Annotated in this window: 55 protein-coding genes and 2 riboswitches (2 of these 57 cut by a window edge); of the genes, 42 read left to right on the forward strand and 13 right to left on the reverse strand. The window is 45.1% G+C overall.

Features of this window, described 5'->3' with window-relative positions; genetic code table 11:
- The 8 genes from AC4G47_RS12215 to AC4G47_RS12250 form a co-directional block, all read left to right on the forward strand.
- Positions 1-527, forward strand: the 3' portion of a protein-coding gene (locus AC4G47_RS12215; RefSeq protein WP_491106163.1) for a hypothetical protein. Its footprint begins 457 nt before the window's first position; only the last 527 of its 984 coding nucleotides appear in the window; its start codon lies off the left edge, out of view; its stop codon occupies positions 525-527.
- Positions 528-666: 139 nt separating this feature from the next.
- Complete coding sequence (locus AC4G47_RS12220; RefSeq protein WP_036613631.1) at positions 667-2,217, forward strand: ABC-F family ATP-binding cassette domain-containing protein; 1,551 nt, start codon at positions 667-669, stop codon at positions 2,215-2,217.
- Positions 2,218-2,291: 74 nt separating this feature from the next.
- A riboswitch (TPP riboswitch) is annotated at positions 2,292-2,401 on the forward strand.
- 194 nt (positions 2,402-2,595) lie between these two features.
- Complete coding sequence (locus AC4G47_RS12225) at positions 2,596-3,288, forward strand: thiamine phosphate synthase (protein WP_491106164.1); 693 nt, start codon at positions 2,596-2,598, stop codon at positions 3,286-3,288.
- Positions 3,289-3,305: 17 nt separating this feature from the next.
- Positions 3,306-4,541 carry a glycine oxidase ThiO gene (gene thiO / locus AC4G47_RS12230; protein WP_491106165.1) on the forward strand — a complete coding sequence of 412 codons (1,236 nt, stop codon included), beginning with the start codon at positions 3,306-3,308 and terminating at the stop codon, positions 4,539-4,541.
- A complete protein-coding gene (gene thiS / locus AC4G47_RS12235) occupies positions 4,538-4,741 on the forward strand; it encodes a sulfur carrier protein ThiS (RefSeq protein WP_145322079.1) in 204 nt (67 codons plus the stop codon). The genes thiO and thiS overlap by 4 nt, the downstream gene beginning before the upstream one ends.
- A 2-nt stretch (positions 4,742-4,743) precedes the next feature.
- A complete protein-coding gene (locus tag AC4G47_RS12240) occupies positions 4,744-5,511 on the forward strand; it encodes a thiazole synthase (RefSeq protein ID WP_458122887.1) in 768 nt (255 codons plus the stop codon).
- Positions 5,508-6,557: a ThiF family adenylyltransferase gene (locus AC4G47_RS12245; RefSeq protein WP_491106166.1), complete on the forward strand. Its 1,050-nt coding sequence runs from the start codon at positions 5,508-5,510 to the stop codon at positions 6,555-6,557. The genes AC4G47_RS12240 and AC4G47_RS12245 overlap by 4 nt, the downstream gene beginning before the upstream one ends.
- Positions 6,558-6,665: 108 nt before the next feature.
- Positions 6,666-7,376, forward strand: coding sequence for a winged helix-turn-helix domain-containing protein (locus AC4G47_RS12250; protein WP_458122885.1), 711 nt, complete (start codon positions 6,666-6,668; stop codon positions 7,374-7,376).
- A 109-nt stretch (positions 7,377-7,485) separates the two neighbouring features.
- Here AC4G47_RS12250 and AC4G47_RS12255 read toward each other — a convergent pair whose 3' ends face one another.
- A complete protein-coding gene (locus AC4G47_RS12255; RefSeq protein ID WP_458122884.1) occupies positions 7,486-7,986 on the reverse strand; it encodes a C40 family peptidase in 501 nt (166 codons plus the stop codon).
- Between the two features lie 296 nt (positions 7,987-8,282).
- A complete protein-coding gene (locus tag AC4G47_RS12260) occupies positions 8,283-8,924 on the reverse strand; it encodes a thiamine diphosphokinase (RefSeq protein ID WP_491106167.1) in 642 nt (213 codons plus the stop codon).
- A gap of 131 nt (positions 8,925-9,055) precedes the next feature.
- Between AC4G47_RS12260 and AC4G47_RS12265 the strand changes: the two genes are divergently transcribed.
- A complete protein-coding gene (locus AC4G47_RS12265) occupies positions 9,056-9,757 on the forward strand; it encodes a trimeric intracellular cation channel family protein (RefSeq protein WP_458122882.1) in 702 nt (233 codons plus the stop codon).
- A 5-nt stretch (positions 9,758-9,762) separates the two neighbouring features.
- Positions 9,763-10,233 carry a low molecular weight protein-tyrosine-phosphatase gene (locus AC4G47_RS12270; RefSeq protein ID WP_491106168.1) on the forward strand — a complete coding sequence of 157 codons (471 nt, stop codon included), beginning with the start codon at positions 9,763-9,765 and terminating at the stop codon, positions 10,231-10,233.
- Between the two features lie 158 nt (positions 10,234-10,391).
- Here AC4G47_RS12270 and AC4G47_RS12275 read toward each other — a convergent pair whose 3' ends face one another.
- Positions 10,392-11,126, reverse strand: a complete 735-nt coding sequence (locus AC4G47_RS12275; RefSeq protein ID WP_074095466.1) for an alpha/beta hydrolase — start codon at positions 11,124-11,126, stop codon at positions 10,392-10,394.
- 256 nt (positions 11,127-11,382) lie between these two features.
- Between AC4G47_RS12275 and pdhA the strand changes: the two genes are divergently transcribed.
- From pdhA to AC4G47_RS12320, 9 genes are all read left to right on the forward strand, one after another.
- Positions 11,383-12,450 (forward strand): pyruvate dehydrogenase (acetyl-transferring) E1 component subunit alpha, encoded by a 1,068-nt coding sequence (gene pdhA / locus AC4G47_RS12280; RefSeq protein ID WP_017688072.1) that lies wholly within the window; start codon positions 11,383-11,385, stop codon positions 12,448-12,450.
- A 101-nt stretch (positions 12,451-12,551) separates the two neighbouring features.
- Positions 12,552-13,529 (forward strand): alpha-ketoacid dehydrogenase subunit beta, encoded by a 978-nt coding sequence (locus AC4G47_RS12285; RefSeq protein WP_458122880.1) that lies wholly within the window; start codon positions 12,552-12,554, stop codon positions 13,527-13,529.
- A 176-nt stretch (positions 13,530-13,705) separates the two neighbouring features.
- Positions 13,706-15,028 (forward strand): dihydrolipoamide acetyltransferase family protein, encoded by a 1,323-nt coding sequence (locus tag AC4G47_RS12290; RefSeq protein ID WP_458122879.1) that lies wholly within the window; start codon positions 13,706-13,708, stop codon positions 15,026-15,028.
- A gap of 3 nt (positions 15,029-15,031) precedes the next feature.
- Positions 15,032-16,447 carry a dihydrolipoyl dehydrogenase gene (gene lpdA, locus AC4G47_RS12295; protein WP_124115257.1) on the forward strand — a complete coding sequence of 472 codons (1,416 nt, stop codon included), beginning with the start codon at positions 15,032-15,034 and terminating at the stop codon, positions 16,445-16,447.
- Between the two features lie 352 nt (positions 16,448-16,799).
- Entirely contained in the window at positions 16,800-17,594 is a 795-nt protein-coding gene (thyA, locus tag AC4G47_RS12300; RefSeq protein ID WP_145322061.1) for a thymidylate synthase, read from the forward strand.
- A 50-nt stretch (positions 17,595-17,644) separates the two neighbouring features.
- Positions 17,645-18,133 (forward strand): dihydrofolate reductase, encoded by a 489-nt coding sequence (locus tag AC4G47_RS12305; protein ID WP_491106169.1) that lies wholly within the window; start codon positions 17,645-17,647, stop codon positions 18,131-18,133.
- Between the two features lie 615 nt (positions 18,134-18,748).
- Positions 18,749-20,236 (forward strand): glutamate synthase subunit beta, encoded by a 1,488-nt coding sequence (locus tag AC4G47_RS12310; RefSeq protein WP_491106170.1) that lies wholly within the window; start codon positions 18,749-18,751, stop codon positions 20,234-20,236.
- 275 nt (positions 20,237-20,511) lie between these two features.
- Positions 20,512-21,003, forward strand: a complete 492-nt coding sequence (fur, locus tag AC4G47_RS12315) for a ferric iron uptake transcriptional regulator (RefSeq protein WP_036613667.1) — start codon at positions 20,512-20,514, stop codon at positions 21,001-21,003.
- A gap of 125 nt (positions 21,004-21,128) precedes the next feature.
- The gene (locus AC4G47_RS12320) at positions 21,129-23,471 is read left to right on the forward strand and encodes a type IA DNA topoisomerase (protein WP_458122874.1); all 2,343 of its coding nucleotides are present in this window, start codon (positions 21,129-21,131) and stop codon (positions 23,469-23,471) included.
- A 30-nt stretch (positions 23,472-23,501) separates the two neighbouring features.
- Here AC4G47_RS12320 and AC4G47_RS12325 read toward each other — a convergent pair whose 3' ends face one another.
- Positions 23,502-24,266: an HAD family hydrolase gene (locus AC4G47_RS12325; RefSeq protein ID WP_458122873.1), complete on the reverse strand. Its 765-nt coding sequence runs from the start codon at positions 24,264-24,266 to the stop codon at positions 23,502-23,504.
- A gap of 49 nt (positions 24,267-24,315) precedes the next feature.
- Positions 24,316-25,236 (reverse strand): ArsR/SmtB family transcription factor, encoded by a 921-nt coding sequence (locus tag AC4G47_RS12330; protein WP_491106171.1) that lies wholly within the window; start codon positions 25,234-25,236, stop codon positions 24,316-24,318.
- A gap of 208 nt (positions 25,237-25,444) precedes the next feature.
- Here AC4G47_RS12330 and AC4G47_RS12335 point away from each other — a divergent pair, with 208 nt between their 5' ends.
- From AC4G47_RS12335 to AC4G47_RS12355, 5 genes are all read left to right on the forward strand, one after another.
- Entirely contained in the window at positions 25,445-26,635 is a 1,191-nt protein-coding gene (locus AC4G47_RS12335; protein ID WP_458122871.1) for an MFS transporter, read from the forward strand.
- Positions 26,636-26,718: 83 nt separating this feature from the next.
- Positions 26,719-27,444, forward strand: coding sequence for a phosphonate ABC transporter ATP-binding protein (locus AC4G47_RS12340; protein ID WP_491106172.1), 726 nt, complete (start codon positions 26,719-26,721; stop codon positions 27,442-27,444).
- A gap of 22 nt (positions 27,445-27,466) precedes the next feature.
- Complete coding sequence (locus tag AC4G47_RS12345; protein WP_458122870.1) at positions 27,467-28,786, forward strand: hypothetical protein; 1,320 nt, start codon at positions 27,467-27,469, stop codon at positions 28,784-28,786.
- Positions 28,779-29,477: a response regulator transcription factor gene (locus tag AC4G47_RS12350; RefSeq protein WP_017688086.1), complete on the forward strand. Its 699-nt coding sequence runs from the start codon at positions 28,779-28,781 to the stop codon at positions 29,475-29,477. Before AC4G47_RS12345 ends, AC4G47_RS12350 begins: the two co-directional genes overlap by 8 nt.
- Positions 29,474-30,973, forward strand: a complete 1,500-nt coding sequence (locus AC4G47_RS12355) for a sensor histidine kinase (protein ID WP_491106173.1) — start codon at positions 29,474-29,476, stop codon at positions 30,971-30,973. Before AC4G47_RS12350 ends, AC4G47_RS12355 begins: the two co-directional genes overlap by 4 nt.
- A gap of 56 nt (positions 30,974-31,029) precedes the next feature.
- On the opposite strand, the gene AC4G47_RS12360 is transcribed toward AC4G47_RS12355, so the two are convergent.
- Positions 31,030-32,256 (reverse strand): glucose-1-phosphate adenylyltransferase, encoded by a 1,227-nt coding sequence (locus tag AC4G47_RS12360; protein WP_491106174.1) that lies wholly within the window; start codon positions 32,254-32,256, stop codon positions 31,030-31,032.
- Positions 32,257-32,449: 193 nt separating this feature from the next.
- Between AC4G47_RS12360 and glgB the strand changes: the two genes are divergently transcribed.
- Positions 32,450-34,456, forward strand: coding sequence for a 1,4-alpha-glucan branching protein GlgB (gene glgB / locus AC4G47_RS12365; protein ID WP_491106175.1), 2,007 nt, complete (start codon positions 32,450-32,452; stop codon positions 34,454-34,456).
- Positions 34,453-35,895, forward strand: coding sequence for a glycogen synthase GlgA (gene glgA / locus AC4G47_RS12370; RefSeq protein ID WP_491106176.1), 1,443 nt, complete (start codon positions 34,453-34,455; stop codon positions 35,893-35,895). Before glgB ends, glgA begins: the two co-directional genes overlap by 4 nt.
- A 139-nt stretch (positions 35,896-36,034) precedes the next feature.
- Here the strand turns inward: glgA and AC4G47_RS12375 are convergent, their stop codons facing one another.
- Positions 36,035-37,804 carry an alpha-glycosidase gene (locus tag AC4G47_RS12375; protein WP_491106177.1) on the reverse strand — a complete coding sequence of 590 codons (1,770 nt, stop codon included), beginning with the start codon at positions 37,802-37,804 and terminating at the stop codon, positions 36,035-36,037.
- A 236-nt stretch (positions 37,805-38,040) separates the two neighbouring features.
- Entirely contained in the window at positions 38,041-39,216 is a 1,176-nt protein-coding gene (locus tag AC4G47_RS12380) for a M20 family metallopeptidase (RefSeq protein WP_491106178.1), read from the reverse strand.
- Between the two features lie 210 nt (positions 39,217-39,426).
- Between AC4G47_RS12380 and AC4G47_RS12385 the strand changes: the two genes are divergently transcribed.
- The 3 genes from AC4G47_RS12385 to AC4G47_RS12395 all read left to right on the forward strand — a co-directional run bounded on the left by AC4G47_RS12385 (position 39,427) and on the right by AC4G47_RS12395 (position 42,658).
- Positions 39,427-40,863, forward strand: a complete 1,437-nt coding sequence (locus tag AC4G47_RS12385; protein ID WP_491106692.1) for an ABC transporter substrate-binding protein/permease — start codon at positions 39,427-39,429, stop codon at positions 40,861-40,863.
- A complete protein-coding gene (locus AC4G47_RS12390) occupies positions 40,850-41,572 on the forward strand; it encodes an amino acid ABC transporter ATP-binding protein (protein ID WP_336758607.1) in 723 nt (240 codons plus the stop codon). The genes AC4G47_RS12385 and AC4G47_RS12390 overlap by 14 nt, the downstream gene beginning before the upstream one ends.
- Before the next feature lie 217 nt (positions 41,573-41,789).
- Positions 41,790-41,984, forward strand: a riboswitch (cyclic di-AMP (ydaO/yuaA leader).
- Between the two features lie 2 nt (positions 41,985-41,986).
- Entirely contained in the window at positions 41,987-42,658 is a 672-nt protein-coding gene (locus AC4G47_RS12395) for a 3D domain-containing protein (protein ID WP_458122863.1), read from the forward strand.
- Positions 42,659-42,772: 114 nt separating this feature from the next.
- Here the strand turns inward: AC4G47_RS12395 and AC4G47_RS12400 are convergent, their stop codons facing one another.
- Entirely contained in the window at positions 42,773-43,564 is a 792-nt protein-coding gene (locus AC4G47_RS12400; RefSeq protein ID WP_458122862.1) for a polysaccharide deacetylase family protein, read from the reverse strand.
- 153 nt (positions 43,565-43,717) lie between these two features.
- Between AC4G47_RS12400 and lpdD the strand changes: the two genes are divergently transcribed.
- The 5 genes from lpdD (at position 43,718) to AC4G47_RS12425 (ending at position 46,618) form a co-directional block, all read left to right on the forward strand.
- Entirely contained in the window at positions 43,718-44,059 is a 342-nt protein-coding gene (lpdD, locus tag AC4G47_RS12405) for a prenylated flavin chaperone LpdD (RefSeq protein WP_491106179.1), read from the forward strand.
- A gap of 111 nt (positions 44,060-44,170) precedes the next feature.
- On the forward strand, positions 44,171-44,842 hold the full coding sequence (locus AC4G47_RS12410; protein ID WP_491106180.1) for a PspA/IM30 family protein: 672 nt from the start codon (positions 44,171-44,173) through the stop codon (positions 44,840-44,842).
- 95 nt (positions 44,843-44,937) lie between these two features.
- Positions 44,938-45,339 (forward strand): DUF350 domain-containing protein, encoded by a 402-nt coding sequence (locus tag AC4G47_RS12415; RefSeq protein ID WP_458122859.1) that lies wholly within the window; start codon positions 44,938-44,940, stop codon positions 45,337-45,339.
- 23 nt (positions 45,340-45,362) lie between these two features.
- A complete protein-coding gene (locus tag AC4G47_RS12420) occupies positions 45,363-45,869 on the forward strand; it encodes a DUF4178 domain-containing protein (protein ID WP_145322017.1) in 507 nt (168 codons plus the stop codon).
- 11 nt (positions 45,870-45,880) lie between these two features.
- Positions 45,881-46,618 carry a DUF4247 domain-containing protein gene (locus AC4G47_RS12425; protein WP_145322015.1) on the forward strand — a complete coding sequence of 246 codons (738 nt, stop codon included), beginning with the start codon at positions 45,881-45,883 and terminating at the stop codon, positions 46,616-46,618.
- A gap of 39 nt (positions 46,619-46,657) precedes the next feature.
- Here AC4G47_RS12425 and AC4G47_RS12430 read toward each other — a convergent pair whose 3' ends face one another.
- A complete protein-coding gene (locus AC4G47_RS12430; RefSeq protein WP_491106181.1) occupies positions 46,658-46,885 on the reverse strand; it encodes an HNH endonuclease in 228 nt (75 codons plus the stop codon).
- 223 nt (positions 46,886-47,108) lie between these two features.
- On the opposite strand from AC4G47_RS12430, the gene AC4G47_RS12435 reads away from it, so the two are divergent.
- Both AC4G47_RS12435 and mobB read left to right on the forward strand, forming a co-directional pair.
- Positions 47,109-48,377 (forward strand): molybdopterin molybdotransferase MoeA, encoded by a 1,269-nt coding sequence (locus tag AC4G47_RS12435; RefSeq protein WP_491106693.1) that lies wholly within the window; start codon positions 47,109-47,111, stop codon positions 48,375-48,377.
- 7 nt (positions 48,378-48,384) lie between these two features.
- Positions 48,385-48,918, forward strand: coding sequence for a molybdopterin-guanine dinucleotide biosynthesis protein B (gene mobB / locus AC4G47_RS12440; protein WP_491106182.1), 534 nt, complete (start codon positions 48,385-48,387; stop codon positions 48,916-48,918).
- A 185-nt stretch (positions 48,919-49,103) separates the two neighbouring features.
- Here mobB and xerS read toward each other — a convergent pair whose 3' ends face one another.
- Positions 49,104-50,195 (reverse strand): tyrosine recombinase XerS, encoded by a 1,092-nt coding sequence (gene xerS, locus AC4G47_RS12445; protein ID WP_491106183.1) that lies wholly within the window; start codon positions 50,193-50,195, stop codon positions 49,104-49,106.
- A gap of 194 nt (positions 50,196-50,389) precedes the next feature.
- On the opposite strand from xerS, the gene AC4G47_RS12450 reads away from it, so the two are divergent.
- The 3 genes from AC4G47_RS12450 to AC4G47_RS12460 all read left to right on the forward strand — a co-directional run bounded on the left by AC4G47_RS12450 (position 50,390) and on the right by AC4G47_RS12460 (position 52,660).
- Positions 50,390-50,878: a GNAT family N-acetyltransferase gene (locus AC4G47_RS12450; RefSeq protein ID WP_491106184.1), complete on the forward strand. Its 489-nt coding sequence runs from the start codon at positions 50,390-50,392 to the stop codon at positions 50,876-50,878.
- Positions 50,879-50,957: 79 nt separating this feature from the next.
- Positions 50,958-51,731: an SDR family NAD(P)-dependent oxidoreductase gene (locus tag AC4G47_RS12455; protein WP_491106185.1), complete on the forward strand. Its 774-nt coding sequence runs from the start codon at positions 50,958-50,960 to the stop codon at positions 51,729-51,731.
- A 35-nt stretch (positions 51,732-51,766) separates the two neighbouring features.
- The gene (locus AC4G47_RS12460) at positions 51,767-52,660 is read left to right on the forward strand and encodes an aldo/keto reductase (RefSeq protein WP_491106186.1); all 894 of its coding nucleotides are present in this window, start codon (positions 51,767-51,769) and stop codon (positions 52,658-52,660) included.
- Positions 52,661-53,257: 597 nt separating this feature from the next.
- On the opposite strand, the gene AC4G47_RS12465 is transcribed toward AC4G47_RS12460, so the two are convergent.
- Positions 53,258-54,007: a YqcI/YcgG family protein gene (locus AC4G47_RS12465; protein WP_491106187.1), complete on the reverse strand. Its 750-nt coding sequence runs from the start codon at positions 54,005-54,007 to the stop codon at positions 53,258-53,260.
- 138 nt (positions 54,008-54,145) lie between these two features.
- On the opposite strand from AC4G47_RS12465, the gene AC4G47_RS12470 reads away from it, so the two are divergent.
- Positions 54,146-55,009 carry a manganese catalase gene (locus AC4G47_RS12470; protein ID WP_458127274.1) on the forward strand — a complete coding sequence of 288 codons (864 nt, stop codon included), beginning with the start codon at positions 54,146-54,148 and terminating at the stop codon, positions 55,007-55,009.
- A 203-nt stretch (positions 55,010-55,212) separates the two neighbouring features.
- Positions 55,213-56,067 carry a manganese catalase family protein gene (locus AC4G47_RS12475; protein ID WP_482070090.1) on the forward strand — a complete coding sequence of 285 codons (855 nt, stop codon included), beginning with the start codon at positions 55,213-55,215 and terminating at the stop codon, positions 56,065-56,067.
- 107 nt (positions 56,068-56,174) lie between these two features.
- Here AC4G47_RS12475 and AC4G47_RS12480 read toward each other — a convergent pair whose 3' ends face one another.
- A complete protein-coding gene (locus AC4G47_RS12480; protein ID WP_491106188.1) occupies positions 56,175-56,528 on the reverse strand; it encodes an AMP-dependent synthetase and ligase in 354 nt (117 codons plus the stop codon).
- Positions 56,529-56,701: 173 nt separating this feature from the next.
- Between AC4G47_RS12480 and AC4G47_RS12485 the strand changes: the two genes are divergently transcribed.
- Positions 56,702-57,671, forward strand: the 5' portion of a protein-coding gene (locus AC4G47_RS12485; protein ID WP_491106189.1) for an amino acid permease. 479 nt of this gene lie beyond the right edge of the window; 970 of the gene's 1,449 nt are visible here — the first part of the coding sequence; it begins with the start codon at positions 56,702-56,704; the stop codon falls past the right edge of the window.

Genomic DNA, 57,671 nt, shown 5'->3' on the forward strand with positions numbered 1-57,671 from the left:
GTATTAACTTTACATTGGACGATTACGTGTATGCTTACGATGCAAACGCAGGAAAATGGATAGAGGGATTTCAAAAAGAACTGGCTTCTAGCACTCAGATTCCTTTGCTTCAGGATGCCGATGTATTTGAGCAGGTTAGACGAACCAGAATTGTAACCACTGTGCAGGATGATCTGGCTGATGTGATTAACCGTCATAATGAGTTTGCCAGAAAGAACGGTATTTCCTATACGTTTACGATGCCCCTGGTTTCACAGGAGGATTGGTATAACTCCATTAATGATACAGGGATTATGGCTTTTATCCAGGGAATAGCCGTGGGGGATCAGAAGATCAACAATTATGCGATTGGTGGAGGCAGACTTGTGAAGAAAACGGCCATCGTAGGTGGGGTAGATCCTTTAACGGGTATCAAGTATTACTACCCTTCCATATGTGGTAATGGTTACCGTGCCGAAGAGGTGTTCACAGATGCAAGACAAGCAGCTGCACAAGGCTATTTCGAATATAACTGCTCCAATCGTTAGAGGAGCCTGCATGACAAAATTATGGAAGAGGTTCCTGAACTGTTTACATTACTTTCAGAAAAGACAGGACCTGTGCTAGAATAGGGTTTCGGAACAATAAAAAAAAGTAATGTCTAATAGATAGGAGCAACCTCATCTTATGAGTTTATTGTCAGTAGAGAACGTGAGTCACAATTTTGGAGATCGCACGTTATTTAAAAATGTATCGTTTCGCTTACTCGCCGGAGAGCGCGTAGGACTTGTTGGTGCCAATGGTGTGGGTAAATCCACACTAATGAACATCCTTACAGGTAAATTGCTTAAAGACAGTGGAAAAGTGGAATGGACACCTAAGGTCCGTTATGGATATTTGGATCAGCACACGAAGCTTACGCCGGGCAAAACCATTCGTGACGTGCTTAAGGATGCATTCCTTCCGTTGCTTGAATTGGAAAAAGAAATGATGAATATTACAGACCAGATGGCGGATGCAGATCCAGATAAGCTGGAACAGTTGCTGGAAGAGATGGGCGATATTCAGGAACAACTGGAGCAGGGCGACTTCTATCTGATTGACGTAAAAGTGGAAGAGATGGCCAATGGTCTTGGTTTGTCCGCAATTGGTCTTGATCGTGATGTCGCAGCTCTAAGTGGGGGGCAACGTACCAAGGTGCTTCTTGCCAAGCTTCTGCTTGAGAAACCTACAGCTCTTTTGCTGGATGAGCCGACCAACTATCTGGATGTAGAGCACATTGAATGGCTGTCACGTTACCTGAAGGACTACCCGCATGCGTTTCTTCTAATCTCCCATGATACGGAATTCATGAATGAAGTCGTGAATGTCATTTATCATTTGGAATTTGCCAAATTAACGCGATATGCAGCGAACTATAACAAGTTCCTGGAGATGGCGGATATGAATAAAGCCCAGCATATTGATGCGTATGAGAAGCAGCAAGAGTACATCAAGAAGCAGGAAGATTTCATTCAGCGTAACAAAGCACGTGCTTCAACCTCAGGTCGAGCGAAGAGCCGGGAGAAGCAACTGGACAGGATTGAACGTATTGATCGTCCAGATGAGGCGGCCAAACCAACGTTCAAATTCAAGGATGCCCGCGCGAGTAGCAAAACGGTCTTTGAGGGTATTGATTTTGAAATTGGATACACGTATCCTTTGCTGCCTAAAATGACGATGACGATTGAACGTGGTGAAAAAATTGCCATTGTAGGCTGTAATGGTGTGGGTAAATCGACGCTGCTGAAAACCATCTTGGGCAAGATATCTCCACTCAGTGGAAAGACCTTTTTGGGAGATTATCTCGAAACGGCCTATTTTGAGCAGGAAGTTCGTGCTGGGAACATCACGCCGATTGAGGATGTCTGGAATGAGTTCTCACATTTGACACAGAATGAAGTCCGAGGGCATCTAGCTCGCTGTGGATTAAAAAATGAGCATATTACCCGTCCGCTTAACATGCTGAGTGGTGGAGAACAAGCCAAGGTTCGTTTGTGCAAGCTCTTGATGCGTGAGAGCAACTGGATTCTGTTCGATGAGCCGACGAACCATCTGGATGTCACAGCAAAAGCCGAGTTGCAGCGTGCCTTGCAAGAATTCAAGGGAACGGTGTTGTTGGTATCTCATGAACCTGATTTCTACGAGGGTTGGGTCACCAAAACATGGAATGTCGAAGAATGGTCTGAGAAAAACTAGACGATTCAGGGAACGTTTAATAGAATTGACGGTGACAAAAAAAACCGTCTATGGTAACATAAGCTACAACTTCATATGAACACTAGGGGGGCCGCACGATGCGGCTGAGATGGAAGAATGCGATTCCGGACCCTTTGCACCTGATCTGGATCATACCAGCGTAGGGAAGTGGCGCGCGCGTTTCAGTAAATGACCTGAGCAAACGGAAATTCGAAAGAATTTCAACTGACTGCCTTAGCGAATTGAAACATGCAGTTCCTTGTATAAGTTATGGGTATAAGTTCCATAGCTGTTTTGTACGAAATGAACTGTATGCATCAGTCAGTCATCTGCTCCAATTATTAATACGCAGCCACTCCCCTACGGGAGTGGCTTTTTTTGTATTTTTATAGCATTCACGCATGGAAGGAGATGAACAGTACGGCAATTTCTCATGAACATGTACACGGATCATTTGAACTGCATGTTGTATCTACGGGGGGAGAAGATCAAGCCTCTTTTGTGAAATCAGCAAAGGACGTGTGGCCGTGGGTCGACTATATTCACATACGAGAGAAAGAACTCACATGGCAACAAAAGATCGGTTGGGCTGAAAGTTTGCGTGGCATTGGAGTTCCATCTTGCCGCATCGTTATCAATGGATCAGAACTGCCCTCACAGAATGAAACCTATGGCGGTGTGCACTGGGGGCAAGAGGCTATGCGTATGTACAACACTGCTGTCATAAGCAATGTGCAACGACTTCGTCTGGGTGTATCTGTTCATTCAATCGATGAGGCAAAAATCGCTGAAGAACGGGGAGCCGATTACCTTTTCTTCGGGCATGTCTATGCAACCAACAGTAAGCCTGATCTTGACCCAAGAGGATTGCACGCTCTTGCTGAAGTGTGCTCTGGTGTCTCCGTTCCTGTCATTGCGATTGGGGGCATTAAACCGGCGAACATTCGAGCGATCCGCTCAACGGGAGCACAAGGGGTTGCCGTGATCTCGTACATATGGGGTAATTCACCGGATCGAGCTGCTGCATCATTAAGACAGGCTATTGTAGATACAGAAAGTCTGAGCCGCTGAATCAAGGAGATGAGATGATGAAAGAGATCGTATCGGGTCAGAACAGAAATCATTTCAGTCATCAACTGAAATCTGAACCGGAATCAAGAAGCAAAAGTGTTACGGATAGACCGGATAAGATTCATGCCGAAACTATTATTGTAGGTGGAGGCGTCGTTGGTTGTGCCATTGCATATGAGCTTGCCTCCCGTGGACAGGAGGTACTGCTGGTAGAGCGTTCAGCAATCGCGGGAGGAACTTCGTGCGCCGCGGCTGGAATGCTGGCGGCAGACAGTGAGGAGTTTGCTCATCCTTTGATGGCTAAGCTTGCCAGGCAGAGCAGACAGTTACTTCATGAGCAACAGGTGCTAATGGCTACCCTTAGCGGGTTAGAGGTTGGTCTGCAACGCCAGGGATTCCTGACCCCTTTTCGTTCATACAGTGAATTAAGCAGCTATAAGAACAATCGAAATTCTGCTTTGTCTGCTGATGAGGTGTGGTGGGATCGTTACACTGTGCAACAGGAGACATCATGGCTTAACAGAGATACGTATGGAGCCTACTACAGGCCTTACGAGAGTGAGATTCTACCTGTCAATCTAACAAAGGCATACGCTGCATCCGCTCAAGCAATGGGAGCACGGGTAATGGAAGGGATACAGGATATACGCGTGCAAGCAAACGAACATGGTGTACAGGGGATCAGCACATCGATCGGTGAGATGACATGCAAACATGTCATTATAGCGGCTGGATTACAGAGTGAAGAATTAATGAGACATGTGAATCTGAGCTTGCCTGTGTGGTCGGTAAAAGGAGAAATAGCTGCTGTTCAGTTCTCAGCTGAACATGCAGGGTACAGACCTGATAGAACGGTGTATGCCGAAGATATCTATATTGTTCCGAAAGCCAATGGAGAAGTTTGGCTTGGGGCAACCAGTCTGCCCGGCAGAACGGATCTGAACGTTTCAGTCCAGAGTGTACAGAAGCTGCTAGCAGCAGCTACCTATTGGGTACCTGGAATGAAAGAAGCTCGATTTTTGAGAGCATGGGCAGGCGTAAGACCAGCCACTCCGGATGGACTGCCTTATATAGGTGCTTGCGAGAGTGTTCCCGGGTTGTTCGCCGCCTTTGGGCATTACCGTAATGGTATTTTGCTCAGTGCTATAACAGGCAGACTAATGGCTGAATTGCTTGAGGGCAGTAGCTCAGAAGAACTCGGGATCGAGGAGCTGAGTCCTGAGCGATTGAACAGAAAGGGAGTGGTGCAGTGAACATCATAGTAAACGGTCAACGGATGGAGATTGAAGACGGATTGAATCGTGTGGACAAACTGCTTAAATCTTTTGATCTGCAAGTCAAAACTGTAGTTGTTGAGCTGAACAGGCATATTTTAACACGTGAGTATCATGAAACGACGGCATTAAGAGAAGGCGATCGAATCGAGATTGTACATTTTGTAGGAGGCGGTTGATGATGTTGAATATTGGTAAATATACGTTTGAGTCCAGATTGTTGCTCGGAACAGGCAAGTTTTCTGATCTTGAAGTGCAAAGCCAGGCTGTGGAAGCATCTGAAACGGAGGTTCTAACCTTTGCTGTTCGTCGTCTGAATCTGGAGGAGCGTAACCAGAAACATTTCCTGGATACGTTGGATCTCGATAAATACACTCTTCTGCCAAATACAGCTGGAGCTGCCACTGCGGAAGAGGCGGTGCGCATTGCTGAGCTTGCACGGGCTTCTGGACTTTGTGATATGATAAAAGTCGAAGTTATCGGAGATGGAATGACGTTGCTCCCGGATCCGATTGAAACGTACAAGGCTTGCGAAATTTTGCTTGAAAAGGGCTTCACTGTACTGCCTTATATTTCGGATGATGTCATTCTGGCCAAAAGGCTGCAATTGCTTGGCGTACATGCTGTAATGCCAGGCGCTTCTCCCATCGGAGCTGGTAGAGGCATCATTAATCCCTATAACCTTGAGATCATCATTGAGCAGGCCGTTGTACCTGTAATTGTGGATGCAGGGTTGCGCTCCCCCAAAGATGCTGCTTATGCCATGGAACTTGGTGCCGATGGCGTATTATTGAATACAGCCGTATCCGGATCAGGAGATCCGGTGAGCATGGCTAAAGCGATGCGAATGGGGGTAGAGGCAGGTAGACTGGCATATGAGGCAGGCATGATTCCCGTGAAGCGTTATGCAGCAGCCAGCAGTCCGGTGGAAGGAATGGTTCATACATGACAGATCAATTAACATCTTCCGAGCAGGCGGATCGGTATTCCAGACAGGAACGTTATGCGCCGCTGGGCAAGGAAGGTCAGGCGAAATTAAAGGGCAGCAGAGTGTTAATCGTAGGCGCTGGTGCACTCGGAACAGGAATTGCTGAAACGTTAGTTCGTTCAGGAGTCGGGCACATAACCATCGTGGATCGTGATTATGTGGAGTGGAGTAACCTGCAGCGGCAGCAATTATATGTAGAACAGGACGCGATTGAACGGATGCCGAAGGCGATGGCAGCGGAAAAACGTCTATCTGCCATTAATTCCACCGTTCATGTGGAAGGCAAAGTGTTGGATGTCAGAGTAGATGAGTTGGAAGAACTCGTCCAACATGCAGACTTGATTATGGATGCAACGGATAATTTTGATACCAGACTACTTATGAATGATATGGCACAGAAATACCGTATTCCCTGGATATATGGTGGATGCGTGGGCAGTTACGGCATTACCTATACGTTTATGCCTGGAGATACGCCATGTTTGAACTGTTTGCTGGGAGAAGTCCCTCTTGGGGGAGATACCTGTGATACGTCTGGCATTATTCCTCAAGCGGTACAGATGGTAACGGCGAATCAGACAGCAGAGGCGATGAAGTTGCTTAGCGGCAATACGGGTGCACTGAGACGCAAGTTGTTGTCATTTGACGTGTGGAGGAACGAATACATATCCATTAATGTGGATGGTGCGAAAAAGCAAGACTGCCCTTCCTGCAGCGATACGGCTACGTATCCATATCTTTCTGCGTCCAATCTGGAGAAAACAGATGTGTTGTGTGGCAGGGATACCGTTCAGATCCGGCCTGCACGGCGCATGAATCTGGATCTTCAACATACGGCGGATCGCCTGGACAGACTTCAAGAAGGAAAAGTGGAATCCAATCCTTTTCTGGTTTCTTTTACAACAGGAGCTCATAGAATGGTCATTTTCCAGGATGGACGTGTTCTTGTTCACGGAACAAAAGATACAGCCGAAGCACGTACACTCGTTCACCGCTACTTTGGCTGAAGCAAAAATGAAGCAAAGTCTGTTCCCTTAAGGGAATGGGCTTTTTCATTTTACGGCATGATAACTGTAACAACCTTTGCTGCGAGCAGAAGGATAGAGACAGGCCGGGTGAAAACAGTGAAAACAGCCATATTGCTGATGGGAGCAGGAGAGCAGCTTGACCTTATTCAAGACGTATTATGTTCCGAAGGATATGAGGTGCAACGAAAGGAATGGTCTGAACTTAACCAAACCGTTGAGCCTTCATTGTTACATATCAATCTGATCATCCTGGTAGATAGTGAAAAGGGTCAGGGCTATCGGAAACAGAAGAAAGAAGAGCTGAAACAGTGGATGGATAAAGGTCAGGTTATACCTCTACTGGTTATCACTTCTAATGCATCTCCTCAGTTCATCGTGGAATGGCTGGATTTTGGAGCTAACGACGTGATGGAGGAACCTGTTCACTTAAACGTTATGCTGGCCCGAATACGGAATTTATTGCGAGTTTTTGCGAATGTAAAGCAAGAAGGTGAAGAAGTAATTGTAGTTCATGATCTTAAAGTGAATTTGCGCTCAAGAAGGGTAAATCGTGCCGGAGAGTACTTAACATTAACGCCAAAAGAGTATGAATTGCTCGAATTCTTGGCGTTGCATGTAAATGAAGCATGTACCCGAAGTGATATCTTGCGGGAAGTATGGGGTTATGAGTATGCAATGGATACTAACGTAGTGGATGTATACATCAAACATTTGAGAGTTAAAGTGGACAAGGGAAGGAGTGTGAAACTGATTCATACCGTGCGTGGGATTGGTTACATGCTTCACGACAAAAATTAGATTATACAGTGAATTCCATGAATCACCAGTTTAGATTGTGGCAAAAAGAGGGTAAAAATAAAAGACCGGATAGTAATCTCCGGTCCTTACTGATTAGCAATGATAAGTTCTAAAGTACACGACGAGCTTTAACATACGTTCTCTTCCAAGTACCAGAGTCCAGATCCGAGAGGGTTACGCCTGGAGATCCATACGTATGCAGAATTTTTCCATTTCCAGCATATACACCTACGTGAGTGACATTGGAACCAGTAGAACGGCTGCCACTGGAGAAGAACACCAGATCTCCGACACGCAGATTAGCTTTAGACACAGCCTTACCTTCTTTGGATTGTTTCACGGAAGTGCGCGGCAAATCTACACCATACTTTTTGAAAATATATTTCATAAAAGAAGAGCAGTCAAATACCTTGGTTGTTTTAGTTGAAGCACCAAATTTATATGGAGTTCCAGTAAATTTTTTGCCATAGTTAACAATTTGTTGACCTGTGGATACAGAAGCAGTTGCTGCTTGTGCAACAGGTGCATTAGTCATTAGTACAGCTCCAAAACCTAGTGTAGCGCACAACCCGACGGTTACGGCCTTTTGGACAAAGATGTTTGTTTTCATGTTAGTTAGTACCTCCAAAATTCGTTTTCGTTAAGTTGCTAGAGCGAGTATAACAGCTTTGTAACAGCCTAGAAATTGGATAGAGATGTGTAATCCCTTGTGCCACAGTGGTTTGGGTATGTTTATTAAAATACAATTAAAAATGTCAAAAAATTAATCATTGACGAATGATACATATTGATGAAATAGAAAATACCCTTGAATATCAAGGGTATTTATTACGTGTGGACCTATTATTTTCATTGAATCACTGGTTACAAAAACGTAATAAATAACGATGAAGCATGCTAATAGATTCAATCTTTGCTCTGAATAATCAGTAGTAAGCCACTATCGATGGTGACTGTACCTGAAGTACCTAATAGTTTGTTGCTAACACCTAAGGATTGTCCCATGCGAATCGTGGCTTGATCCAGTGGATACATAAAACCTTCCAGAGTTATTCCTGTAACTTCATGAGTCAAGGGGAGCAGAGAAACATATTTATAGTCACGGTGCTCAACCACAGCTTTGGATGTTGTCAGTGTCATGTAGTTGTGTTTGTCCTGTATCACACAGGAGATGTGATGCTGCATCGCGCGAACCATAATATGTACATTGGCGAGTGTGTGATCCATACGTGTACCTGTAGCACCTAACATTAAGATGTTAGAAGGTTCGAGATCTAGCGCTGTCTCAAAAGCCATTTCTGTATCCGTAAGATCCTTATGAACAGGGTCGCATGTAATGAACTTAATGCTATTGTTGCTTACAAATATACGTTCCTCTTCGGTAATAGAGTCGAAGTCTCCCACTGCAATGTGAGGCTGAATGCCGTGTTCAATCAAAAATAATGCACCGCGATCGGCCGCGATAATCATGTCATCTTCTCGTATTTCCTGAAGTAATTCCACAGATAAGTTACCGCCTGTAAAAATAACAATTCGTTTCATCGTCATTTCATTTCATCCTTCCTAATTCTTTCACCAAACCAGTATAATCCACAAAATGTGGTTGCACAATTTCAGTGCTCGCGGATACAATGGGTAGAGCGACACGGAGATGACTTGAAAAGTGAGGTTTGAACAGGTTGGACTTACACATTTTTGAAGTATTCAGTATTATAGGTACCATCGCATTTGCAATGTCTGGTGCTTTCGTGGCAATGGAAGAGGAATATGATATTTTGGGCGTACTGGTGCTCGGGCTTGTGACTGCATTCGGAGGCGGTATTATCCGGAATGTACTTATAGGTATACCTGTAACGACACTATGGAGTCAGGGATCACTTATTATGTTAGCCTTGGTATCTGTAGCCATTGCGTTTATCCTGCCTCTCAAGTGGATTGGTCACTGGAAGCGAACAGAGGCATTGTTTGATGCAATTGGACTCGCAGCATTTGCAATTCAAGGCGCATTGTACGCAGCGAACATGGGACATCCCATTAGTGCAGTTATTGTTGCTGCAGTAATGACTGGTATTGGTGGAGGCGTTATTCGAGATGTGCTCGCAGGACGTAAACCGCTTGTATTGCGTGATGAAATTTATGCTGTATGGGCAATGACAGCCGGTTTCGTTATAGGTATGGGCTGGTTAACAACGAATGTAGGGCTATTACTGTGTTTCGCAGCCGTTGTGTTCTTCCGGATGTGTTCTGTACATTATAAATGGAAGTTGCCGCGTCGTTCGTTGGTGCCATCGGGTACAGGGGACGTCAGCAGCCAGCCCGAGAGCGTTGTAACACAGCCAGCACCACCGGTACTTCATGGTACGCTAAGCAAGGGGGAATAAATAATATGATTAACGTTTTGTTTGTATGTCTAGGCAATATATGTCGCTCACCAATGGCTGAAGCCGTCCTGCGGCACAAAGTTCTGGAGAAGGGGCTTGAACACCAGATTCGTGTGGACTCAGCGGGTACAGGTGACTGGCACGTTGGTAAACCACCACACGAAGGGACTCGGAAATTGCTGGATACGTACCAGATTTCTTATGCCAACATGGCAGCGAGACAATTCGCCAGCGAAGACTTTACTCAGTTTGATTACATTGTGTGCATGGATAATTCCAATGCAGTTAATGTGCGCAACGTTCCAGGCGGAGCTGAGGCGGAAATCATCAAGTTTATGGACATGCTTCCGGAGGAAAAGCTCAGAGAAGTACCTGATCCGTATCACACAGGCAATTTCGAAGAGGTGTACGAGCTGGTTAATGCAGGCTGCGATGTTCTGTTGAGAAAGATTGAAGAGGAGCATTCACTAGATTAGCAAATAAACATGATCTCATATCTACTTGTAATCGGACAAAGAAGCAGGAGTAGGGTACTCAAGCGATATCCTGCTTCTTTTTCAGATTATAATTGTAAGCGGTATCATTATGGAAGAAAACAATAGCGGCCTTTCAGCCGCCTGTTGATGTGGTCCTTTTATCTTTCCTGGAGAAAATAAAGTAATGCTTCTGGCAATTCCTTCTGCCAAAAGCCCCATTGGTGTTTTCCGTCTTTCTCCTGGTAGGAGACGAGGGCACCTCGTTTTTCCAGCAATTCTCGAGTATCCCGGTTTAATTGAACAAAATCATACGTACCCGTGTCTGCCTCGAAATCAGTCTCTTGCAAACCAACGATCATCCAGATCGAGAGCCAAGACAGATCTTCAGCCGCGGCATAGATTTCCTGTGAAGCTGAATAGAAGGCACCAGACATACTAATGACACGTGTGAACAGATCCGGATATAACAGAGCAAGATGAAGCGAAACACTGCCACCGAGCGAGTCTCCGGCAAGAATGCGTTCCTGCGGAGAAGGGCGTACAGGATATTTCTCTTCTATATAGGGAATAATCTCTTCAGCGAAGCAAGCGGTATATGCCTTGAACCGATCTCCAAATGGGGCATATTCCTGCGTTCTCACAGACACATCCACCTGAACCCCTACAATAATGAAAGGTTCGGCTCCTTCGTCCAGAATAATTTGGTTAGCTGTTGTAGCAATTCGTCCGAAATTAAAAAATTCTTCGCCATCCTGACAATAAACGACAGGGTAGCTAAGTAATTCGTTATAGCCCGGAGGAAGATAAATACGGAGCGTTCGCTTCTCTCCGAGATAACGACTTTCAATCTCTTCCTTGACAATCGTGCGTTTCAAATAGCGGGAATCCGTCATAAAACGTCACCTTTCTCGGTTGATTTTTTGCATTCGACCGCGCAATACGGTAAGATTACCCTTGTGCGGGGTTAGGTCAAACACGCAAACATGTATTATGCTGTTATACCAATATTAAACCCCTGTTATACATACAATCCGGCAGGAAACATAAAAAAATTACGGATTTCTTTGACGTATGGAGTGAAACAGGTGTATAATAATATTATAACAGCGGAACTTGATATTCAAATTTTTTGTTGAGGTGAAGAAAAAAATGAGCAAGGTTCCTTATGAAGTGTATACAGAGGATGTAGAAGCTCTGTCCGTGCTGTCTCCTGACGGCGAAATTGTTAACAAAGACATGATGCCTACACTTTCCGATGATCAATTAAAAGAAATTATGTATCGCATGGTATTTACCCGTACTTGGGATGACCGTGCAGTAAACCTGGGCCGTCAAGGTCGTCTTGGTTTCTATGCTCCAGTATCTGGTCAAGAAGCTACAATGGTTGGTAGTGAATTTGCAATTGAAAAAGAAGACTTTGTATGTCCTGGCTATCGTGACATTCCGCAACTCGTATGGCATGGACTTCCTCTTTATCAAGCATTCTTGTATTCCCGTGGACACCAACATGGTGGACAAATTCCAGATGGCGTTAATGTATTGATGCCACAAATCATCATTGGTGCACAAATTCTGCATGCAATGGGTATCGCTATGGGTTACAAATTGAAGAAACAAAAACAAGTTGTTATCACGTACACAGGTGATGGCGGTTCTTCTGAAGGTGACTTCTATGAAGGTCTGAACTACGCTGGCGTATACAAACTGCCTGTTATCTTCTTCGTGCAAAACAATGGTTATGCCATCACTACTCCTTTTGCTAAACAAACTGCAGCTCTTTCCATCGCTCACAAAGCGGTAGCAGCAGGTATCAAAGGTGTTAAAGTTGACGGTATGGACATCTTCGCTGTTATCAAAGCTGTTCAGGAAGCTGCTGAGCGTGGACGTAACGGAGAAGGCGCAACATTGATCGAAGCAGTAACTTATCGTTTCCGTCCTCACTCCCTTTCGGATGATGCTTCCAAGTATCGTACAAAAGAAGAAGAGGCAGAATGGTCTGCTAAAGATCCTATCGCACGCTTTGCTAAATATCTGGAGAAAAAAGGTCTTTGGACTGAAGAAGATACTGCACGTGTGAAAGAAGAAGCAAAAGCTAAAGTAAATGAAGAGATCAAAAAAGCGGAAAAAACCGAGAAAATGACGATTTCAGGCTTGATCGACAGCATGTTCGAACAAACGCCTAAGCACTTGGAAGAGCAAAAAGCTGATTTCCAATAAGTTTTTTCCGATAAAGCATAAACATCCGCGACTTGAATGTCCCGGTATACATGTAATAATTCAAATGTGAACTGTCAATGTTTAAGGAGGAAATGAAGCAAATGGCACAAATGAACATGAAAGAAGCAATCCGTGATGCGCTTCGCGTGGAGTTGAAACGTGATCCTAACGTTCTGCTTTTCGGTGAAGACGTAGGTAATGTAGGCGGCGTTTTCCGTGTAACGGAAGGTCTGCAAAAAGAGTTTGGCGAAGAGCGTGTATTTGATACACCACTGGCTGAGTCCGCTATTGGTGGTCTGGCTGTAGGTCTGGGTGTACAAGGCTTCCGTCCGGTTGCTGAGATCCAATTCGTTGGTTTTATCTTCGAAGCCCTTGACCAAATGGTAGTGCAAGCTGCTCGTATGCGTTTCCGCTCCGGTGGAAAATACAATTCTCCAATCGTATTCCGTACACCATTCGGTGGCGGCGTAAAAGCGGCAGAATTGCATACAGATTCCCTGGAAGGTCTGCTTACGCAAACACCAGGTATCAAAGTAGTTATACCTTCCAACCCTTACGATGCAAAAGGTCTGATGATCGCTTCTATTCGCGATAATGACCCTGTATTCTTCATGGAGCACTTGAACCTGTACCATGCTTTCCGTGCAGAAGTGCCTGAAGAAGATTACGTTGTTGAGTTGGGTAAAGCGAACGTTGTTCGTGAAGGTTCCGATGTAACAATCATTACTTACGGTATGATGGTTCACACTTCTGTGAAAGCAGCAGATGAACTCGAAAAACAAGGAATCAAAGTTGAAGTTATCGACCTTCGTACGGTTAGTCCGATCGACATCGATACCATCGTTGCTTCTATTAAGAAAACAAACCGTGCGATTGTTGTACAGGAAGCTCAAAAGAGCGCAGGTGTTGCTGCTGAAGTCATTGCACAAATCAATGAAAAAGCAATCCTGCACTTGGAAGCACCGGTTCTGCGTGTAGCTGGTCCGGATACTGTATATCCTTTTGCACAAATCGAAGATTCTTGGCTGCCTAACCCGGCACGTATCGTTGCTGCGGTTAATAAAGTCGTAAATTTCTAATTTAATCATCTGACATGCCGCAAGGCGCAGTATGGTGATTCACACCGCAGCGCAAGCTGCACTGTAAACAGCCATTAGCCCCTTGAGTAACAGTTATTTGCATTAGCAGTAACAGTTGTTTCTTGGAGTTAAGGGTTGTTTTCAGGATTGAGCACATAATCAAGGAGGTTTTTCAGTTGGCTAAATTTGAATATAAATTCCCTGAATTGGGCGAAGGCCTACACGAAGGCGAAATCATCAAGATGCACATCAAAGTCGGTGACAAAGTAACTGACGACGACATCATCATGGAAGTACAGAACGACAAAGCGGTGGTTGAAGTACCTTGTCCGGTTAACGGAACAGTTACAGAAGTATTCGCTAAAGACGGTCAAATCTGCCACGTTGGCGAAGTTGTAGCCATCATCGATGCAGAAGGCGAACTTCCTGAGCAAGACGACGCTCCTGCTGGCGATCAAGGCGAGCAAGAGAAAGATGCAGCTCAAGGCGGAGCCGACACAAGCGGTTCTTCTGCAGCAGCTTCCAGCTCGGATGCAGCTAAAGAGGGCGGCAATAACAGCGTTCCGGCAGTACCTGCCAAAGACGTTCTGGCAACACCAAGCGTGCGCAAATTTGCTCGCGAACAAGGCGTAGACATCGCTCAGGTTAACGGCACTGGCAACAACGGTAAAGTAACCAAAGAAGATGTTGAATCCTTCAAAAACGGTGGCGGTTCTTCCGCAGCCGCATCTTCCGAAGCTCCGGCTCAAGAAGAGAAGAAATCCGCAGCACCAGCAGCAGTTGCAGCTAATCAACACGTTGAAGAAGAGCGCGTACCATTCAAAGGTATCCGTAAAGCGATCTCTAATGCAATGGTTAAATCGGCTTACACAGCACCTCACGTTACAATCATGGACGAAGTGGACGTAACTGAGTTGGTTGCTTTCCGTACTCGCATGAAACCAATTGCAGAGAAAAAAGGAACAAAAGTTACTTATCTGCCATTCATCGTTAAAGCACTGGTTGCGGCTTCCCGCCAATTCCCGGCTCTGAACGCTATGATTGATGAAGAAGCTAACGAAATTGTTTACAAAAAATACTACAACATCGGTATCGCTACAGATACAGACAACGGCTTGATCGTTCCTGTTATCAAAGATGCTGATCGTAAATCGATCTGGATGATCGCTGATTCTATCCGTGATCTGGCAGCTCGTGGCCGCGATGGCAAATTGAGCGCGAACGAAATGAGAGGAAGCACAATCTCCATCAGTAATATCGGTTCTGCTGGCGGTATGTTCTTCACACCAATCATCAACTTCCCTGAAGTTGCTATTCTCGGAACAGGACGCATCAGCGAAAAAGCAGTGATCAAAAATGGCGAAGTCGTTGCAGCACCTGTAATGGCACTTTCCCTGAGCTTTGACCACCGTATCATCGATGGCGCAACAGCACAAAACTTTATGAATTACATTAAACAGCTGCTCGCTAACCCTGAGCTGCTTGTTATGGAGGTGTAAGATATGGTAGTAGGCGACGCTTCTCTCAATATCGACACATTAGTAATTGGTGCGGGTCCTGGCGGCTATGTAGCTGCCATCCGCGCTGCTCAACTGGGCCAAAGCGTATTGATCGTAGACAAATCCGAACTGGGCGGCGTTTGTTTGAACCGTGGATGTATTCCATCCAAAGCCCTGATCTCTGCTGCACACCAATATGAGTCTGCACTTCACGGTGAAGCTTTTGGTATCTCTGCTGAGAACGTAAAAGTGGACTTCAGCAAAACTCAAGAATTCAAAAACGGCGTTGTTAAGAAAATGACTGGCGGCGTAGCTGGTTTGCTCAAAGGCAACAAAGTTGAAGTTTTCAACGGTGAGTGCATGTTCATTAACGAAAACGAAGCTCGTGTATTCAATGATCACGAGTCTCCGCGTTACAAATTTAAAAATGCAATTATTGCAACAGGTTCCCGTCCAATCGAACTGAAACCTTTCCCGTTTGGCGGACGCATTCTGTCTTCGACAGAAGCTTTGAACTTGCCTGAAGTACCAAAAAGCATGATCGTTATCGGTGGCGGATATATCGGTGCTGAGCTTGGTCAAATGTACTCCAAATTCGGTGCGAAAGTAACAATCATCGAAGGTCTGGATACAGTACTGCCAGGTTTCGATAAAGACATGACTAGCCTCGTGGCTAAAAACATGAAGAAAACAGGTATCGAAATCGTTACGGGTGCAAAAGCAGAAAGTGCTGAGCAAACGGACAAAGACGTAACTGTTAAATATTCCGTAAATGGTGAATCCAAAGAAGTTACTGCAGATTACTTGCTGGTAACTGTTGGACGTCGTCCAAACACAGATGGAGAACTTGGTCTCGACATGATTGGTGTTGACGTTGACGAGCGTGGATTTGTCAAAGTTGACCACCAAGGTCGTACCAGCATTCCTCACATCTTCGCTATCGGTGACATCGTATCTGGCTTGGCTCTGGCGCACAAAGCTTCTTATGAAGGTAAAGTGGCTGCTGAAGCAATCGCAGGACAACCATCTGTAGTTGACTACAAATGTATGCCGGCTGTTGTGTTCACAGATCCAGAGTGTTCCAGCGTAGGTTACACTGAAAAAGAAGCTAAAGAAAAAGGACACAAAGTTAAAGCAGGTAAATTCCCTTATGCGGGTAACGGCCGTGCTGTATCTTTGAACCATGCTGAAGGCTTCGTGAAAATCGTAGCTGACGAAGAAAGCGGCCTCGTATTGGGTTGCCAAATCGTAGGTCTGGAAGCTTCCAACCTGATTGCTGAGCTTGGTTTGGCAATTGAGATGGGCGCTACTTTGGAAGATCTGGCTCTCACTATTCACGCTCACCCAACTTTGGGCGAAATCGTGATGGAAGCTGCGGAATTGGTTATGGGTCACCCGATCCACATCATCTCCCGTTAAGATCAACTAAGCTTCGGATTCGTCCGGCATTATACGTAAATCAGAAGAGACGAATGACGCTAACGCGTTATTCGTCTTTTTTTTCTGAGCAAAAGCCGAGAAATTCAATATACTAGTGTATATGATATGATGAAAAGTTACACGCTCAAAACTTTCAGTGAATTGATTTTATCCAACTACTCAATTGTGGTACACTGTAGTAATGATCAGTCATGATGTGGCTCCAAGCCAATCACGGTCTATGTATTTAGTATTTAGGACAACAGCGATCGGAAGGTTGTTCTGTCATCGGAGTGGCAAGTGTAAATATTCTTTAGTTTAGTATGAAAAAAGAGTGCGAGGGGATATCAACATGAAAAACTATCTCGATTTATTACAGGATATTCTGAACAACGGCGTGCATAAGGGAGACCGTACCGGAACCGGAACACAATCCGTGTTCGGCAGACAGCTCCGTTATGACCTCTCGGAAGGATTTCCGCTGGTAACAACCAAACGAATTCATCTCAAATCGGTTATTCATGAACTGTTGTGGTTTTTGAGTGGCGATACCAATATATCTTATTTGAAAGAAAACGGTGTGAAGATCTGGGATGACTGGGCGGACGAAAATGGGGATCTCGGACCGGTATACGGCTCGCAGTGGCGTACATGGGAAGCACCAAACGGAGAAAAAATTGATCAGATCTCTGCAGTAATTGATTCGATTAAAAATAATCCGGATTCTCGTCGTCATCTTGTCAGCGCATGGAATGTGGCAGAAATCAATAATATGAAGCTCCCGCCTTGTCATTTCGCGTTTCAGTTTTACGTTGCAGAGGGTAAATTATCATGTATGCTTACGATGCGTTCCGTGGATACGTTCCTCGGGTTGCCGTTTAACATCGCGAGTTATGCGCTCTTGACTCATATGATTGCTCAGCAATGTGATCTGGAGGTGGGCGATTTCATCTGGTCTGGAGGGGATGTTCACATCTACTCTAACCATGTGGACCAGGTTAAAACGCAGCTGGAGCGTGAACCTTATGCTTTACCTAAGCTGATAATCAAGCGTAAGCCAGATTCTATTTTCGATTATAAGTTCGAGGACTTCGAGTTTGAGAACTACCAGCATCATCCGGGCATTAAAGCTCCAATTGCAGTCTAATTACGTGTTCAATCTCGATAAGAGATTTGGATTAAAGGAGTGTATTACCCTTGAGTATTGAATTGGTATGGGCAATGGGGGAGAACGGTGTGATCGGATTGAATAATTCGATTCCATGGCGTTTACCCAAAGATATGGCCTTTTTCAAACAACGTACGTTAAACAAAACGATTATCATGGGACGTAACACGTGGGAATCTTTTGGCGGTAAGCCGCTTCCTCAACGCCGTAATATCGTAGTGACAAGAGATCTGAACTATAAGGTTGAACAAGCTGAAATTGTGCATACGATTGAAGAAGGACTGAGCGTAACCAAAGATGAGGAACTGTGCGTAATAGGAGGTTCCCAAGTGTATCGTGAGTTCTTACCACTGGCTGATCGTCTTGTGGTGACCAAAATTCATGAGAATTTTGAGGGAGATACGTTTTTCCCTGAAGTGGATTGGTCCGAATGGGAACTGATCGAACAGATTGAAGGCGAACAGGATGAAAACAATGTTCACGCGTATACATTCGAATTTTACGAACGTAAACGGTAAATCCTTCATAATAAAATATGGGCTGAGTTTTTACTGGTATAGGAGTGGCGCTGATTGCGAATTATTCGTGAACAGCGTCTTTTCTTTATGAAAAAATGAGTCACTTATTTGGGAATGTAGCACATATTACATTAATATGACATGTTGGATTGACATGTATATATATTATGCAGACGAACTAGCTTGGAATAGTAAAAAAGTGTAAAAGATTTGGGGTTTTAACGTTGTGAAGTCCTAAAACGGGTCTAATATTCGGAATTTAGAGTGGTTTGTAGCAAAAAATGTTGGGAATGATGACAAATTATCTGACATTTATATTACGTTTCGACCTTTTATTCCTTTAACTCATGCCAAATTTCGCAATGAAAAAGCACATTTGAGACCAAAATAAGGGTATTGACCATAGGTAGACTTGAACGATATGATGTATAAAATACAAATAATTATGCGGATAATCCATTTAATATTCAGCACAGTAAATGCTACTATAATTGAAATATCTTCGAGAAGATTTTGTGATACAATAGACAAAAACTCAGGTAATGAGTAATCCATTTCATATAGAACCATGCACATGAAGGGATTAAGACAAGAACGGATGGGGGAAAACGTAAGATGTCTACACCTACTGGATTTATGGAATACAAACGTCAACTGCCAGCGGATCGAGAGCCAGCGGAGCGGATTAAGGATTGGGAAGAGTTTCATAAACATATGGCAGAAGAAGAGCTCAGAACACAAGGTGCACGATGCATGGATTGTGGTACCCCGTATTGCCATACAGGTATAGATATGATTGGCGGCACGTCAGGTTGCCCCGTGCATAACCTGATTCCGGAATGGAATAATCTTGTATATCGCGGACTGTGGAGAGAAGCTCTTGAGCGCCTTCACAAAACGAATAATTTCCCAGAGTTTACAGGTCGCATCTGTCCTGCTCCTTGCGAAGGATCATGTACAGTTGGCTTAATCGGTGAACCTGTAACCATTAAAACCATTGAAGAAGCTATTATTGAAAAAGGTTTCGAAGAAGGATGGGTCGTTCCCCAACCTCCTGAAAAACGTACGGGTAAACGTGTTGCTGTGGTAGGCTCAGGTCCAGCGGGATTGGCTACTGCGGCTCAGTTGAATAAAGCAGGACACTCGGTTACAGTATATGAGCGTTCGGACCGTGTCGGTGGATTGCTGATGTACGGTATCCCGACGATGAAATTGGATAAGAAGGTAGTTCAACGTCGTGTTGATCTGCTTGAAGCAGAAGGTATCCAATTCATTACGAACACCGAGATTGGAAAAGATATTGCAGCACAAAAATTGGTAGATGATTATGATGCTGTTGTACTATGCGGTGGTGCAACCAAGCCGCGTGAATTCAATATTGAAGGCAGCGACTTGAAAGGCGTTCATTACGCCATGGATTTCCTGAATGGCAGTATTAAGAGCTATCTGGACTCCAATCTGGAAGATGGTCAATATCTGTCCGCTAAGGATAAAGATATTATCGTGATTGGTGGCGGTGATACAGGATCTGACTGTGTAGCTACATCGCTGCGTCATGGTTGTCGTACTATTACTCAATTCGGTACGCATACACAAGCGCCTATCGAGCGTGACCGTATTAATAACCCTTGGCCGCAATTCCCGAACGTGTACACACTTGATTATGCACAAGAGGAAGCCAAAGCCTTGTTTGGTCAAGATCCGCGTGAATTTTCGATCATGACAACCAAGTTTGTCGGAGATGATGAGGGGAACCTCAAAGAATTGCATACAGTACAGATCGAGCGTATTGTGGATGAAACTGGTCGCAAGATTTATCAGCCAATTCCAGGTACAGAGCGTGTATTCCCAGCTCAGATGGCCATGATTGCGATTGGTTTTGATGGACCTGAACAAACGCTGGTAGAGCAACTGGGACTTGCAACAGATCGTCGTACGAACGTTAAGGCACGTTACGGCAAATACAATACCAATGTGGATAAAGTATTTGCAGCAGGTGACATGCGTCGTGGTCAAAGCTTGGTTGTATGGGCGATTAATGAAGGCCGTGAAGCGGCTCGTGAAGTAGACAAATACTTGATGGGTGCTTCGGTTCTTGTGTAACGAGTTAAAAAAAGAACGAATGAATATGAATACTAAACATGTATTATTGTAAATAAGGATATGTATGACAACCCTCGCGTTCAGCGGGGGTTGTTTGTTGTCTTTTGAACAGATAGGACTATATATTTCATGTAAGTGTGAGCAATAGCATTGCTTTTTAAGTGATAAAGATTTATTATTATATTATAATCATTATAAATAAGGATTCACTGAAACCAAGAAATTCGTACGTTAAAAGTAAAATTTATGAATATAAACCGGAGGTGCGACCTGCTATGGCAAGTAACCGGGACAAGTCCATTTCAGAACAGATATTTCACATTAAAAATCAATTGGTTGAAAAAGGATATAAGTTAACACAACAACGGGAAGTTACCGTACGTGTATTACTTGAACATGAGAAGGATCATTTTAGCGCAGAGGAAGTATTTCTCCTGGTTAAAGAGCAGTTCCCTGAGATCGGTTTGGCTACCGTATATCGAACGCTCGAACTGCTGAGTGATCTTCAGGTCGTTGAAAAGATTAACTTTGGAGACGGTGCTGCGCGCTTCGATCTACGGAGTACGGACGGGTCTCATCACCACCATCACTTGATCTGTACAGAATGTGGGAAAGTAGAAGAGATCATGGAAGATGGCCTGCTACGTTTGGAACAACAAATCGAGCGTCAGTATGGCTTTGCTGTCACAGATCATCGTCTGGATTTCCAAGGTGTATGCAAAGAGTGCAGACAAAAGCATGTACTGAAAGAACAGGCAGCAGGTTAATTCATTCTGGGGGCGTGCTCCCGAATACATAATCTGATATAATAGGTTTCAGAAGCAAGGGGCTTCCGTCGGCGGAAGGCCCCTTTTTGCCGTCACGCGGACGGTGAAGGAGGAGAGATGGACGGATGAAGACACTGGTTATAGCGGAAAAACCCGACATGGGTCGAACCATTGCCGCCGTCATAGAACCAAAGGCCAAGAACAATCGCACGTATCTGGAGGGTGAACATTACATCATCACTTGGGCGATTGGGCATTTGCTTGGACTGGCTGAACCGGATGCCTATGATACGAAGTACAAGCGCTGGAATATAGCGGACCTGCCAATCATACCTGATCAGTTCAAGATTGTACCCAATCCGAGAACGAAAGATCAGCTCAAAATGATTGGAGAACTGGCGAAACGGGCTTCAGCGATCGTCAATGCTTGCGATGCAGGGAGAGAAGGGCAGTATATCTTCGCCCTCATTCAACAGCAGTTGAAGCTGCGTCAGCCTGTAAAGCGTCTATGGATATCCGATTTGACGGCAGAGAGTATCAGACGTGGTTTTGATGGTCTGAAGGATGCCTCTGAATTTGAAAATTTGACCCAAGCAGCTCGTGCCAGAAGTGAAGCCGATTGGCTGATCGGCATGAATGCCTCACGCGCGTTTACAACTCGCCATAATGCTTTGTTGTCTGTAGGCCGTGTGCAGACGCCAGTACTGGCGCTGATCTACGATCGGGAAATAGAGATTGAAGCATTCCAGTCGCAGACCTTTTATGAAGTGGCCGCCTGGTTTAGGCAGGAAGGTGTCGAGTACCGGGGGCTGCGTCAAGGTGATAAGCTGACCGATGCCGAGGCAGCAGAAGCCATTGCAGCCAGTGTGAAAGGCAAGACAGGGCGGATTGCCAAATACGAAGCGAAGCAGACGAAGGAGTATCCGTACCGTTTGTATGACCTTACCCTTTTACAGCGTGAAGCCAATGCCAAGTTCGGGTATGGTGCCAAAAAAACACTGGATATCGCGCAGGCCTTGTATGAAAAACACAAGGTAATTTCGTATCCACGGACGAACTCCAACTATGTTACAGAACAGAATATTGAAGGTATGCACAAAACGCTGAATCTGCTCAAGAATGGAACGTATAGTGAGCTTGCACAAGGGGCCAAGCCGGAACTTGTTCATAAGAACAATAAAGGGGTATGTAATCCGAGCAGAGTTGAGGATCACCATGCAATCTTGCCTACATTGAAGCGACCGGGTACGTTATCCAAGGATGAACAGAACATTTATGATTTGATTGTAAGACGCTTCTTGTCTCACTTCTATCCTCCAGCGGAGTATAAGCAACATACGGTGCTCACCGAAGTGGAGAAGCATCAGTTTAAGACATCTGTCAAAGAGCTGCTGTCCCTCGGATGGAAAGTGGTCCTCGGTTCTGGAGATCAGGAACAGGGTGGCGCAGGCAAGAAGAAGACTAAGAAGAACAGCAATGAAGAAGAGGAAGCCGAAGAGTGGACGGACAAGGCTTTTGCCGTACAGCCTGACTTACCTGTTCAATGTACGAAGAGTGAGTTTAAGGAAAAGGCGACCCAGCCCCCCAAGAGTTATACGGAGGGAACGCTTCTGAAAGCCATGGAAAGTGCAGGCAAGCAGATCGAGAATGAAGAGCTGCGAGATGCGATGAAGGACAGTGGTCTGGGGACCCCGGCTACACGAGCGGCTACGATCGAACGCCTCAAAAACGTAGGTTATATTACGCTGCAGGGGAAGAAAATGCAGTTAACCCTCAAAGGCAGAACAGCGATTGAATTGATTCGCCGAGCAGGCGTGGATCTGTTAACTTCACCTGAGATGACAGGCCAATGGGAAAGAAGATTATATCAGATTTCCAAAGGTGAGGCGGGTCAGGACAAGTTCATGGAGAATGTCAAGAAATTTACCTTGTCCATCATTGAGAAAGTACGTGTGCAAGCTCCAGCGCCAGCAGATGCTTTTGGAGAAGATTCGCGTGCAGGCAGGGGGAAAGGCAAAGGAGCCAAAAGCCAGGCCGGCAATACGAGGACATCTGCCAAAACAACTAGTGGCGGTTCAGCTGTAAAAACGTCACGTCAGTCTTCGTCTTCGTCAAGATCTAGCAGTAGGACAAGTACGACTACCAAGGCGCCATCTTCAACTGCGAACCAATCAGGAGTGAGAGAGTTACTGGCACCCTGTCCTTCGCCCGGCTGTACAGGCCAGATCATAGAAGGCAAGAAGGGTTATGGATGTTCACGTTTCAAGGAAGGCTGCTCGTTTGTAGTCTGGAAAGAGTATGCGGGCAAAAAAATCACCAGTACGATGTTAAAATCGCTGATTGAGAAGGGGAGTACGCAAGTACTGTCTTTCAAACGAAAAGACGGAAGTACGGTGAAAGCACGTATTATTTTGCAGGACGTGGTAACAGGCAAGTTATCTGGTGAGAAGCAGGATGCGGGATCTTAGTTAACATGTTAACATAAAGCAAAAGGACCCTTAACCAAGGGTCCTTTTCTGTTGCTGCTGTTGTATATTTTCGTGTATGACCTTCGGTACCTCTTCCAGTGCAGTGATGGTGTACATCGATGTTTCCGGATTAGGCTGAAGTTCTACGATGTTGTATTGCCATTCGTTCGGCTGTTTGATGTATATGCTGTGAATTCCGGCTTTTACTGCGGGCATAATATCTGTCCGAAGAGAGTTGCCAATCATCCATGTTGTTCGACGATCAAATGGACCGTTAGACAGAATGCCTTCCAGGGCCTCGATGTTTTTGTGTTGTCGGATATAGATTCGATCATCAAAATAAGCCGAGAGCTTCATCTGATCAATCTTGCGCTGTTGAATCACGGTTTCGCCACCTGTATATAAGTAGAGAGAATGTCCAGCTACTTTGAGGTTCTCAAGCGTTTCAACCATATGAGGGTATGGTTCAACCTCCTGATCGTATACACTCATGCCCAACTTGCTCAGATAAGTTTCTTCTCCGGGAGAAGTTGACCTGGCGAACTTCCCGGAAAAGTAACGATAGGTATCAATCAGAGATTGCGGGAAGTGATGACTAGCGAAGCCGAGCTTGTTCACGCCGGTTACATCAATCTCCAGCTGTTTTTCGCGGATCTCTTGCGTCGTCAGAGAATGTCCGTCAAACCACTCCTGCATATTCTCAAAGAATTCTCCCAAAACCAGGTTGAAATACTTGTTGCAATATACGAGTGTATCATCAAGGTCAAACAAAATATGTTGTTTCATTATTTTCATGATCTAACTCACTCCTTGTTGCCAGTAACCCCACAATGGTTCAACTAAATTATATGCGAATATAGGATTCCAGGAACATATTCAATTCAGATACGCCATCCGGACGAATACTGTATTTCTCTTTACGATTACTTCCCAGCAGATGGGTTCGCAGCAGACCTGCGATGCGTAGCGCCATAACCTGATCTTTGACAGTGTCTTCGTCTTTACCCAATTCTTCACACATCTCAGCGAGGGATTTGGGTTCATCCGATACGTAACGAAGCAGGCGAAGTCTTTCAGGATCAGCCAATGCATGGGTGAAACGTAAAAGGCATGTTGGTGGCTGGTCTTCGTTCTCTTCAGGTACATCTACGGGATACTGCATGATCATCATACCCTCATAGAAGCAGTACATATTAATAGGGCGGTTATGCACCGTTGGAAACAGGATAACTTCATTCAGTCCAGGCATGGGTTCAACAAGAACTCCTGCAGTGGCATATTCAATGAGCAGTTCAGATCCCATTTTATCAAGCAAAACGCGTTTTTCTTCAGCATCTTCTTCCAGCCATACGCGCTTATCTTCACTCATATTCTGACAGTAGTGTTGATCCCATAGTCGCAATAATGGGACATAGCTGTTCCGAATACGCGTAGATTCTTCTATAGTAAGAGCGGGCAGAAGAGAAGATACACGTGCATACAGGTCTTCCGCTGTCATTCCGGCAAGCATGTCCAGAAACTCACGATTCTCCTTCGTAACATTTTGATACGCTGCCCATGCAAACAGGACATCAAAATCATCAAAAGGCCAAGTGGCAGCAGGTGCGAGCGCAGCTCGTACATTGGAACTTAGTTTGCCTTCCACTTCCAGAATCCATTCAGGACCAATATCCAGATGCTGAATCCATTTTTTCGTAACATAAACCAGAAAGCTATTGAGCATTTCATATATCGGTGAAACATCAATTTTAACATGATAAGCCATATTGTTGCAGAATCCTCCCGTCACATCTAAGTGTACGCAGCGACTTAAGTACTATTATGGCTTGTTTTGCACGGCGTTGTCCACTATAATGTTCAAGTCCGGGGCAAAGCCCCGATCCATCAATAGCAGTTCAAAACCATATGTATACCATACGAAAGTCGTCAGCGATGACGATTTTTCTTTGTGTGCTCGCAGGAGGAATGAATTCGTGTCATCGATTACTCGCCCCAAACTATCCCACTCGACAGCGAACTATCTGATTTTGATTACAGTTATTGTGGTAGCTGGAATTAGTCAGGGGCTTTTGCTGCCTGTGCTTTCGATTTTTTTGGAGCAAAAAGGGGTTTCACCAGGTTTAAACGGATTAAACGCTGCTGCATTGTACATTGGCTCTTTTGCCATGACTCTAGTTGCGGAACGACTATTGGGAGCACTCGGGTTCAAAAAGCTGATTGTGGGTGGCCTGATATTGGTCATGGTCCCTTTAATACTATTTCCGTATTTACCAGATATTAAAATATGGTTCATTTTGCGTTTGATCGTTGGAATAGGAGACAGCGCACTGCATTACGCGGCTCAGCTCTGGGTGCTGCTTGTTACGGCACCTGAAAAGCGTGGACGCTACATATCGCTATATGGCATGTCCTACGGACTGGGATTCAGCATTGGTCCGCTGGGAATCAAGCTGCTCGGATTCGGTGATGCTGTCCCTTTCTGGGTATTGTTCGTATGTATGGCAGCAGTACTTATTCTGGTATTAATGAAGCTTCCGAATACGAAGCCGGAAAAAGCAGAGCATGGCCAGCTGCCTGAACGGCGCTTCCGTCGTAGTCTGGCATGGGCTTGGTACGCACTGTTACCTGCCCTTTTATACGGTTATATGGAGGCCGGTATGAATAGTAACTTCCCCGTGTATGGCCTGCGTATTGGGTTCGACACCGATCAGATTTCGTCGTTGCTTCCATTTATCGGTATTGGAGGTTTGTTCCTTCAATTGCCTCTGGGGATGTTGAGTGACCGATATGGGCGTAAAAAGATATTGATGTTTGCAGGCATCAGCGGGGGAATCATCTTCATGCTGGTTCCAGTCGCAGGTACGCATTTCTGGTGGACGCTTGTATTATTAACGATCGCTGGTGGTCTGGTCGGCTCCTTTTTCTCATTGGGGCTTGCCTATGCAGCAGATATTTTGCCTAAAATGTTGCTGCCTGCAGCGAACGTTGTGGCTTCCTTTCATTTCACGATTGGAAGCATTATCGGACCGAATCTGGGCGGCCAGATGATTAACTGGATTTCGCCCGGAAGCATGTTTACCTTGCTGGGAATCATGTACCTTCTTTTCGGCGCGGCAGGTATATTATTTCGTCGTAAACCTGAGTTTGAATCTGTGTTAAAATAGAAGCTGGTGTTCGCATGGAAATTGATGTCCATTTCCGAGTACACTAGTGGTAGGGAAAAACATGGACAAGAGGAGACATCGCGATGATCAGAGTAGAGAACTTGAGTAAATCCGTTGGCGTGGACCGTGTTCCTGTTCTACGGGATATTCGTTTTGATATGCAGCAAGGTGAGATGATAGCTGTAGTTGGCTCAAGCGGTAGCGGAAAAAGCATGCTGCTCAAATGTCTGGCTATGATGGAAAAATGGGATTCAGGCCGATTTACGGTGGATGGCACCGAGATTTTGAAAGAAGGCTGGTCCGGAAAACGGAAAATTAAACGGGAATGGGCATACTTGGAGCAGAATCCAGAATTATTCCCTAGACGTACGGCTCTTAAAAATGTATTAATCGGACGTTCGGGTCAGACACCCGTATGGAGAATGGTAACGGGCATGGTGCGTTCCGATGATTATATGGGTGCTATGGACTATCTCGAAGGATTGGGATTACTTGATAAGGCACATCAAATAGCAGAGAAGCTGAGTGGTGGAGAGAAGCAGCGGGTTGCCATTGCAAGAGCGCTTGCTCATGGTGCCAAAGTGGTTCTGGCCGATGAACCTGTAATTGGTCTCGATCCTCACACAGCAGATTCGGTGCTGGAAACCCTGCGTAAATTATGTGAAGAAGAACGTGCTACAGTCATTGCAGTATTGCCTATTGAACTTGCTGAGAAACATGCCACGCGAATCTGGGGATTGGCAGACGGCAAGATTGCTTTTGATATTCGTGGACGGAGACTGACACAGCAAGAAAAAAACCAGATTTAAACTATTGAAAAGAGTGATGAGATTGTTTAATTCACGGTGGGGACGCTTTGTAGCAGCAGGAACAATGGCGATCATGCTTGGTTCTGTTCTAAGCGGATGCACAGTCATAAGTGACCCCAAGGGTTTGATGAGAAAACCAATGATGTCCACAGATAAGGAGAAACTGTACAACGTGGTTCAGGTTAAACTGCCGCCAGAGAGCACGTTGATTCGTCCCAAGGATATGAATAACACCAGTATGATCCGAGTGGAAGACCTGAATGGGGATGGAACTCGGGAAGCGATTGTGTTTTATGAGACGCCGAATGAGAATGTGCGAATCCATGGTATGATTTTGGAAGAGCAGGGAGGCACATGGGTTAAAAAGCTTACATTTGATGTGCCGGGAAATGAGCTGCAATCCTTTAAAGTATTGGATATTACAAATGACGGAAATCCGGATATTATTCTTGGTGTAAGTCTACAGGAGCAGAAGGCCCTGACCGCATATTCCTACAAGGGCGGGGCACTGGAGCAGGTCTTGGGTGGAGTTCCGTATAATCAATATATCATTGATGATGCGCAGGGTAACACGCTGGATTTGAGCGGAGACGGTAAGAGTGATTTTGTTATCATTTCGCTGAACAACAGCGGTTTTGCAACGATTGCGTTATACCAGTACGAAGATGGCAGCTTCAAGGAAGTTGATCGGGTGCAGACCGATTATACCGTTAAAGAAGTTTATAATGCTCTGGGCGGAGAGATCGCCGAAGGGCACATGGGCATTGTACTGGATGCAGAGCTTGATGATCGAAGCTCCTTCTCGCAAATTATCTATGTTAAGGATAATAAGTTAGTGAATGCTTTCAAATCACCGGATCAAACGTATAGAGATGACAAAATTTTAAGCGGTGATGTTGATAATGATGGTATTATTGAGTTTGGACTCAAAGAGACTCCAAAAGGTTGGGAGCATTACGTATTTGACTCTCGGTTGTGGTTTTACACCTATTATCAGTGGGATGGAAAAGACGGTAAGAAATTTGTCTCATTCCAATTCCGGGATGATGCTGATTTATTTCATCTTAACCTTAAGCCAGAGTGGTACGGTAAGATCACTATTGATACCAAATCGGAAAAGGAAAAATATATTCGATTTAAAATGATTGAAACTGACGAAACCGTGGCAGAGATTAAATATTTCACCCTTTCCCAGTGGGAACAGGAGAAGGGTAAAAGCTGGAAGGAAATTACACGAACCAAAGATCGGGTTATTGCTTCAAGGGTAGCACAATCAGAGGCGGGTAAAGATGCCCTAGGAAATACTTCTCAGCTGAATAGAAAGGGAGAACTTAATGAGTAAAGTACTTATTCTTGAGGATGAAGAATCCATCCGCAGTTTTATAGTGATCAATTTAAAGAGAAACGGATTCGAAGTGCTTGAAGCGGGTGATGGCCATGAAGCGCTACGCATACTGCAAACGGTACCGGATATTGATCTGGCACTGCTGGATGTCATGGTACCTGGTATTGATGGATTCGAGGTGTGTAGACGGATCCGTGAGACCAATGAACGCTTGGGTATCATCTTCTTGACCGCGAAAGTTCAGGAACAGGATAAAGTGTATGCACTTTCCGTTGGTGCAGATGATCACGTAAGCAAGCCTTTCAGCCCTACAGAGCTGATTGCTCGTATTCAGTCTTTATTGCGTCGAGTGAACGTGCACCGGGAAACCGCGGCAAAGGTTACGTTCCAGTCGGGACCATTTTCACTGGATCTGATCTCGAAGCAATTCAAAAAACAGAATGAAGCTATAGAATTAACTCCAACGGAATTTTCCCTGATTCAGTTTTTCCTGGAAAAAGAAAATACACCGCTCAGCCGCGATGTCTTGTTAGATCACGTATGGGGAAAAGAGTACATGGGTGATCCAAAAATTGTGGATGTAAACATTCGTCGTCTGCGTCAGAAAATTGAGAACAATCCTTCCGAGCCCGAATACCTGCAAACTGTATGGGGTCACGGGTACAAATGGAAGGGCCGGGAGCAATGATTAAAAAAGGCATTACTCGGCAGATCGTACTACATTATTTCTTTGTAGTTTTTCTCGCTCTGCTGTTGGTCGAATTCGTATTTATGTTGGCAGTACAAAGGTATTATTATGAAAGTATCTACAATACGATTAGTACCCACATTTCTAATTCAAAGGACTTTTTCGAGCCGATTGCCCGTGAAAATACCACGGAGGATGGCAATAATCTGTCGAGACTCATTGTGAACTTGGCATTGTCCAATACTGAACTTGAAATTTTGGATCTGAACGGGCGCGTATTGGCGAGTTCGACTGCTTTTGAATCTGACCGTGCTGTGCTGCAAACCAGTGATATTATGCAGGCTTTGAACGGGGATATGGGACGCTGGATTGGAAGACAACCAGGTACTGGAGAATCCGTCATGGCCGTTTCACACAAGTTTGATCTGGGCGGCGAAAATACTTATGTTATTCGATATCTGACATCACTTGAAGATGTGAATTCAAAGCTGTTAAATATGGGACTACTTGCCGCTGCGGTCGGTGTTGCCGTGCTTGCGATTGTTCTGATTATCAGTATCGGTATGGCGAATTCCATCGTGCGTCCAATCAACAACATCACTGCAGTATCTGCTCAGATGGCCAGAGGACGGCTGGATGTCAGGGTTAAAGGAAACTATAAGCACGAACTGGGCGAATTGGCATCGACGCTTAACTTCATGGCACATGAAATCGTGCGTAGTAATCAGATCAAGGATGATTTTATCTCTTCGATCTCACATGAATTAAGAACACCTCTCACCAGTATCAAGGGTTGGAGTGAGACACTGGATTCAGGCGGTTATGATCCGGAAGAAACCCGCATCGGAATGGGCATTATCTCCAAGGAAACGGAACGACTGATTGGACTTGTTGAGGAGATGCTGGATTTCTCCAAATTACAGCAGAATCAGATGAAGCTGGTCAAAGGAACCGTCAACATACGTGAAATTGTGCAGGAAACGATGTTGAATGTCTGGGCCAAAGCGGAACAAAAACAGGTTCATCTCAAGTTGGAAACGGATGAGACTCGTGCATATAATGTCCATGGAGACGGGAACAGACTGAAACAAGTCTTCTTGAACGTTGTGGATAATGCAATCAAATTTTCCCATGAGAATTCATGGATCTTCTTGTCCGTCAAAGAGGAGAATGGTCAGATCATTGCAGCTGTTCAGGACACCGGTATCGGAATAAGTGAGGAACATCTAATCAAAGTACGGGACCGCTTCTTCCAGGTGAATCATCAAAATGGGGGAACTGGACTGGGGCTTGCGATTACGCAGGAACTGGTAGAACTTCATGAGGGAACCATTACAATGCAGAGTGAACTCGGCTCTGGTACAACAGTTACGGTCACGTTACCGGCTGTGGCTGAGGAGATGGGTACAGAGGAATCTGTAACGCAACCTGGTGATACTGAAGTAAATGAAGAGAGAGCAGCAACCGATGTAAAATTGGATCCAGAAAAGTCTTAAGGTTGTATAAGACCCAAAAAGGCGAGCCACTAAGGTTCGCCTTTTTTTGCACATTATTATGAAGAAAGTTCACCAGCGCGCAAGCGCCCACTTTTCTCATATACTTCTTTCAACATACGAACAGGTTGTGAACGGACAGCCGGCTTGGCAGAGACAATCTCGTTAGGACCAACAACAACAATTTCATCTGCCGTACCTTTAACGATTGCACCGTCTTTAATTATCGCACCTTCACCAATGATGGCGCGTTCGATGTGAACACCACGACCTACGCGTGCGTTCGGCATAACAACACTGTCTTTTACCTCTGAACCCTTACCTACTTCAGCACCGCAGAAGATCACAGAACGTTCGGCGCGACCTTCAATGGCACAAGAGTCGTGAATCATGGAAGACACATGTTCACTCTTCGTATGTCTAGCTTTGTAAGCATTTGGCTTTGACCGCCAGTCGCGGGTAAACATAGGCCAGTTTTCTTTTTGAAGACTCCAGTCTTCATCGTTGTGCAACAGATCCATATGTGCATCCCAAAGGCTCTTAACCGTACCTACGTCTTTCCAATAACCATTAAAGTTATAGACGTAGAGGGGATTGTTCTCGTTTAACATTTGAGGAATAACGTCTTTACCGAAGTCATGGCTGGATTCAGGGTTTGCTGCATCTTCCAAGAGATGGCGCTTCAAATACTCCCATTTGAACATGTAGATACCCATTGAAGCCAGATTGCTTTTTGGTTCAGTCGGTTTCTCGGCAAACTCGGTTACACGCAAATTAGCATCAGCAGCCATAATTCCGAAGCGATGTGCTTCATCCCATGAAACTTCCATCACCGAAATGGTTGCTGCGGCATTGTTGGCCTGATGAGCCTCCAACATTTCGCGATAATTCATATGATAAATATGATCACCCGACAAAATTAGAACATTTTCGGGGTTTTGCTGATCAATATAGTCAATATTTTTATAAATAGCATCCGCCGTTCCCAAGTATTCGTCATTTCCTGTATGATAAGATGGAAGTAAGGAAATTCCTGGCTGACTTGAGTTACCATGTCCCCATGGTTCTCCTTGACCAATGTGATCATGCAAAGATTCCGCTTGGTACTGCGTTAATACTCCTACAGTATCGATCCCTGAGTTTACGCAGTTACTGAGAGGAAAATCGATGATCCGGTAATGCCCGCCAAAGGGTACAGCGGGTTTTGCGACACTTGAGGTTAAAGGGGCTAATCGCTTCCCTTCTCCTCCCGCCAACAGCATAGCGATGCAATCTTTATTAAACATAATCGTTTCCCTCCCAAAATATTGTGCATTGTAGTACATCATTAACGCAAAGTAGAGCAGATGAAACGATTGTTACTGTAAAAATTCAGAAAAAAGACAACATTTTCTAACGCACCGCATTTTTCTTTTCAACTTGGCTAGAATGGGGTAATGGTTACTGTTATATCTATTTTCTTGAGAAGAAGGTGATCTCTTGGCCATTCAACCGTTGGCACACCCGGACATATCGCCGGAGCATATTTATTTATTTCATGAAGGCAACCTTCATCACAGTTATCGAATTTTGGGCGCACAGCCTGAGATCTGCGATGGCCGTCAGGGGTATCGCTTTACCGTGTGGGCACCAAATGCCGCAGAAGTAGGATTGGCTCTGGACCGTAATGGATGGAAAGGCGAAAAAGAACCTTTATATAAGATACCCGAATCAGGATTTTGGAGTCGTTTTTTTCCGGAAATTAGTGAAGGAACTTTATACAAGTTCCGTATATTAACGGAAGATGGAACAGAATTGCTCAAAGCGGACCCTTATGCGTTTCATGCGGAGGTTCGACCTCAGACAGCCTCTGTCACCAGTTCAATCGAAGGTTACAAATGGAATGATGGAGCCTGGAGACGCAAACAGCGTGGGCTGTATAACAAACCTCTACATATTTATGAAATGCATATGGGGACCTGGAAGCGCAAAGAAGATGGCAGCCTTTATAGTTACCGCGAGATGGCTGACTTGCTCGTTCCTTACTTATTAGAAATGAAATATACCCATGTTGAGATGATGCCTCTAAGTGAGCATCCCTATGACCTTTCGTGGGGATACCAAAACACTGGATTTTATGCACCAACAAGCCGTTACGGACAGCCTAAAGACTTGATGTATTTAGTGGATACACTACATCAGGCTGGCATTGGTGTTCTGCTGGATTGGGTGCCAGCGCATTTTGCCAAAGACGCTCATGGGTTGCGTATGTTTGATGGTACGCCTTTGTATGAGTATGCAGACCCGATGTTAGCAGAGAAGCCAGGCTGGGGTACACTTAGCTTTGACTACTCGAAACCTGAGATTCGTTCATTTCTGATATCCAACGCATTGTATTGGATGGAGATGTATCATTTTGACGGACTCCGTGTTGATGCAGTTACGAGTATGCTTCGGCTTGATTTTGAGAAACAGCCAGGACAATACCGAACCAATGATGAAGGAGGTCTTGAGAACAAGGAAGCTGTAGCCTTTTTACAGCAACTGAATGAGACGGTGTTCAAGTATTTCCCTTATGCATTGATGATGGCTGAAGAATCCAGTGCATGGCCAATGGTAACGTTACCTGTAGATGAAGGCGGTCTGGGTTTCAATTACAAATGGAACATGGGCTGGATGAACGATACGCTTGATTACATGGAATCTGATTTTCATGAGCGTCCTTCCAAACATCATTTGCTGACTTTCCCGGTCGTATACTCCTTTTCTGAAAATTATGTGCTACCTCTGTCTCATGACGAGGTTGTTCATGGCAAAAAGTCACTCCTCGACAAGATGCCAGGAACCTATGAACAGAAATTTGCCGGCATGCGTGCTTTTCTGGGCTATTTTATGACTTTCCCAGGGAAAAAACTGTTGTTTATGGGTGGAGACTTTGGCCAGTTCATCGAATGGAAAGATGAGGATCAACTGGATTGGTTCTTGCTGGACTATGACAGTCACCGCAATTTGCATAAGTTTGAGCGTGAACTGTCGAACCTGTACTTGAGCGAAAAAGCTTTGTGGGAGCTTGATCATTCCTTGGACGGTTATGAATGGATCACTCCGGATGATCAGGACCAGAGTGTCATTTCATATGTACGCAAAGGAAAAAAACCTGCGGATACACTCCTTGTGCTCATTAACTTTCAGCCGGTCAAGCGGGAGCGTTACCGAATTGGTGTCATGCGTCCCGGTATGTATACCGAAGTTCTGAACAGTGACCATTCCGTTTACGGCGGTTCAGGCATTACTAATGATATGCAGCTACCTACCGAAAAGATTCCTTTTCATGGGCATCCGCATAGTCTCGAATTGGTTTTGCCTCCGCTGAGCATCGTGATTCTAAAAAAGAACACGCGTCGGAAAACGGATGAATCGCCTGCGAGTATAACTTCCGTCAGTTCAAAAACGAAGAATAAGAATGAAAGTAATACGCTCAAACCGAAGAGGAGGACAAAGGCATGAATATTCTATTTGCTGCTGCTGAAGTACATCCATTTATCAAAACAGGAGGCCTTGCTGACGTAATCGGTGCTCTCCCGCTTGCATTGAAGAAGAGCGGGGCAGACGTGCGGGTGATTATGCCTAAATACAAGGGGATTCCCGATGAGTATAAAGACGCGTTACAGCCCGTCGTTACAACGGATGTGCCTCTGGGCTGGCGTAGACCCTATTGTGGAATAGAAATGCTGATTTATGATGGAATACCAGTATATTTTGTGGATAATGAGTATTATTTTGGGCGTGATGGGGTGTACGGATATATGGATGATGGTGAGCGGTTCGCCTTCTTCAACCGTGCGGTTCTCGAAGTGCTGCCACAGATTGAGTTCAAGCCGGACGTGCTGCACAGTCATGACTGGCATGCAGGGATGATTCCTTTGCTGCTCGAAGCACACTACAGACACGATTCATTCTACAGTGATATGCGAACGGTATTCACCATACATAACTTGTTGTATCAAGGGGTATTCCCGCATCAGTTATTCAGTGAAATCCTGGAGCTGGACGATCGATATTTCACCGTGGATGGAGCCGAGTATTACGGTAATGTCAATTTCCTCAAAGCTGGAATTGTGTACGCTGACCATGTGACAACCGTTAGTCCAACTTACGCACAGGAAGTGAAAACATCTTATTATGGATATGGCCTTGATGGACTGCTCAGTTCACTTGGAGATCGATTTAGCGGGATTGTAAATGGCATTGATACCAAGAGCTACAACCCGGCTACAGACACCAAGATCCCCGTGAAATACAGAACGAGTCTGTCCAAGAAAACGGAAAACAAAATCGAGTTGCAAAAGGAACTTGGATTGCCTGTTCGACCAGATGCACCTCTTATGGTAATGGTCACAAGGCTAGTTGATTCCAAAGGACTTGATCTGGTCTGCCGCATCCTGGATGAATTGTTGTATTATGATGACATACAATTCGCCGTACTTGGAACTGGTGAGCAGGCCTATGAACACTGGTTCCGTGAAGCGGCAAATCGTTATCCACTCAAAATGTCTGCTCAGATCAAGTTCAACGACGGGTTATCCCGTCGGTTCTATGCAGGCAGTGATATCTTCCTGATGCCATCCAGGTTCGAGCCATGTGGCATTAGTCAGTTGCTGGCCCTGCGGTACGGCAGTGTGCCTCTCGTAAGAGAAACAGGTGGTCTGAACGATACTGTGCAGGCATATAACGAGTTTACCGGAGAGGGGAATGGCTTCTCATTCACAAGCTTTAACGCGCATGACATGATGAATACCATTCGACGTGCGGAGGAGATCTACAAACAGCCAGAACACTGGAAGAAGATTGTGAAAAATGCAATGAGCGGAGAATACAGCTGGAATGTCTCTGCTGAGGAATATATGGATATTTATCGTCGAATCACACTCGAACCTGTAAATTGATGCAGTTGTCAATGAGCCACAGCATATGATGCTGTGGCTTTTTTACGCAATAAAAAAACACTTCGAAACTTCAGAATAATCGTACTGCATTCATCTGAGGCGGTAGAAGTGTTTTCTTTTGTTATGAGCATGCTTTCACTTAGACTTTAAAATGAATGTTCGCCGGATCAAGCTGCCTGTACAAAATGCGGTACCCGTAAGGATCGAGCTTAACATTCATCATGCCATCGGTTGGATACACTGACTCTTCAGTTAAAGCATCCTTCCAGTCTTTTGTTTCCATGGGGTGAGAGAGCGTACGATCTTGAGATGTATTATTCATCCATACAGTAAAGTGGAGGTTGTCATCTACACGTTCGTACACGATACAGGGATCGTTATGATCAGCTTTGAGGAAACGGAAGCGTCCTTTGCGCAGGGCTTCATTGCTTTTGCGTAAATCGATCATCAGACGATAGAAATCGTAGAGTTCTCTGTCTTGTTTAGCAGGGTCCCATTCCATGCATTTTCGGCAATCCGGGTCAGCACCACCACTAATTCCAACCTCATCTCCATAGAAGATACAAGGTGTGCCGATATAGGTGAAGAGAAATACAACCGACAACTTTAGTCGGCGTTTGTCTTCTCCTAACCGGGTGAGCAGGCGAGGGGTATCGTGGCTGCAGAGCATATTGAAGATTACTTCGTTGGTTTGTTGCGGATAGCGCATAATCAATGAACCCATCTCATTGGCAAAATTATAACCATCCATTGAACCGCAGAAGAACTGAAGCACTTTGTCGGCAAAAGGATAATTCATGACGGAATCGAATTGATCTCCCATAAGCCAGGTCAAGGAATCGCTCCATACTTCACCAACTATATAAGCTTCAGGATTCGCAGCCTTAACAACCTTGCGGAAATCACGCCAGAAATGGTTGTCCACTTCATTCGCTACATCCAATCTCCAGCCATCCAGCTTGATCTCCTTGATCCAGTACTCAGCTACATCGAGTAGATAGGCCTTAACCTCTGGGTTGGCTGTATTGAATTTGGGCATGTTGCCATAGAACCCAAACGTATCGTAGGTAGGTATACCGTCCTTAATCTGCAACGGATATTCATTGATGTGGAACCAATCCGCATATTTTGAGTTTTTTCCATGTTGGAGTACGTCTTGAAAAGGAGGGAAGTCTTCGCTGCAATGGTTAAACACCGCGTCAAGCATGACACGTATACCCAGGCGATGGCATTCTTCTGTCACTTTTCGTAGCATGGCGTTATCACCGAAATGGGGATCGACTTTTTTATAGTCAATGGTGTCATATTTATGGTAGGAATTGGCTTGGAATAACGGGGTAAAGTAAATGGCGTTTACGCCAAGTTCAGTCAAGTCATACAGATGATCCAGTACACCCTGCAGATCTCCACCAAAATAATTGTCCAACTCAGGTTTGCCACCCCAGTCATGGGTTTCTTGTGGATTTAGCGTGGGATCTCCATTAGCAAACCGTTCAGTCATGATCTGATAAAAGACAGCTTCTTTGGCCCACTCGGGCACCTTAAACACGTCAATTTCGTGTATGTAAGAGAACTCATAGTATCCTCCGGTGGGATAGGGGGGCTCATAATGAATTCCGTTATCCGCAAGAAACACATCCTCTGAACCGGCAGTTATCCGAAATATATAGGTGAGACGTTTGAATTGTGGCTTGACGGCAGCCTCCCAATAATCAAACATGCGATCGGAAGCAGCCTTCTCCAGTTGAATTTCCTTGTAGGTCCCGTTCCAATTGTACTTATCTCCGGTCAGTGCAGTCACGTATTGCACATCATTGCGCTTGGTTCGTACGCGCAGATGTATGGTAGACGAGTTGTAGGCATAAGCCCACTTGTCACGAGGGACATGATACATAGCTTCGAGCAGCATGACAGCACCTCCTGAATATGGATAAGTTATACCAATATATAACCAAGTTAGCCAGCAAATGAACCATATTTACTGTAATAAAATGTATTATTTTCAATGTTTTCAAGGCTTTCTTTCACAGCATATCCAGCTTCTAACTGGATATACTTACAGATTGTTACGAAAAGGGGTACCCGGAACAAGCTTGAAAATCAAGCCTGCTCCGGGTACCCCTGTGCAATATGCTGAAGCGGATGTTAACGAATAGCTTGTTCGAACTCTGTACGTATGGATTGAAGCAGTTCAGGTTGACTCAGAACGTCATAGGCTGTTGTAGCGAGTGCCTTGGCTCCCAGAATCATCCCGTCCAGAGCGCGCTCTTGGAGTGCAAGATCACGGAAGGCTATGGAGTGAAGTGTGTGAACCTCGTCTACAACACGAATGTAAGGATGGATGGCAGGACATCTCAGGGAAACGTTACCGATGTCCATGGAGCCATGATCGTTGCCACTGACAATCTCTTCTTGTGGGATGCCGAGTCCCATCAGATTTTGACTAAACGCAGCTGAGAATGCTTCATTGGTGACCATCTCATCATAGGACGTCTCATAGTTGGACGTTACCAGCTTGCAGCCTGTCTGGAGAGCAGAGCCTTCAGCGATCTGAATCACACGTTCCGTGAGGATATTCAGCTCTTTTCTGGTTGCTGCACGTACATAAAATTGCGCGGAAGCATAGTCAGGAATGATGTTTGCCGCTTGACCCCCGTTGTTGATCACACCATGAATACGAACGGTGCTTTTCACTTGTTGCCGGAATGCATTGATTCCATTGAACGTTTGAATGACGGCATCAAGTGCATTAATGCCTTCATGTGGACTTGCAGCAGCATGTGAAGATCTGCCATGGAACTCAAATTGGACAGCGTCAATAGCCAGCGAGCTGCCTGACCTTTCATAGGCATAATATGGATGCGCCATCAGAGCGACATCGCAGTCATCGAACAAGCCTGCTTCGGCCATAGGAACTTTGGCACCACGGGTCTCCTCAGCGGGTGTACCAAACACTTTAATGGTTCCGCCAACTTCATCCAGAATGGATTTTAGCCCAACAGCAGCCCCAAGACTCATCATACAGATCAGATGGTGACCACAGGCGTGACCGATCTCCGGCAAGGCGTCATACTCACACAGTAGTGCAATGGTAGGGCCGGGTTTGGCGGCTGAATAGGTTCCAATAAAGGCTGTGTCCAGTCCAAGGATTGGAGCCTCTACAGTGAAGCCGTGATAGACCAGTTCTTCTTTAAGACGAGCAGAAGCGAGATACTCTTCATTCCCCAGTTCGGGATTGGCACCAATATATGATGAAATGGCTTTAAAACGGGAAGCATATTGATCAATAACCGTCAGGATCTGTGATTTGTTAGATGTCATTAGTAAACTCCTTATGCAAAAATGAAAATAATTCATTGATTATATCATGTTTGCTTCATTTTTTCAGAAACAAGTCAAGATTTGTAATGTCAAAATGCATTGCATAATCATGCATTGTACTTTATAATGACTCAGTCATCAACATGAGAAGCATACAAAGTATTGTAAGGGGAGAGAACAAGGTTGAAATTGATAAGTCGTTACACTATGATGCTGTTGACCTTTGTCGTTCTGCTGACGACTGCCGTTCCTGTGGCACTTGCAAGTGGGACTACAGACAATTCAAGCAGTAAAAAGCTGGTGCTGGGTACAAGTGCCGATTTTGCACCCTATGAATTCCATAAAGTGATCGATGGCAAAGATCAAATCGTTGGTTTTGATATTGCCATTGCCAAAGAGATTGCCAAAGACCTTGGCGCTGAGCTTGTCATTGAAGATATGGGCTTCGACGGACTCCTGCCTGCATTGCAGAGCGGTCGTGTGGATCTGGTCATCTCGGGAATGACACCAACCGATGAACGGAAGCAAAGTATTGATTTTTCCGACACCTATTACAAGTCCAAACAAGTAATCATGGTTCGCAGTGCGGATAAAGACAAATATCCGACGATGGCAGAACTGGAAAACGAAAAAATTGGGGTGCAAAAGGGCTCCATTCAAGAGACGATTGGACAGAATATTCCAGGGGCGAAGATTACTGCGCTCGATAAAATATCTGATATTGTGTTGCAGTTACAGACCAATCGTGTAAATGCAGCCATTGTTGAAGATACCGTTGCTGCGGGATATCTGGACGATGTGATTGCTCTTGCTCCTGCTGTGCCTGATGAAGAGCAGGTAGAAGCAGCAATTGGAATCCGTAAAGGGAATACAGAGTTGCTAAGTGCGGTAAATGGAACGCTCGAGCGCTTGAAAAGTGAAAATAAGATCGAACAAATGGTCACAGACGCCAGTCTCCTGATGGCTGATAAAGTGAACAAATCACAAAATATATTTGAAGTGTTCTGGCAATACAAGAGCTTCTATGCAACAGGTGTAGGATACACGCTCCTGTTATCTGCACTTGGTGTAATATTTGGGGTGATCATCGGATTGATCATCTGTTTGTTCCGTCTGCATGATGTAGCCATTCTGCGTTGGATTGGAACAGCGTATGTCGAAGTCATTCGTGGTACTCCGATGCTAGTGCAATTGATGATTATCTATTACGGATTGGCCCTGACATTTGGTATTAATTTTAGTCCCCTTCAGGCAGGTATTATCACACTTTCTATTAATAGTGGTGCCTACCTTGCGGAAATTTTCCGTGCAGGTATTCAAGGGGTGGATCGTGGTCAATTGGAAGCAGCTCGCTCCCTCGGAATGGGCAGAGGTGCAGCCATGCGCTACATCATTTTGCCACAGGCTTTCAAGGCCGTATTGCCGGCAATTGGTAATGAATTCGTGACGATCATCAAGGAATCCTCCATTATCTCTGTTATCGGTATGGTGGATATTATGTATCAGGCAAGTGTGGTCAAAAACATTACGTATCAAGGATTGAGTCCGTTTCTCATTGCGGCAGCCATTTACTTTGTATTGACGTTCATTTTGTCCAAGCTGCTGGGACGACTGGAAAGGAAGTTGAGTGCAAGTGATAGACGTTAGACAATTACACAAATCTTATGGAAATAACGATGTGCTTAAGGGCATTAACGTGACGATTGGCAAAGGCGAGGTTGTCGTGGTTATCGGTCCTTCCGGTTCGGGTAAAAGTACATTCTTGCGTTGTCTGAACCTGCTGGAACAGCCTACCTCGGGAGAGATAGATTTTGAAGGCGTGTCAATCACCGATCCGAAGCACAACATCAATGCGACTCGTGAAAAAATGGGGATGGTGTTCCAGCATTTCAACCTGTTCCCACACAAAACGGTACAGCAAAACATTACGATTGCTCCAATTAAAGTGAAGAAGCAATCCACGCAGGAAGCGGAGAAAATTGCTGCTGATCTGCTTAACACTGTGGGCTTGTACGATAAAAAAGATACATTCCCGAATCAGCTGTCCGGTGGACAGAAGCAGCGGATCGCCATTGCAAGAGCATTGGCCATGCAGCCGCATGTAATGCTGTTTGACGAGCCAACTTCGGCTCTCGACCCCGAGATGGTCGGTGAAGTACTCGATGTCATGAAACGTCTTGCAGAAGGCGGGATGACCATGGTCATCGTGACGCATGAGATGGGTTTTGCACGTGAAGTGGGAGACCGGATCTTGTTCATGGATGGCGGGGTTATTGTGGAAGAAGGAACACCAGATGAGGTGTTCGGAGCACCCAAAAATCCACGGACACGTGATTTTCTTGCTAAGGTACTCTAAATTCACAGATCAAATAGCGTTGCTGACTTTATGTCGGTAACGCTATTTTTTATGCGTAATAAACATTAATAGAGTCGAAAAGTAACTTTTCTGTAACTTAATCTTAAGGAATCGATGCATCTGCCATTTCGTGATTATCCAGTATTCTTACAGATGATGATGCGCTGAAAATCATTTGGTAAGAATTACTACAAGTTCAGGTTACAAAATTGTGATATATTGAACTCTGCCGAAACTTCCGGACAGGGAGTGCGGGGATGTAACGATGCAGATTGTGCAGGGGAAGATCGATAGCACACTGCTTGGGGTGAATTAGGGGTACATAATGTTTCAGATGTAACGAAGAACCTATAGGGTGGGCTCCTCATCCGAATCCGACAACTAACTTCGCAGGCACAATGAGGGAGGAAGACCATGATTAACAAGAAACGTATAGCCAAAACAGCAGTAGCATTATTGACAACAGCAATGCTTATTCAAGCCGTTCCGGCTCACGCAGATTCAGTTCATGTGGCCAAAGAGGGAGATACCTTCTACACCTTATCGAAACAATATGGAGTAGCACTTAACACGTTGGTTAAAGCAAATAACGACATTTCGCCTTACAACATTTATGGTGGTTTGAAAATTACAATCCCCGGCAAAGCAAACAAAGTTGCTGCTGCCGCTACGGAAAGCAAGGCTCAAGCGAAGACGGTTACCACAGCAAGCTTGGACGTTAACGCAGATAACAAAGTGGTTCAAGCCTGGGGCAAAACGTTTGATTACAGTAAAGCAGTCAATGTGAAAGCAACGGCATACTCTGCAGATCCGTCCGAAAATGGAGGATGGGGTGCTGTGGATTACTTCGGTAATGATCTTGAACTGGGTACGATTGCAGTTGATCCAAGTGTGATTCCACTCGGAACCAAAGTATTGGTCACAGGTCACAGCCATCCGGGATTGCCCAAACAGGCTTTTGTAGCCACAGCACGTGATGTTGGCGGTGCAATCAAGGGTCACCGGATTGATATCTTCATTCCTGGTAGCAAGCAGTCCGTAAGCAAATTTGGTTTTCAGGATATCGAGCTCTACATTCTGAAGTAGACATCAAACTACATCTAATGAATTCAAACAGGGTGTCTGTCAGTCGCTAACTTGCGATTGAACAGGCACCCTTTTAACATTCGCAATCATTTCCTTTTACGGATCATGGACACCCTAATCTTTGGCCTTAGGCAATCCCAACATTTCGTCCAATGTGACGAGTTCATATCCGCGGTTACGCAGTTCCTCAATGACTTCGGGCAAAGCCTCAATCGTGCCGTTCAGGTTAGAGCCCACACCGCCTCCTGCATGCTGCAGAACGATGGAACCAGGTTTCACGGCAGATAGGATATTTTCTTTCACCTTTTCTTTGGAGAGGCCTTTCCAGTCCAGGGAGTCAACATTCCAGTTCACAATGCTATAATGCTGTCTGGCAGCCCATTTCAGCTGTTCCTCATTAATGTCTCCGTAAGGTGGCCGTATCATTTTAGGGGTATATCCCGTGAGGTGGTGAATAATATCCCCGGTATGTAAAATTTGTTTGCGAAAGGCATTCATCGACAGCTTACTGAATTCCGGATGATTATAGCTGTGATTGCCAACGATATGTCCTTCCTTAACCATGCGTTTCACCAGATCCGGATGTTTCTCAGCACGACTACCCACGATGAAGAATGTAGCTCTGACTTTGTATTTTTTCAATACATCCAGCACTTGCGGAGTAAATCGTGGATCGGGCACATCATCAAAAGTCAGGGCAACCTGCTTGGTTGAAGGACCATTGGTTTTGAACGTATCGGCATATTTTTGACGTAATTGTCCCAATGTCAGTTGCTCTTCTTCCGCGGAATCTGAACCTGATACCGACTCACTTGGCGGGCTTGAAGCATCCCGAGATGAAACTGGAGCATGATATCCTCCGAGAAAAATAACGAGAACCATCAGCATAATGAGGCGTACGCGCATAATAACGGCCTCCTTTTCCAAAATGACGTTCTCCTTGGTATGCCCGGGGTATCCATAAGTTATGCGTAGTGTGAGAATTTTCATTGCCGATTCATCTCATGAAAGCCATAATTCCTCCATATATAACATATAGAGAAGGATAGGTGGATGACTATGAGTACATATGATTTGAAATCGATACGTTTACAGGTGATTGAAGCAGGAGAGGATAAGGTTTTTCTCGTTACCGGAGGAAAGGCGCATATTGGCGCTGTAGCCACGTTCTATGTGGATCATGAGCGGGTTAGTGGGACTACGGTACATATTCCGGGTCATAAGGAACAAGAGCTCTGTGAGCGGCTTGCCCGAAAGGCTACCCTGCAGCTGAAAGTAACCGTTACGGTAATGATGGGTATCCATTTTGATTCCATTACACGGATGCAGATCGACGAAATCGTGCAAACTGCAGAGAGGTTGATGGAGGATCATCTGAACAAAGATAAAGAGTCTTCCTGACATAAGGGCAATCGCATGTTTTGATTTTATTTAATAAAATTGAAACGAGTTGTAGATTGTTACGTATGTATAATTATATACGATGTAATATCGACTAGGAGGAGTACCATAATGTCCATTTTCAAACGATTGCGTGATTTAACAATGTCTAACGTTAACGCCATTATTGACAAGGCAGAAGATCCAATCAAGATGACGGACCAATATATCCGTGACATGCAAGAGGATCTCGAGGATGCGGAGAAAGCAGTAGCCGCACAGATCGCCATTGAGAAGAAATTCAAGCAGTTGTTCGAAGAGCAGGAAGCTCTTGTGAAGAAACGTGAAGAACAGGCGCACACGGCGGCACGTGCTCAGAACCTGGATCTGGCTCGCCGGGCTCTGGAAGAGAAAAAGGTTGCCGAAGAGAAGATGGCTGAGTACAAAACCAGCTATGATCAGAACAAGGCTTCTGCAGATAACCTGCGTGGCAAGCTCGACGAGATGCGTAAGCAGTTGACTCAAATGAAGAACAAACGCGAAACATTGGTAGCCCGCTACAATGCAGCAAAAGCCCAAACGGAAATCAATAAAGCGTTGAATGGATTTGGCTCGGATACGGCAAGTGCCGGCATGAAGCGTATGGAAGAGAAAATGATGCAAATGGAAGCTCAAGCTGAAGCAAGCAACGAGATGTCATCCAAAGGCAAGTCGCTTGATGAAGAGTTCGAGAAGTTGGGTAAAGACCAGGCTGTTGAAGACGAACTGGCAGCATTGATGAAACAGTACGATAATAAGAACTAACACCTTGGTTGTCAGCAGGGTTAACCAGCGGAGGAGAAGAGCGTTTCTCCTTCGCTTTTAAATGCGGTTCATGTTGATATGTGGGGGCTGTGTAAATGGATTTGAACATTTTGGCGATGCTTGTCTGGACCGGTTCTGGTTCGATTTTGCTGTTTGTTTTGATGTATGTTGATTCACTGTTCACGAAATATAAGGATTTTGCTGAAGTTAAGGCTGGCAATATGGCAGTTACTACACGTATGGTGATGAAATTATTTGCGCAAGGGTATGTACTCGCTACGTCCATTTCTACGGCTGGTCATCTAGGAGAAGCACTGTTGGTCTCCGTTGTATCCTTTATCATTTTGTTGATTCTGGAGAGTGTCGTACACTTTATGATTCGCAAATGGGCCACTTTGGATCTGGATACCGGAATTCAGCAAGGAAAGACAGGATACGGGTTGTTCTCTGGCGCTTTACATATCGTAGGCGCACTGATTATTGCAGCTTGTTTATAAGATAAGGAACAGGAGTAATTCTCATGAGTGTATGGAAACGTATTAAAGGAATACTAACGAAACCTGAACCGCCGCAGGCAGAGAAAACCATGCTACAGCTTGCACCTGGTGATATCTGTGAGGTTTCTCTGGTCACTTATGAAGTCGTTGGTCGGGTACAAAATCGGGCTCGAAATGCAGTTGTGCTTACGCTGCAGGATGGTACCGCCTTTCGTTATTTGCATATTGAAGAGCGGGAGATCACGCGTTATGCCTTATATACACCTATTGATGGCAGGCTTGATGCGCCTGATGAGGTGCCTACATTACTCGATCTGGATGGCCGTGCATATCATTTGGAGGAAGAATATGGAGGCATGGTATCCACGGCAGGCAGAACTCCCTATGGCCAGGCTGGAGAACAATTGGTATGGCAGTATCAGTCTGATGATAATATGCTTCTTCGTGTGGAGTGGCAAGACAGAAGATTTACACTGTATGAGGGTGAGTCCATTCTTCCTGCGGATATCAAAGTGATTCGTTCGAGCTAGGAGAGGTTCCAATGAAAAAACGCTTGGCACATGGATTAAAATTAATGCTGGTCCTCAGCCTTGTGATGTCTCTGTTGTCCGCGTGCGGAGCGCCTTCTGTTCAGGACACATATCCGCTTGAATCGGTTAGTGGCAGTGGTAACTCAACGTCCTATGTGTACCGGGCTTCGGACCGTACGGTTCCGGAAGTGGCTCAGGAATTGTCTGAGCAAAGGCAACCGGATCAGATCTCGGCAGAGAACACGGAGCGTATGTTCCTGGTGTATCAGGACGATTATTATCACCTGCAACAAGATCCGAACAAGCCGGAGGATACCTTGGTTGAGGTGGACTCAAAGGAATATGTTCGACAGAACTACGATTCATCTTTTTTACAAGGTTACCTGACCGCCACATTAATTGGTAATCTATTCGATTCATTTGGCGGGCGGGGGTATGGCAAATATCGGGGTTATACCAATAAAGATACGTATAAACCGAGTGCAGGATCTTACCGCACACCAACGAGTAATGACAAGAAAGTTGCTCCACCCATTACTGTGGATCGGAAAGGTACGATTACAAGGCGCGGAAGTGATAAAGATTCTAGCGTGGGATCTGGCGGCGGATTATTCAACCGGAACAAAGATCAGAGCAAGGGAACCATTGATCGCAACAAGAGCAGTGGTGGGTTGTTTGATTCACCAAAGAAATCCTACAAAAAACCAAAAACCAGAGTGGGCGGCGGCCGAATTAAGAGGCGAAGATAATAAGCATTCACTCATAAGCATGGCTACCAATCGCATCATTCATTTAAGAACAGTGACAAGGGAAGGCGGATTCACCTCTGCCGGCACATTACCTTGGAGCTGTTCTTTTTGGTTTACGATTTGCGAACATAGCGAATGAATCTGTTTGTGACAGGGGATGCACAGGCTGGCTGTTGGCAGGAATGTTCCGCCCATTTCTTTGGGTGTCAGATGATGGATGGTCGTGTTTACAGGTTTTCTTCCACATAATTCACATTGGTCACTCACGGTTCACGCCTCCTTGTATCATTTATATTATAAGCACATATACTGGCTTTCATTTTGGATGTAGGCTTTGGAATGTTAGCTCCGTAAGAAAACAAGATCTTGTGACAGGAGTCAGTGAGCGATGTACTTGTCATCGGGCTGCTTTCGGGCTACACTTTCTTAAACGATAAGATGTCCCAAGGAGGTAAGAACACTTTTGAAACTGAACTCACATTCACATGATATGACAACTGCCAAGTTCAATCGTACAGCTGTACAGGTACCGGATGCCCAAGCCAAAATAGCTGCACGCGTGACTTCGGGTCCCATAGAGAAAGTTCGCCTTGAATCTGCCCATGGACGTACACTTGCGCAGACTATTCACGCACCTCACCCGTATCCGTTCTTCCGGAGATCGGGTATGGATGGCTTTGCAATTATAAGTACAGATACTACAGATGCATCAAGTGAGCAACAAATCTGGTTTCGTGTAATTGATGAAATCCCCTGTGGATATACCTCCGACCACACCATTGTATCAGGTACGACAGCTCGCATCATGACGGGTGCACAGGTTCCAGAAGGTGCGGACGCTGTCGTCATGATGGAGATGACCGAGAGCAAGGAAGAGAACGGAGAACAGTGGATTGCATTGAAACGCCAGATACTGTCTGGTGCTAACATCACACCCATTGGACTGGAAGTTCAGGAGGGTCAGCAATTGCTTGACGCAGGAACGATCATTAGAGCAGGAGAGCAGTCAGTGTTGGCTACTTTTGGCATTGCAGAAGTTCCCGTATTTCAACGTCCTAAGGTGGCGATATTCGCAACAGGCACGGAATTGCTTGGTGTAGACGAGCCACTGCAACCGGGCCGGATACGGAACAGCAACAGTTACATGCTGCGCTCATTGGTCGTAGAAGCGGGAGGAGAGCCGGTGATGTACGGTTCCATTGCAGACGATGTGAATACAGCCAGGACCAAACTGGAAGAAGCCATTCAAGATAATGATATCGTAGTGACCACAGGCGGTGTATCCGTCGGCGATTATGATATTATGGGAGAACTTGTGCTGGAGGAACATGTGGAGATGTTGTTTAACAAAGTGACGATGCGACCAGGCAGTGTAACCACAGCGGCTGTGTACAAAGACAAACTGCTTTTTGCACTTTCGGGTAATCCGGGGGCTTGTTTTGTGGGTTTTGGTCTATTTGTTCGTCCTACCATTCGTTCCATGCAAGCGGATGCTCATCCTTATTTGGAAGAATGGACTGCGATCTTGGAAGAAGGCTACACCAAAGTAAACAATTTTACACGATTCGTACGTGGACGCACTGAAATCCGCAACGGCATGGTGTACGCGAGGCCCGCTGCTGCCCGTGTAGATGAATCCAGCGTGATGATTACCATTAAGGACAGTGATTGTCTGATTGTTATTCCACCTGAGAAAAAAGGTATTCCTGCAGGTGAACAAGTGCGCATCCTCAAACTGCCCTCAGGTCAAGTGAGGTAGCTGATAGATGACTAATATGAGTGGGGAAAAACCATATATCATACAGATTGTGGGTTACAAGAACACAGGCAAAACGACCATGACTGCCGCGATAATCGGGTACTTTTCCTCTATGGGACTTAAGGTAGCAGCGATTAAGCATGATGGACACGACCATTTCGAGATGGATCAGGAAGGAACGGATTCGTATCTTTTTGGGGAGGCAGGGGCCTCGGCGGTCGTTGTCATGTCGGAGAAACGAACATCAATTATGGAACGACAGGCAACCAAGCTGGAGGATATGCTGAGCCATCTGTCCGGGTATGATTGGATTGTTATTGAAGGATTCAAAGAGGCTTCTTATCCCAAATTCGTGATGGTTCGAGAAGAGAAAGACCTGATCCTAATTGACCGACTTGAAGGGGTAATGGGGGTGATCTCATGGCTACCTCCAGATCAAGTTATGGAGCGGGGGATCGTAAATAGGGCTATAGCGTGGTACTCGGTTCATGAACCGGAAGACATAGCTCAATCATTGTTAGAAATGGTCAAGAGTGAATAAGTACTTAATATGGATAATAGACTTAGCGAGAAAACGTAATATATATTATGTAAACTTAAAAGTTTATACTATTGCTTTGGCGACAGATATCGTACCATCTCCTAAAGAATCCATTAAAAAAGCAGCAGACCTTTCTCGGATCGAAATCCTTGATGCGGCTTGCTGCTTTTCGTTCGTTCGGAGTGTTACATCCCGTCTTCTGTACGACGTTCGATGGCTTCGGACATCGTTTTGTCGGTAAGGTGAGCGTAGATCTCGGTCGTTTCCGTAGAAGCGTGTCCAAGCTGCTCCTTCGTTTTATAGATATCATTTTGCAGATAATAGTCAGTTGCGAATGAATGGCGTAATTTGTGCACGGTCAGATAAGGTTTGCCAAAGCGTTTGGCGTATTTCATAATCATGGCCTGGATCGCTCTTTTGGTCATACGGCTGCCTTCTGAATCTCCGTTTCGCAATGCAATGAACAGACCCTTCTCCCGCTTGGGCGTACGGTAACGTGATTGCCTCAGATTCATATAGGTCGCGAGTTCGTCCTTGGCCTGTTCCCTGAAATAAACAGGTGTTTTGTACGTTTCATCATTGTTACCTTTGCGATAGACATATAAGAGCTTATTATTCAGATCGAGGTCATCGACGTTTAGATTCACGACTTCCGACACCCGTAAACCTGAATTGAGAATCAGGCTGGCAATACAGGCGTCACGTTCTTTGTTGAGTTCATGGGAATACAGCGCCTGCTTGTTCTTCTCCATATCTACAGCATAACCTTCAAGAATGTATCCAATAAATTCGAGAAGTTCTTCTTCCTCGAGAATTTTACCTTTGAGTTTGGCAGCGGTGTCCTTGGGTTTATGGGTACGCTTGATCTCAATTTTGGCCATAATATTCCGTTTCAGCAGAGGGTAGAAGTCTTCATCTTCCGCAATCTGGCTCAGGTAATGAAAAAGGGAGCGGAGGGAAGAGAGCTTGCGAGAGACGGTAATTCTCGAATTGGCTCCTTCTCGCTTGGTTGTGAGAAATAACCGATAGGCAGTAACTGAATCCATGCGAAGGACTTCCAGTTCAGACAACGTAACTTCTTTATTAGAGCTTGCCTCGGACAGCCCTTCTGCTCGCAACCAACCGAAGAAAGCTTCGTAATCTCTCAGATATTCGAGCAGGGTAGAGGGGGACAGATCAGGCAGCTTGTAGTCCATAAATTGCTGAACGAACCAAGGCATAGAAGGTAGTTTGTCATCCAGCTTGCGTCGATCGATCTCTTTTTGCACGTTGGTCAAGTTCGGCACCTCCATGTGAAAAACATATGAAATTATTATTCAATGTGCTAGTATTCTATGCTCTAGTGTACCATAATTTACATGCTCACAGCTTGTTCACTGAAGTATGAAAAAGGTAGCGGGGGGCTTCCTTGCCCTTCAGCGCGTAAACCTTTAAAGTAATTAGTATACGTAGAGCAGAGGAGGTGAACCGGATGAATATGCAAATAGAACTGGTTCCCCGGGAACGAAGTCAGGTGATTCGGCATTTAATGCAATTTTATCTATATGATTTTACCAAGTATCTGAATATTGATGTAGATAGTAACGGTATTTTCCCGGAATATCCCGGTCTGGAAGCCTTCTGGACAGAGGAGAACCGTAAGTTTCCTTTTTTGATTACAAGTGATGGAGCACCTGCAGGATTTGCTCTGGTGGAGAAGCTGGAGCCTGGAAGTAAGGATAATGATTACTATTTGACTGAATTTTTTGTGATGCAAAAATATCGGCGCAGTGGAGTGGGCACTCGGGCAGCATATGAATTGTTTAAACGTTTTCCTGGGAGATGGAAAGTGACTCAGGTTCGTAACAATGTCATTGCCCAGGCGTTCTGGCGAAAAATTATAGGAGATTATACGGGAGGACGCTTTCGAGAGAAGTTCCATCCGGAGTTGGGCAATCCAAGCCAGTATTTTGTAACCTGATTCCCATTGGGGCTTCACTTACATATAAAGCATTCTACATGAATGCTGAAATAAAGAATCTGATGAAGGAGTGAGTAACATGAACGTACCTACATTCCATCTCGATGGACAAACAGCACTGGTGACAGGTGCGGGGAGAGGGATCGGAAAAGCAATCGCGATCGGACTGGCCCAGTCAGGCAGTGACGTTGTACTTGTATCCCGAACGATGAAAGAAATTGAGGAGACAGCTGCCTACATCTATGAACAGACAGGACGCAAAGCGCTCGCTCTGATTGCGGATGTGACATCAAGAGAACAACTGGAAGAGACGTTTCGAGAGGCGATCTCCGAGATGGGCAGTCTGGATATCCTGGTGAATAACGCAGGCATGAACATCCGGACACCAGCACTTGAAGTTACGGACGAGCAGTGGGAGACCATCATGCAGACGAATCTGAAGTCGGCATTCGTCGCTTCCCAGTTGGCGGGTCAGCATATGAAAGAACGTGGGACTGGGAAGATCATCAACATCTCATCCGTAGGCGGTCATACGGCTTTGCGGACAGGGGTTGTATATGGTGCGACCAAAGCTGCGTTAATTCATATGACCAAAGTGCTCGCACTGGAATGGGGAAAGTATGGAATCCGTGTCAATTCAGTAGGGCCATGGTATTTCCGAACACCTCTGACCGAAAAACTGCTGGATGATCCCCAGTATCTGCAGGAGATTGTAAATCGTACACCGCTTCAGCGAGTGGGAGAACTGGAAGAAGTGGTAGGGCCGGTCGTATTTCTGGCATCAGATGCAGCAGGGTATATAACGGGTCAGACGTTATTGGTTGACGGTGGAATGTCCATCTATGGTTTTTAAATGACCCAATTCACTGAACTTGGAGGAAGATAACCATGGAAACGCGCACTTACGGAAAAACGGGCATGAACGTAAGTACACTTGGATTCGGCGGAGCGGAAATAGGCAAAAATGTATCCAAAGCGGATGTAGAGACATTGCTGAATAGTGCTTTGGATGCGGGATTAAACGTGATTGACACGGCAGAATGTTACGGTGACAGCGAGGAGTTAATTGGTGAGGTGCTGTCACATCGGCGTGATGATTACTATTTGTTCACCAAATGTGGACATGCTGCCGGGATCGAAGGTCCGGATTGGGATGCCAAAGTACTGGAGCAGACGATTGACCGTAGCCTGAAACGGTTGAAAACGGACTATGTGGATGTTATCCATTTGCATAGTTGTTCAGAAGAAGTACTTCGACAAGGTGCGGTTATTGAAGTGCTCCAGCGTGCCAAGGAAGCAGGGAAAACCAGATTTATCGGATACAGTGGGGATACAACGGATGCGCTATATGCGATTCAGACCGGAGTATTTGACAGCCTGGAGACGTCACTAAATATCGCAGATCAGGAAGCGATTGAACTGACTTTGCCTGAGGCGAGAAAGAGAAACATGGGGGTAATCGCCAAAAGACCTATTGCCAATGCGGCCTGGACGTATGAAACACTTTCGGAAGAGGCTTATCCCTTCATTTACTGGAAACGCTTAAGTGAACTTAACTATGGTTTCCTGGGTGAAGATGCTCAGGCATCGGTGGAAACAGCACTGCGTTTTACGCTAAGTACCGAAGGCGTAGACACGGCTATTGTAGGAACAGCCAAGCCAAATCGCTGGCAGCAAAATGCCGACCTTATTGCTAAAGGCGCACTTCCACAGGAATTGTATGATGAGATTAGAGCACGATGGAATGAAATCGCAGGAGCAGACTGGACTGGCCGGACCTGATTCTTTGCATTTGCCAAATGGATTTTAATTTTGCGAAGCTGCCTATAGGCAGCTTTTTTATTATCATAAACCTTATATTTTCAACATATGAAAAATTCACAACAGTAAGCATTCTATCCATTTCGTAAAATGTCCAAATTCATCTTAAGCATACTACTTTAATTTTGAGAGAACGACAACTGTATTGGTACTAAAAGCTGATTCGTCATCACTGTAATTATTTCAACATATGAAAAATTCACAATAGAAAAGAATGCCCACCGCTGTTACTACCAATCTTTTAGATACGATTCAGCACGCCCTTCGACTAAATGAACTGCCATCCTTCGCTGTGAAAGTCAAATTAATTCTCATTAACAGAAAATTAGATATCCCAGGAAGGTACCTGCAGTGTATAAAAAGGAATCAAACCAGCATCAACTGCCATGCCTCCCAGTCCTACCGCCCAGCCATGGATAAACCCATTTCTCAATCCCTGTTTCCCTTCCATCGTAATGAATAGGGCTTGTCCGGTTGCTTGAGCAAATGGCTCTCCTCCTATAAACGGGTGGTATAAAGTTTTTATTCGGAGGAGAGTATTTTTAGAATCGACTTATGCTATTCCTTTATTTTGTCCTGCTGAAGAGGTTGAAGAAACGGGCATTTGGAAGGAGCGGTATCGTCATCGCGCAAAAAATATTGTTTATACTCCAGATTGTCTTGTGATCCATATTGCTTTAATTCAGGATGTGCCGGTATGATATCGTAGGCAGCCAAGCGTGCGCGGATTCTCGGAGCAATCGCTGCAGCTCTCTGGGGTTGTGCGTTCCATATATCGAGCACCCAGCGCGGTGTTAGAGCTAACATGAAATAAGGAAAGTTGCGACTTTGTCGTGATATATGGGCTGGCGTCCCGCAATAGACAAAATATCGTTCGTTATTGTAACAAAACTCCCACATGGGATGCTCTGGATCTTCTGGGATATCTTTTGGCCAAGGCTTGTTGTCCAAGCGTCTGATCTGGATTAATAGATCCCAGAAGGCTTTTTCATAGGCCAATACATCCCGGATCTCTTTTTCCTTTTCAAAAAATAAAATCAATGAAGAATATTCTCCGAATGAACGAGCGGAATCTCCATATTCTTTGAGCATGTCTGATACATAGCGTTCTGCAGACTCGTCCCCGAAATTAGAAACAAAGCCGTATCGGAGGTGATCCAGGGCAAAAGCCTGTGTAGCCGGAATACAGGGAAATCGAGCCTCCCGGTCACTCATTTTGGAAGAGAATAAATGGTAAGCATCTCTCTTCCAGGCTTCGAGAGGGCACTCCTCATTCTCAATCTCAGAAGATGACAACAATAACGACATGAACAGTCCTCCTTTATCTATAGGATATAACCCAAGGGCAAAATGGTGACAGTCCAACTTATTTTTGTTAATGAGACATGCAATTAATCAATGTACTGCACATACATATCACTTATCTAAAACGGATGAGGTGATGTGTTGTTTTTTAATATCAAGGAGTTGCAATATCATGCCAAGCCGGATCGACCCGACCCCGTGTTCGCAAGAAAATTACAAGAAGTACTGGGCGGACAATTTGGCGAAATTACCGTAGCCATGCAGTATTTATTTCAAGGCTGGAATGTCCGTGGGGATGGGAAATATAAGGACCTTCTTATGGATACGGGAACCGAAGAACTCGCTCATGTTGAGATGCTGGCTACGATGATTGCTCGCTTGCTGGACAATGCTCCATTGACTACATTAGAAGAAGCTGCCAAAGATCCAGTTATTAATGCGATACTCGGTGGGAGTAATCCACAACACGCGATTGTAAGCGGGCTTGGAGCAGCCCCAACCGATAGTAATGGGTATCCTTGGAATGCCAAGTACACAATAGCAAGTGGTAATTTATTGGCTGATTTCAGACATAATCTAGCAGCAGAATCTCAAGGCAGACTTCAGGTTGCCAGACTATACGAAATGACCAATGACCGTGGTGTGAAAGACATGTTGTCGTGGTTGCTGGCTCGGGATACCATGCATCAGAATCAGTGGATTGCAGCGATAAGAGAACTTGAAGAAAAAGAAGGAATTGTTGTACCGAGCACATTCCCGAAAGAACTTGAGAAGAGAGAGGTTGCGTACGTTCTCTTTAACTTCTCTCGTGGTGATGAGAGTGCAACCGGACGCTGGGCTCACGGTCCAAGTATGGATGGGCAAGGAACTTTCCAATATGTTCAGCATCCTCAACCTTTGGCACCTGCACCTAAGCTTCCCCCAGCGCCGCCGTATATTTTTGATACCCCACCTGAGGTTCTAAGAAAAGGAAGTTCAGCGGATGTACCGCCGTATATGCCATAAGAAATGGATTAAAAGTGGATAAGGGGAAACAGAATATATTCTGTTTCCCTATTCATTAACAAAATGCGTGATTCTAGATCATGCACTTCCATTTGTTTTTGAGGTAAGAGCCAATACCCAGAGATTGTTAACTGAATGTTTACATAAAATTAGGAAGGTAACAGAAACTAGAATAGTAAGTTAATTGAGAATGGAGGACAAGCATGTTTTTTTATCGTGAAGACCTTATCAATATGATCGTACCAGACAAGCCTGATCCCGCGGCAGCAAAAGTATTGCAAGAGACGCTTGGCGGCCAATTTGGCGAAATGCGGACGATGATGCAATTCTTCTTTCAAAGCAGTAATTTTCGGGGGAATGCTACGCAGTATAGAGACCTGATCCGTGGTGTATTTATTGAGGAATTAAGCCATATTGAACTGGTGCAACAAACCATTAATCAGTTATTAACGGGGGCCGGTGCAGAAGGCGCAGGAGATGCAGGGGTTGACGGTGCTCCATTGGATGAAGCGATTAAACATGCCAACCCGCATCATTACATCATGGGTGCTCAGAGCTCACTGCCTGTTGATGCTGCAGGTAATCCATGGCTTGGGAATTATGTGTACGATCATGGGAATCTGGTAAGCAACTTACTTGATAATATTGTGTTGGAGTCGACGGGTGTGTTGCAAAAATCAAGAATATATGAAATGAGTACCAACAAAGCATTCCGTGAAACGCTGGGTTTCCTGATTGTTCGTGATAATGCGCATCAAAATGCATTTGCCAAAGCACTGGAGACCCTGGGCGTGAATTGGGGCAAAATATTCCCGATTCCCAACTATGATATTAATAAATATCCGGAATGCCGAAAATATGTAGATATGGGCTTCCACAATGCGCAGTTTAATTTCCGTCTAGACAATACGCGTATCGCTGAGATTTTCAGTGGTCAAACGCCAAGTCGTAATGGTGGGGAACTGCAGGTAATCGATCCCCCACAAGGATATCCACTCCCTTATATGCCTGAACTTCCTAATGAGCATAGTCCAGGGATACATGATCTTAATGCATAGAGAATGAACAAGCGAACCAAAAAGAGACACTTGTGGTCTCTTTTTTTGCAATGAACACAAAAAAGGAACCCAATGCTGGGTTCCTTTATATGTTACATGAAGATATGTTATTGCGGGCGTTGTTGATTCGAATACGTACCAAAAGATTGACCATTCGTTGAGATATTAGGAGTGTTATATGGCTGCTCCAAAAAAGATACGTGTTGTGAAGATGAGTTTGCAAGTTGTTGTGCAAGACTGGAGATCTGTTGTAATTGCTGGATGGCGGTTTGATGTCCTTGCAGGGCGGTCTGAATCATATGTGCAGCTTGTTGCTCACGTTGTGCCAATTGCTCCAGTTGTTGAGCGTTGCTTTGTTCTTGTCTAAGTAGTTGTTGGTATTGCATCGAAGCCTGTTGTGTTTGTTGCGTAAGTTGTTGAGCCAACTGCGTAATTTGCTGCGATTGAGAGAACTGATTCATATGTGAAACCTCCTATGTGTTTTGATGTACTTGTGTATTATGCAATGAGGTCCCAAGAAATATTCAACACATCCAGTTTAAGTCAAATAAGGATTAATTTATGAACATGATTCGCTGTGAATTGGGAAGGCTACCTTTAGTGGCCTAAAATGATACAGAAAAGGAATGACAACATGAGCAAAGCATCGACTAACGCTACAGAAGAAAAGAAATTAAAATGGTGGCAACTAAGTCTGCTAGGTGTAGCAGGAACAATTGGTACAGGATATTTTCTGGGTTCCAGTCTTGCTATCTCGATTGGTGGTCCAGCTGTGCTGTTGGCCTATATCTTGGCGGCCTTGGGTACATATGTAGTTTTTGATGCGCTCGCGAGAATGACAGCAGACCATCCGGAACAAGGGTCCTTCCGTTCGTATGCTAAGAAGGCCTTTGGAAGTTGGGCAGGCTTTGCCAGCGGATGGGTCTATTGGTTTTCGGAGTTGCTAATTATGGGAAGTCAGCTTACCGCGTTGTCCATTTTCTCAAGGTTCTGGTTTCCGGCTGTACCGCTCTGGATCTTTGCTGCAGGATTCGGAATTGTGGGTCTTTGTATTGTATTCTTCGGTAGTAAAGGATTTGACCGGGTTGAAAATGTACTGGCTATCATTAAAATTGCAGCCATCATCATGTTTTTGGTGCTTGCCATCGCTCTTCTCGCAGGATGGATTGGGGGAACCAAGTATGAACATAAAGTACCGTTGGATATGGCAGCGATTTTTCCAAAAGGTGGCATCGGATTGTGGTCTGCGTTTCTTTTTGCGTTCTATGCCTATGGAGGTATTGAAGTGCTTGGTATTATGTCATATCGGCTTCAAAAACCGGAGGACGCTCCAAAGGCAGGAAAAGTCATGCTCATTGCCCTATCCACAGTGTATGTTGTATCCATTGGACTGGCGTTGATCATGGTTCCTTTGAATGCATTCAATCCCAAGGAGAGTCCATTTGTACTGGCGCTCAGTAGTGACCACCTTGCTTTTATCCCACATTTGTTCAATGGGGTGCTGATTGTAGCCGGATTTTCAACGATGACAGCTTCCCTCTATGCGGTGACGTCTATGATTATTACCCTCGCTCAGGAGGGAGACGCCCCGCAGTTATTTTCTC

It is taken from the genome of Paenibacillus sp. Negev47, assembly GCF_058313655.1.

Coding starts and splice junctions, on each gene's coding strand:
- AC4G47_RS12220 (WP_036613631.1), top strand. CDS start 667: ATGAGTTTATTGTCAGTAGAGAACGTGAGTCACAATTTTGGAGATCGC.
- thiO (WP_491106165.1), top strand. CDS start 3,306: ATGAAAGAGATCGTATCGGGTCAGAACAGAAATCATTTCAGTCATCAA.
- AC4G47_RS12240 (WP_458122887.1), top strand. CDS start 4,744: ATGTTGAATATTGGTAAATATACGTTTGAGTCCAGATTGTTGCTCGGA.
- AC4G47_RS12245 (WP_491106166.1), top strand. CDS start 5,508: ATGACAGATCAATTAACATCTTCCGAGCAGGCGGATCGGTATTCCAGA.
- AC4G47_RS12255 (WP_458122884.1), bottom strand. CDS start 7,986: ATGAAAACAAACATCTTTGTCCAAAAGGCCGTAACCGTCGGGTTGTGC.
- AC4G47_RS12260 (WP_491106167.1), bottom strand. CDS start 8,924: ATGACGATGAAACGAATTGTTATTTTTACAGGCGGTAACTTATCTGTG.
- AC4G47_RS12270 (WP_491106168.1), top strand. CDS start 9,763: ATGATTAACGTTTTGTTTGTATGTCTAGGCAATATATGTCGCTCACCA.
- AC4G47_RS12275 (WP_074095466.1), bottom strand. CDS start 11,126: ATGACGGATTCCCGCTATTTGAAACGCACGATTGTCAAGGAAGAGATT.
- pdhA (WP_017688072.1), top strand. CDS start 11,383: ATGAGCAAGGTTCCTTATGAAGTGTATACAGAGGATGTAGAAGCTCTG.
- AC4G47_RS12285 (WP_458122880.1), top strand. CDS start 12,552: ATGGCACAAATGAACATGAAAGAAGCAATCCGTGATGCGCTTCGCGTG.
- lpdA (WP_124115257.1), top strand. CDS start 15,032: ATGGTAGTAGGCGACGCTTCTCTCAATATCGACACATTAGTAATTGGT.
- thyA (WP_145322061.1), top strand. CDS start 16,800: ATGAAAAACTATCTCGATTTATTACAGGATATTCTGAACAACGGCGTG.
- AC4G47_RS12310 (WP_491106170.1), top strand. CDS start 18,749: ATGTCTACACCTACTGGATTTATGGAATACAAACGTCAACTGCCAGCG.
- fur (WP_036613667.1), top strand. CDS start 20,512: ATGGCAAGTAACCGGGACAAGTCCATTTCAGAACAGATATTTCACATT.
- AC4G47_RS12320 (WP_458122874.1), top strand. CDS start 21,129: ATGAAGACACTGGTTATAGCGGAAAAACCCGACATGGGTCGAACCATT.
- AC4G47_RS12325 (WP_458122873.1), bottom strand. CDS start 24,266: ATGAAAATAATGAAACAACATATTTTGTTTGACCTTGATGATACACTC.
- AC4G47_RS12330 (WP_491106171.1), bottom strand. CDS start 25,236: ATGGCTTATCATGTTAAAATTGATGTTTCACCGATATATGAAATGCTC.
- AC4G47_RS12340 (WP_491106172.1), top strand. CDS start 26,719: ATGATCAGAGTAGAGAACTTGAGTAAATCCGTTGGCGTGGACCGTGTT.
- AC4G47_RS12350 (WP_017688086.1), top strand. CDS start 28,779: ATGAGTAAAGTACTTATTCTTGAGGATGAAGAATCCATCCGCAGTTTT.
- AC4G47_RS12355 (WP_491106173.1), top strand. CDS start 29,474: ATGATTAAAAAAGGCATTACTCGGCAGATCGTACTACATTATTTCTTT.
- AC4G47_RS12360 (WP_491106174.1), bottom strand. CDS start 32,256: ATGTTTAATAAAGATTGCATCGCTATGCTGTTGGCGGGAGGAGAAGGG.
- glgA (WP_491106176.1), top strand. CDS start 34,453: ATGAATATTCTATTTGCTGCTGCTGAAGTACATCCATTTATCAAAACA.
- AC4G47_RS12375 (WP_491106177.1), bottom strand. CDS start 37,804: ATGCTGCTCGAAGCTATGTATCATGTCCCTCGTGACAAGTGGGCTTAT.
- AC4G47_RS12380 (WP_491106178.1), bottom strand. CDS start 39,216: ATGACATCTAACAAATCACAGATCCTGACGGTTATTGATCAATATGCT.
- AC4G47_RS12385 (WP_491106692.1), top strand. CDS start 39,427: ATGCTGTTGACCTTTGTCGTTCTGCTGACGACTGCCGTTCCTGTGGCA.
- AC4G47_RS12395 (WP_458122863.1), top strand. CDS start 41,987: ATGATTAACAAGAAACGTATAGCCAAAACAGCAGTAGCATTATTGACA.
- AC4G47_RS12400 (WP_458122862.1), bottom strand. CDS start 43,564: ATGCGCGTACGCCTCATTATGCTGATGGTTCTCGTTATTTTTCTCGGA.
- lpdD (WP_491106179.1), top strand. CDS start 43,718: ATGAGTACATATGATTTGAAATCGATACGTTTACAGGTGATTGAAGCA.
- AC4G47_RS12410 (WP_491106180.1), top strand. CDS start 44,171: ATGTCCATTTTCAAACGATTGCGTGATTTAACAATGTCTAACGTTAAC.
- AC4G47_RS12415 (WP_458122859.1), top strand. CDS start 44,938: ATGGATTTGAACATTTTGGCGATGCTTGTCTGGACCGGTTCTGGTTCG.
- AC4G47_RS12420 (WP_145322017.1), top strand. CDS start 45,363: ATGAGTGTATGGAAACGTATTAAAGGAATACTAACGAAACCTGAACCG.
- AC4G47_RS12425 (WP_145322015.1), top strand. CDS start 45,881: ATGAAAAAACGCTTGGCACATGGATTAAAATTAATGCTGGTCCTCAGC.
- AC4G47_RS12435 (WP_491106693.1), top strand. CDS start 47,109: ATGACAACTGCCAAGTTCAATCGTACAGCTGTACAGGTACCGGATGCC.
- mobB (WP_491106182.1), top strand. CDS start 48,385: ATGACTAATATGAGTGGGGAAAAACCATATATCATACAGATTGTGGGT.
- AC4G47_RS12450 (WP_491106184.1), top strand. CDS start 50,390: ATGAATATGCAAATAGAACTGGTTCCCCGGGAACGAAGTCAGGTGATT.
- AC4G47_RS12455 (WP_491106185.1), top strand. CDS start 50,958: ATGAACGTACCTACATTCCATCTCGATGGACAAACAGCACTGGTGACA.
- AC4G47_RS12460 (WP_491106186.1), top strand. CDS start 51,767: ATGGAAACGCGCACTTACGGAAAAACGGGCATGAACGTAAGTACACTT.
- AC4G47_RS12465 (WP_491106187.1), bottom strand. CDS start 54,007: ATGTCGTTATTGTTGTCATCTTCTGAGATTGAGAATGAGGAGTGCCCT.
- AC4G47_RS12475 (WP_482070090.1), top strand. CDS start 55,213: ATGTTTTTTTATCGTGAAGACCTTATCAATATGATCGTACCAGACAAG.
- AC4G47_RS12480 (WP_491106188.1), bottom strand. CDS start 56,528: ATGAATCAGTTCTCTCAATCGCAGCAAATTACGCAGTTGGCTCAACAA.